At 59.3% G+C, this 57,671-nt stretch carries 48 protein-coding genes and 1 riboswitch (1 of these 49 running past the window's edge); of the genes, 19 read left to right on the top strand and 29 right to left on the bottom strand.

The genetic code is table 11. The features are described 5' to 3' along the window. Positions 1-77: 77 nt before the first annotated feature. Entirely contained in the window at positions 78-764 is a 687-nt protein-coding gene (locus tag TU74_RS15790) for a hypothetical protein (protein ID WP_048377048.1), read from the bottom strand. 628 nt (positions 765-1,392) lie between these two features. Here TU74_RS15790 and TU74_RS24700 point away from each other — a divergent pair. Further along, entirely contained in the window at positions 1,393-1,536 is a 144-nt protein-coding gene (locus tag TU74_RS24700; RefSeq protein ID WP_241485577.1) for a hypothetical protein, read from the top strand. A gap of 11 nt (positions 1,537-1,547) precedes the next feature. Further along, complete coding sequence (locus TU74_RS24935; protein WP_277620535.1) at positions 1,548-1,676, top strand: hypothetical protein; 129 nt, start codon at positions 1,548-1,550, stop codon at positions 1,674-1,676. Here TU74_RS24935 and TU74_RS15800 read toward each other — a convergent pair. Further along, positions 1,658-2,269, bottom strand: coding sequence for a trimeric intracellular cation channel family protein (locus tag TU74_RS15800; RefSeq protein ID WP_047273115.1), 612 nt, complete (start codon positions 2,267-2,269; stop codon positions 1,658-1,660). The two genes, TU74_RS24935 and TU74_RS15800, sit on opposite strands and share 19 nt — an antisense overlap. 169 nt (positions 2,270-2,438) lie before the next feature. Further along, positions 2,439-2,981, bottom strand: coding sequence for an oligoribonuclease (gene orn, locus TU74_RS15805; RefSeq protein ID WP_048377049.1), 543 nt, complete (start codon positions 2,979-2,981; stop codon positions 2,439-2,441). A 106-nt stretch (positions 2,982-3,087) separates the two neighbouring features. Between orn and rsgA the strand changes: the two genes are divergently transcribed. After that, positions 3,088-4,119, top strand: a complete 1,032-nt coding sequence (gene rsgA / locus TU74_RS15810) for a small ribosomal subunit biogenesis GTPase RsgA (RefSeq protein WP_047273113.1) — start codon at positions 3,088-3,090, stop codon at positions 4,117-4,119. Between the two features lie 42 nt (positions 4,120-4,161). Here rsgA and motB read toward each other — a convergent pair whose 3' ends face one another. After that, positions 4,162-5,154 (bottom strand): flagellar motor protein MotB, encoded by a 993-nt coding sequence (gene motB / locus TU74_RS15815; RefSeq protein ID WP_048377050.1) that lies wholly within the window; start codon positions 5,152-5,154, stop codon positions 4,162-4,164. 3 nt (positions 5,155-5,157) lie between these two features. Then, complete coding sequence (gene motA, locus TU74_RS15820; protein ID WP_047273111.1) at positions 5,158-6,009, bottom strand: flagellar motor stator protein MotA; 852 nt, start codon at positions 6,007-6,009, stop codon at positions 5,158-5,160. Between the two features lie 165 nt (positions 6,010-6,174). On the opposite strand from motA, the gene TU74_RS15825 reads away from it, so the two are divergent. From TU74_RS15825 to asd, 3 genes are read left to right on the top strand one after another with little or no spacing between them, the layout of a single operon-like run. Continuing rightward, on the top strand, positions 6,175-7,713 hold the full coding sequence (locus TU74_RS15825; protein WP_048377082.1) for an HDOD domain-containing protein: 1,539 nt from the start codon (positions 6,175-6,177) through the stop codon (positions 7,711-7,713). Between the two features lie 44 nt (positions 7,714-7,757). Then, the gene (locus tag TU74_RS15830; RefSeq protein ID WP_048377051.1) at positions 7,758-8,585 is read left to right on the top strand and encodes a rhodanese-like domain-containing protein; all 828 of its coding nucleotides are present in this window, start codon (positions 7,758-7,760) and stop codon (positions 8,583-8,585) included. Positions 8,586-8,594: 9 nt separating this feature from the next. After that, positions 8,595-9,446 (top strand): archaetidylserine decarboxylase, encoded by an 852-nt coding sequence (asd, locus tag TU74_RS15835; protein WP_047291638.1) that lies wholly within the window; start codon positions 8,595-8,597, stop codon positions 9,444-9,446. Positions 9,447-9,493: 47 nt separating this feature from the next. On the opposite strand, the gene serB is transcribed toward asd, so the two are convergent. Further along, positions 9,494-10,708, bottom strand: coding sequence for a phosphoserine phosphatase SerB (gene serB, locus TU74_RS15840; RefSeq protein ID WP_048377052.1), 1,215 nt, complete (start codon positions 10,706-10,708; stop codon positions 9,494-9,496). Between the two features lie 132 nt (positions 10,709-10,840). On the opposite strand from serB, the gene TU74_RS15845 reads away from it, so the two are divergent. After that, positions 10,841-12,373, top strand: a complete 1,533-nt coding sequence (locus tag TU74_RS15845; RefSeq protein WP_047275065.1) for an AhpA/YtjB family protein — start codon at positions 10,841-10,843, stop codon at positions 12,371-12,373. Positions 12,374-12,483: 110 nt separating this feature from the next. Here TU74_RS15845 and TU74_RS15850 read toward each other — a convergent pair whose 3' ends face one another. The 9 genes from TU74_RS15850 to TU74_RS15890 form a co-directional block, all read right to left on the bottom strand. After that, a complete protein-coding gene (locus TU74_RS15850) occupies positions 12,484-13,188 on the bottom strand; it encodes a PqiC family protein (protein ID WP_169835834.1) in 705 nt (234 codons plus the stop codon). 180 nt (positions 13,189-13,368) lie between these two features. Further along, a complete protein-coding gene (gene parC, locus TU74_RS15855) occupies positions 13,369-15,633 on the bottom strand; it encodes a DNA topoisomerase IV subunit A (RefSeq protein ID WP_047273105.1) in 2,265 nt (754 codons plus the stop codon). 11 nt (positions 15,634-15,644) lie between these two features. Beyond that, the gene (locus TU74_RS15860) at positions 15,645-16,166 is read right to left on the bottom strand and encodes a retropepsin-like aspartic protease family protein (RefSeq protein ID WP_047273104.1); all 522 of its coding nucleotides are present in this window, start codon (positions 16,164-16,166) and stop codon (positions 15,645-15,647) included. Then, the gene (locus tag TU74_RS15865; RefSeq protein ID WP_048377053.1) at positions 16,163-17,140 is read right to left on the bottom strand and encodes an esterase-like activity of phytase family protein; all 978 of its coding nucleotides are present in this window, start codon (positions 17,138-17,140) and stop codon (positions 16,163-16,165) included. The genes TU74_RS15860 and TU74_RS15865 overlap by 4 nt, the downstream gene beginning before the upstream one ends. Then, entirely contained in the window at positions 17,140-19,044 is a 1,905-nt protein-coding gene (gene parE, locus TU74_RS15870; RefSeq protein WP_047275061.1) for a DNA topoisomerase IV subunit B, read from the bottom strand. Before parE ends, TU74_RS15865 begins: the two co-directional genes overlap by 1 nt. Positions 19,045-19,097: 53 nt before the next feature. Then, positions 19,098-19,706 (bottom strand): YqiA/YcfP family alpha/beta fold hydrolase, encoded by a 609-nt coding sequence (locus TU74_RS15875; protein WP_048377054.1) that lies wholly within the window; start codon positions 19,704-19,706, stop codon positions 19,098-19,100. 111 nt (positions 19,707-19,817) lie between these two features. Beyond that, complete coding sequence (cpdA, locus tag TU74_RS15880) at positions 19,818-20,633, bottom strand: 3',5'-cyclic-AMP phosphodiesterase (protein ID WP_048377055.1); 816 nt, start codon at positions 20,631-20,633, stop codon at positions 19,818-19,820. A 106-nt stretch (positions 20,634-20,739) separates the two neighbouring features. Continuing rightward, positions 20,740-21,192 carry a DUF1249 domain-containing protein gene (locus TU74_RS15885; protein WP_048377056.1) on the bottom strand — a complete coding sequence of 151 codons (453 nt, stop codon included), beginning with the start codon at positions 21,190-21,192 and terminating at the stop codon, positions 20,740-20,742. Further along, a complete protein-coding gene (locus TU74_RS15890) occupies positions 21,183-21,809 on the bottom strand; it encodes an NUDIX domain-containing protein (protein WP_048377057.1) in 627 nt (208 codons plus the stop codon). Before TU74_RS15890 ends, TU74_RS15885 begins: the two co-directional genes overlap by 10 nt. Before the next feature lie 221 nt (positions 21,810-22,030). Between TU74_RS15890 and TU74_RS15895 the strand changes: the two genes are divergently transcribed. Further along, positions 22,031-22,777: an RsiV family protein gene (locus TU74_RS15895; RefSeq protein WP_047279938.1), complete on the top strand. Its 747-nt coding sequence runs from the start codon at positions 22,031-22,033 to the stop codon at positions 22,775-22,777. A gap of 57 nt (positions 22,778-22,834) precedes the next feature. Here the strand turns inward: TU74_RS15895 and cytX are convergent, their stop codons facing one another. Together cytX and thiC are read right to left on the bottom strand one after the other, a co-directional pair. Then, positions 22,835-24,097 (bottom strand): putative hydroxymethylpyrimidine transporter CytX, encoded by a 1,263-nt coding sequence (gene cytX / locus TU74_RS15900; protein WP_048377058.1) that lies wholly within the window; start codon positions 24,095-24,097, stop codon positions 22,835-22,837. A 112-nt stretch (positions 24,098-24,209) separates the two neighbouring features. Next, positions 24,210-26,102, bottom strand: a complete 1,893-nt coding sequence (thiC, locus tag TU74_RS15905) for a phosphomethylpyrimidine synthase ThiC (protein WP_047291627.1) — start codon at positions 26,100-26,102, stop codon at positions 24,210-24,212. 154 nt (positions 26,103-26,256) lie between these two features. Further along, positions 26,257-26,362: riboswitch (TPP riboswitch) on the bottom strand. 182 nt (positions 26,363-26,544) lie between these two features. Between thiC and TU74_RS15910 the strand changes: the two genes are divergently transcribed. The 3 genes from TU74_RS15910 (at position 26,545) to TU74_RS24710 (ending at position 32,818) form a co-directional block, all read left to right on the top strand. After that, positions 26,545-27,981, top strand: coding sequence for a TolC family outer membrane protein (locus tag TU74_RS15910; protein WP_047291625.1), 1,437 nt, complete (start codon positions 26,545-26,547; stop codon positions 27,979-27,981). Between the two features lie 137 nt (positions 27,982-28,118). Continuing rightward, the gene (locus TU74_RS24705; protein WP_241485578.1) at positions 28,119-29,948 is read left to right on the top strand and encodes a hypothetical protein; all 1,830 of its coding nucleotides are present in this window, start codon (positions 28,119-28,121) and stop codon (positions 29,946-29,948) included. Positions 29,949-29,974: 26 nt separating this feature from the next. Next, on the top strand, positions 29,975-32,818 hold the full coding sequence (locus TU74_RS24710; protein WP_053070022.1) for a hypothetical protein: 2,844 nt from the start codon (positions 29,975-29,977) through the stop codon (positions 32,816-32,818). On the opposite strand, the gene waaA is transcribed toward TU74_RS24710, so the two are convergent. Then, a complete protein-coding gene (gene waaA / locus TU74_RS15920; protein WP_048377059.1) occupies positions 32,815-34,116 on the bottom strand; it encodes a lipid IV(A) 3-deoxy-D-manno-octulosonic acid transferase in 1,302 nt (433 codons plus the stop codon). The genes TU74_RS24710 and waaA overlap by 4 nt on opposite strands. Positions 34,117-34,262: 146 nt before the next feature. Here waaA and TU74_RS15925 point away from each other — a divergent pair, with 146 nt between their 5' ends. From TU74_RS15925 to TU74_RS15940, 4 genes are all read left to right on the top strand, one after another. Continuing rightward, on the top strand, positions 34,263-34,595 hold the full coding sequence (locus TU74_RS15925; protein WP_047273091.1) for a DMT family transporter: 333 nt from the start codon (positions 34,263-34,265) through the stop codon (positions 34,593-34,595). A gap of 106 nt (positions 34,596-34,701) precedes the next feature. Then, the gene (locus tag TU74_RS15930) at positions 34,702-35,877 is read left to right on the top strand and encodes an NAD(P)/FAD-dependent oxidoreductase (RefSeq protein ID WP_048377060.1); all 1,176 of its coding nucleotides are present in this window, start codon (positions 34,702-34,704) and stop codon (positions 35,875-35,877) included. Next, entirely contained in the window at positions 35,874-36,686 is an 813-nt protein-coding gene (locus TU74_RS15935; protein ID WP_047273089.1) for an aldo/keto reductase, read from the top strand. The genes TU74_RS15930 and TU74_RS15935 overlap by 4 nt, the downstream gene beginning before the upstream one ends. A gap of 41 nt (positions 36,687-36,727) precedes the next feature. Continuing rightward, positions 36,728-37,696 (top strand): hypothetical protein, encoded by a 969-nt coding sequence (locus TU74_RS15940; RefSeq protein WP_048377061.1) that lies wholly within the window; start codon positions 36,728-36,730, stop codon positions 37,694-37,696. 47 nt (positions 37,697-37,743) lie between these two features. Here the strand turns inward: TU74_RS15940 and hldE are convergent, their stop codons facing one another. Both hldE and msbA read right to left on the bottom strand, forming a co-directional pair. Further along, on the bottom strand, positions 37,744-39,165 hold the full coding sequence (gene hldE, locus TU74_RS15945; RefSeq protein WP_047275041.1) for a bifunctional D-glycero-beta-D-manno-heptose-7-phosphate kinase/D-glycero-beta-D-manno-heptose 1-phosphate adenylyltransferase HldE: 1,422 nt from the start codon (positions 39,163-39,165) through the stop codon (positions 37,744-37,746). A gap of 170 nt (positions 39,166-39,335) precedes the next feature. Further along, positions 39,336-41,144, bottom strand: coding sequence for a lipid A export permease/ATP-binding protein MsbA (gene msbA / locus TU74_RS15950; protein ID WP_048377062.1), 1,809 nt, complete (start codon positions 41,142-41,144; stop codon positions 39,336-39,338). 157 nt (positions 41,145-41,301) lie between these two features. Here msbA and TU74_RS15955 point away from each other — a divergent pair, with 157 nt between their 5' ends. Both TU74_RS15955 and TU74_RS15960 read left to right on the top strand, forming a co-directional pair. Further along, on the top strand, positions 41,302-43,170 hold the full coding sequence (locus tag TU74_RS15955) for a bifunctional O-antigen ligase/aminoglycoside phosphotransferase family protein (RefSeq protein WP_193790971.1): 1,869 nt from the start codon (positions 41,302-41,304) through the stop codon (positions 43,168-43,170). Positions 43,171-43,172: 2 nt separating this feature from the next. Further along, positions 43,173-44,402, top strand: coding sequence for an acyltransferase family protein (locus TU74_RS15960; protein WP_179291802.1), 1,230 nt, complete (start codon positions 43,173-43,175; stop codon positions 44,400-44,402). Here the strand turns inward: TU74_RS15960 and TU74_RS15965 are convergent. From TU74_RS15965 to TU74_RS16005, 9 genes are all read right to left on the bottom strand, one after another. After that, positions 44,399-45,019, bottom strand: a complete 621-nt coding sequence (locus tag TU74_RS15965; RefSeq protein WP_047291608.1) for a CatB-related O-acetyltransferase — start codon at positions 45,017-45,019, stop codon at positions 44,399-44,401. The genes TU74_RS15960 and TU74_RS15965 overlap by 4 nt on opposite strands. A 17-nt stretch (positions 45,020-45,036) precedes the next feature. Next, positions 45,037-45,921: a glycosyltransferase gene (locus tag TU74_RS15970; RefSeq protein WP_047291606.1), complete on the bottom strand. Its 885-nt coding sequence runs from the start codon at positions 45,919-45,921 to the stop codon at positions 45,037-45,039. Then, the gene (locus tag TU74_RS15975; RefSeq protein ID WP_047273081.1) at positions 45,918-47,069 is read right to left on the bottom strand and encodes a glycosyltransferase; all 1,152 of its coding nucleotides are present in this window, start codon (positions 47,067-47,069) and stop codon (positions 45,918-45,920) included. Before TU74_RS15975 ends, TU74_RS15970 begins: the two co-directional genes overlap by 4 nt. After that, positions 47,066-47,950 (bottom strand): DUF6625 family protein, encoded by an 885-nt coding sequence (locus tag TU74_RS15980; RefSeq protein WP_169839396.1) that lies wholly within the window; start codon positions 47,948-47,950, stop codon positions 47,066-47,068. The genes TU74_RS15975 and TU74_RS15980 overlap by 4 nt, the downstream gene beginning before the upstream one ends. Before the next feature lie 64 nt (positions 47,951-48,014). Next, on the bottom strand, positions 48,015-49,409 hold the full coding sequence (locus tag TU74_RS15985; RefSeq protein WP_047291605.1) for a PIG-L deacetylase family protein: 1,395 nt from the start codon (positions 49,407-49,409) through the stop codon (positions 48,015-48,017). Positions 49,410-49,529: 120 nt separating this feature from the next. Further along, a complete protein-coding gene (locus tag TU74_RS15990) occupies positions 49,530-50,426 on the bottom strand; it encodes an antimicrobial resistance protein Mig-14 (protein WP_048377065.1) in 897 nt (298 codons plus the stop codon). Then, positions 50,426-51,556 carry a glycosyltransferase gene (locus TU74_RS15995; protein WP_048377066.1) on the bottom strand — a complete coding sequence of 377 codons (1,131 nt, stop codon included), beginning with the start codon at positions 51,554-51,556 and terminating at the stop codon, positions 50,426-50,428. Before TU74_RS15995 ends, TU74_RS15990 begins: the two co-directional genes overlap by 1 nt. Beyond that, positions 51,540-53,297: a carbamoyltransferase family protein gene (locus TU74_RS16000; RefSeq protein WP_047291599.1), complete on the bottom strand. Its 1,758-nt coding sequence runs from the start codon at positions 53,295-53,297 to the stop codon at positions 51,540-51,542. Before TU74_RS16000 ends, TU74_RS15995 begins: the two co-directional genes overlap by 17 nt. Before the next feature lie 153 nt (positions 53,298-53,450). Continuing rightward, on the bottom strand, positions 53,451-53,777 hold the full coding sequence (locus TU74_RS16005) for a YceK/YidQ family lipoprotein (protein ID WP_047275030.1): 327 nt from the start codon (positions 53,775-53,777) through the stop codon (positions 53,451-53,453). Positions 53,778-53,950: 173 nt separating this feature from the next. On the opposite strand from TU74_RS16005, the gene TU74_RS16010 reads away from it, so the two are divergent. Both TU74_RS16010 and TU74_RS16015 read left to right on the top strand, forming a co-directional pair. Continuing rightward, positions 53,951-56,053, top strand: a complete 2,103-nt coding sequence (locus TU74_RS16010) for a TonB-dependent receptor family protein (protein WP_048377067.1) — start codon at positions 53,951-53,953, stop codon at positions 56,051-56,053. Between the two features lie 122 nt (positions 56,054-56,175). Beyond that, positions 56,176-57,671: the 5' portion of a membrane-targeted effector domain-containing toxin gene (locus tag TU74_RS16015; RefSeq protein WP_048377068.1), read on the top strand. 2,734 nt of this gene lie beyond the right edge of the window; 1,496 of the gene's 4,230 nt are visible here — the first part of the coding sequence; it begins with the start codon at positions 56,176-56,178; its stop codon lies off the right edge, out of view.

Consider the following 57,671-nt stretch of genomic DNA (forward strand, 5'->3'; position numbering starts at 1 on the left):
CAGCACGATCAGAGGAAAGAGCCGTGAATTAAAGACAAGAAGGGTCTGTTTTTCGGCCGACTTGGATTTTTTGAACCTCAAGCAGCGAGGGCCTCAAAAATCGGTGGGTACTTCAGACCTTCCTTAGTAATCCATTCTTGAAGGGCAATGTTGCTTGCACCCACACGCAATCCCAAATACCACTTGTAAATTTTGTGTCCTCGACCCGCAGGCTCAGCAACTTTCTCCAATCTGAAATACTCGGCGCCATAACGAACAGGTGCAATCGCCTCCAATGTCACTGAACTGTCACTGCCACCCATTAAAGAGTGAGGGTTATTGCTTTTCACCACCTGACCATTGGGGAGGGTAATAGCGGCAGCTATCCTGGTTTCATCCAATTGATCACAGCTGACCCAGCGCTCAACCACCACCCCGTTTTCATCTTCATCGCTGGCGTGACGACGCTGACGCCCTCCCGCGCCTGAGATGTCATGCCTGTATTGGTTGGGCACTTCACGGACAATCCACTGCGACCCAAGATCATGCCCGCCATGATAGTGAATCAGTTTAAGGCTTTTGAGCATGGCATCCGGAGGGCGAACATCTCGCCCATTGTTATCGATGCAGCTTATTAATACGGTGATTCGCGCTTGCATCCTCGCATTCGCATAAATTTTTTTAGCCACATTATTGGGGTGTGAGTCAAAAACCACGCTTAACTTTGAAACCCCTGCAATGTCGTTCACATCGACTGCAGCACTATCCTTTAATAATTCGCTCATCAGTACGCTCCCTGTCTAATTTTGACCGCACAGATCCTTCCATGCCTTTGCAGATTAGCTCAGCCACTCAGCAACAGAGAACCGTATGTTCTATACAAGCTGTAGGCTGATTCTCCGCAATCGCATCAGACTAAGTTGCTCAGCTAGCGAATACCGTTCACGCGCCTTTAAAAAGAACATTCAGTTCAGAAAACTATTATCAGGACAATTGAGTTATGCACCGTCGCACACAGGGAGTATTTAAATCCACATGACGGGCAAACTTCCGCCTACAAAAAATAGCGTTGAGTTAGAAAAGTTTCCCACATAAATTGCAACGCCTGCACCTGCATCGTCGCTTTCGTTGGCGGGATGTTTCCTTGAAAGTCCGCACCACCTTGGGCGTTGGAAGTGCGCGGATAGTCTCGCCAAGACGCAGAGATCAGTGACCGGTTTTGACAGACCGCATGAGAACGAGCAAGGCAATCGCAAGCCATTTCACCGTGTCATGGCGATTGTGTGCGGGGCACTTTCGGGTGCGCCGGGTCTTGGTTGTTCTCCCCGGCCTGTCAACCTGCACACAACTGCCACCTTTCGATTGACCGCGAAACTGCAGCAGCTCTTCCAACTTGAATGTGGGAACAAATCGATGAAAACAATCGTCCCCGACCCACCCCTCCATTCCCTGCACACCACGGCCCATTCCGGCTCGTCCTTATTCAGCATCAACCCCGGCGTCACGGCTCAGGAAGCCTTGCAGCAGGTCTCCCTGTTGCTCAAAGGGCAGAACTGAACGCCGACGACATGAGCTCCCGCCTCAACCGCTTTGAAGCTGAACGGTTGTGGAGCGTGATTCACAACGTGGAAATGGCGCGCGCCGTGGTCGACGCGCTGTTGGCAGGTGTACAGCCGACTCAGTGCGCGTCGTTGTAGACGAACTTGGGCATTTCCCAGTTAAAGCGGATTGCCAACAGGCGCAACAAAAGCCCACCGAACAGGGTGACAAAAATCGCCTGCTCGTTGGGCATGTTCCAGTAGGTACACAGCAGAAAGCACCACGCAGCCGCAAATGAAACGCTGGCGTAAAGCTCACGGCGGAAGATCAATGGGATGTCGTTACAGAAGATGTCTCGCAGGATGCCGCCAAACACACCGGTAATCACGCCACTGACGGATGCGACCAGCATGCCTTGGCCCATTTCCAGCGCGGTCATGCAGCCGATCAGGGTGAAAGCCACCAGCCCCAGCGCATCGAGCACCAAAAACAGCGAGCGCAGGTGACGCATCAAGGGGGCAATGAAGATCGTGACCAGCGCTGCAAACGTGGTCAGGACCAGGTATTCCGGGTGTTTAACCCAAGTCAGCGGGTAGTGACCGAGCAGCATGTCGCGCACCGAGCCGCCACCGAGCGCCGTGACGCACGCAATCAGCACCACACCAAACCAGTCCATGCCCCGACGCCCGGCAGACAGCGCCCCGGTCATGGCTTCGGCAGTAATGGCAACTAAATAGAGCATCAGCAACATGGCGGCGTTCCTTGCAATAAGGCGCGCAGTCTACTCAGTTGGCGCGGGCACCAAAAGGGGGCGGCGTGGGCACGACTGTTGTGAAGGTTGTCGGCAGGCCACGCCACCGCTGAAAACGGGTTGCCGCTGCGCCCTTAGCAGCCTGGGGTAGCGGCGACCGGCACGTGCTTCAGAACTTGATGAAGTGTTTGCGGTAGTGCTGCAACTCGGCAATCGACTCACGGATGTCGTCCAGCGCCAGGTGCGTGCCTTTTTTCACCAGGCTGTCGCGCACTTCGGGTGCCCAGCGAGCCACCAGTTCCTTGAGCGTCGAGACGTCAAGGTTGCGGTAATGAAAGTAGCTTTCCAGGGTTTTCATGTGGGTATAAAGAAAGCGACGGTCCTGGCAGATGCTGTTGCCACAGATCGGCGACTTGCCTTTAGGCACCCATTGTTCGAGGAAGGCAATGGTCTGTGCCTCGGCCTCGGCCATGCTGGTGGTGCTGTCTTTGACGCGCTGGGTCAGGCCGCTGTTGCCGTGGGTGCGGGTGTTCCACTCGTCCATGCGCGCCAGTACGTCGTCGCTGTGGTGGATGGCGATGACCGGGCCTTCAGCCAGGGTGTTGAGGTTGCTGTCGGTGACGATGGTGGCCATTTCGATAATGACGTCGTTGTCTGGGTCCAGACCGGTCATTTCCAGGTCAATCCAAATCAAATTCTGTGGGTTTTGCATAGAAGGCTCCTGGGCTTAGTCGCGCAGTTTAGCTTAGGCACGCAGCCCACGTGCTAAACTCGCCAGCGTTTTACCCTCCTTATCGTTTTATCAACACGGAACACCCATGGCCAAACGCCAGCTCAACCGTCGCCAAAACTGGCGCATCGAAAAGATCCAGGGCGAGCGCGCTGCCCGCGCCGCCAAACGCGAATCCAGTGCCGTCGAAGCGCTTGAAGGGGGCGATCTGGGCCCCGAGCAACTCGGTCTGGTGATCGCGCACTTCGGTGTGCAGGTCGAGGTCGAGGCCCAGGAAGGCGAGCTCAAAGGCCAGATGTTCCGCTGCCATTTGCGTGCCAACCTGCCAGCCCTGGTGACCGGCGACACCGTCGTATGGCGCGCGGGCAACCAAGGGATTGGCGTGATCGTCGCCCAGTTGCCCCGCAAAACCGAACTGTGCCGCCCGGACAGCCGTGGCCAGCTCAAGCCGGTTGCCGCCAACGTCGACATGATCGTGATTGTGTTCGCGCCGATGCCCGAGCCACACGCCAACTTGATCGACCGTTATCTGGTCGCCGCCGAGCATGCGGGGATTCGTCCGTTGCTGTTGCTCAACAAAGCCGACCTGATTGACGAGCAAAACGCCCCTGCGCTGAATGCGCTGTTGGGGGTTTATCGTCAGTTGGGTTATCCGGTGCTGGAAGTGTCCGCACATCACGGCGACGGCATGCAGCAGTTGCAAGCCAAGCTGGACGGGCACATCAGTGTGTTTGTGGGTCAGTCGGGCGTGGGCAAGTCGTCGCTGGTCAACAGCTTGCTGCCCGAGGTCAACCTGCGGGTCGGACCACTGTCCGAAATTTCCGGTCAGGGCACGCACACCACGACCACGGCGCGGCTGTTCCACTTCCCGGGTGGCGGCGAGCTGATCGACTCCCCTGGTATTCGCGAGTTTGGTCTGGGCCACGTGAGCCGGGCGGATGTGGAAGCCGGGTTTATCGAGTTCCACGATTTGATCGGCCGTTGCCGCTTCCGCGACTGCAAGCACGACCGCGAGCCGGGCTGTGCCTTGCTGATGGCGCTGGAAGATGGCCGCGTGCAGCAACAACGCATGAACAGCTACCGCTCGATCATCGCCAGCCTGCCTGAGTCGAGTTACTGAACGGTGCCTTCACCCTCTGAGCGAGGGTGAAGGCATGCGACATCAAGGCTTCGGTGTTGCTGGCGCCTTGTCATCAAACAGGTTCAGTTTTTCCCGTTCTTCATGCATGGCGGGTGGCACTTGGTCAGCCGGCAGGGTGATCGGGTCAATCGGGGTGGTCGGCGCCTGCGGCGTGGCCATCTCGGCGCCCTGCTCACCCTCAATCGCCTGCTGCGCTTTCTTCGTCAACACCACGATGTCGATGCGGCGGTTGATCGGGTTCAGCGGGTTGACCTTGTCGAACAGCACCGACGAGGCGTAACCCACAATCCGCGCGACCTGGTCATGGGGATAACTGCCCGCGATCAATGCCCGGCGCGCTGCGTTTGCGCGGTTGGCCGACAACTCCCAGTTACCAAACTCCGCATCGCTGGCATACGGCGTGGCATCGGTGTGCCCGCTGATGCTGACTTTGTTCGGCACGGCTTTGATGGTGTCCGCCATGGCCAGCAATATGTCTTCGAAGTAAGGCTTGAGGCGCGCACTGCCGACGTCAAACATCGGACGGTTTTCCGCGTCCATGATCTGGATGCGCAGGCCGTCAGGCGTGATTTCGAACAACAGCTGGTCTTTAAATTTGCGCAATTGCGGGTTTTCTTCGACCTTGTTCTGCAACTCCTGAAGCAGCAGTTCAAGCCGTTCTTTCTCGACCTGCTCGGCCATGCCTTCGACCTGATCGGTGTCGACCGTGATCTTGTCGGGCTGGGGCTGCATTTTTTCTTCAGGATTGAGGGTGGTGTCCGGCGCCAGGGTCGGCGTGCCCCCCAAGTCGATGATGTACGGCGTGCCGGTTTCGGTGAACCCGATCGGGTCTTTGAAGTAACCGGCAATGGCGATTTTCTGTTCCGGGGTGGCCGTGGACATCAGCCACAGCACCAGGAAGAACGCCATCATCGCCGTAGCGAAGTCAGCGAACGCAATTTTCCAGGCGCCACCGTGGTGGCCCGCCGCGAAGCGCTTGACGCGCTTGATGATGATTGGCTGATTGTTTTCCATGGATCAGCGACCGCGGACTACTTGTTCCAGCTCGGCAAAGCTCGGACGGTGCTTGGGATACAGCACTTTACGACCGAACTCGACCGCCAGCGACGGCGGCATGCCCGAGGCCGAAGCGACCAGCGACGCCTTGATGGATTCGTACACGTTGAGTTCTTCTTTCGCATCGTGGGAGAGCGAGGTCGCCAGCGGGCCGAAGAAACCGTAGGCCGCCAAAATACCGAAGAACGTACCGACCAGCGCCGCCCCCACGTGCACGCCGATCATCGCCTGATCGCCGTCGCCCAGCGAAGCCATGGTCACCACGATACCCAGTACCGCAGCCACAATACCGAAGCCCGGCATGCCATCAGCAATCCCGGTCACGGCGTGGTACGGGTGCTCAAGCTCTTCTTTAAGGCTGAACAGCTCCATGTCAAACAAGCCTTCGAGTTCGTGGGGCGCCATGTTGCCCGACGACATGATGCGCAAGTAATCGCAAACAAACGCGGTCATGCGGTCATCTTTGAGCACGGAAGGGTATTTGGCGAAGATCGGGCTGGCCGCGGCGTCTTCAATGTCGCCTTCGATGGCCATCATGCCTTCGCGACGGCTTTTGTTGAGGATCTCGTAAACCAGCCCCAGCACTTCCAGGTAGAACGTGTGGGTGAAGCGCGAACCGAACATGCCGAGCGATTTTTTGATCACGTGCATGGTCATGTAGCCGGGGTTCGCCTGCAGGAACGCACCAAACGCCGCCCCGCCGATAATCAAGACCTCGAACGGCTGAATCAGCGCCCCGATCTTGCCGTGGGAAAGCACGTATCCGCCGAGCACGCTCGCGAACACGACAATGATGCCGATAATTTTAGCCATAGGAATTCAGGTACTTCTGCGTCGGGTTCAAGGTCATATTCGAGAGTTAAAAAACTCTTCTTCTACTTATCGGCAAAACTGCGCCAGACTATAGGCCATAAAGGCGAAAAGCCAGTTGGGCCCACTCCGGGCGTGTAAACAATGGATGATGACCACTCTCCCATCATGGCTAATGAAACCGGCAACGCGACTCCAACCCCCAATACCCTCGATGCGTGGGTCAAGCAGCTCGACGCTGTTCGCCTGCCCATCCCGCAAGACAGCCACGAGCGCGTCTGCAAGGCAATCAACGACAATCGCCGCTCGTTACGCGACATTGCCGAGCTGATGCAGGACAGTCCTGCATTGGCACTGAGCTTGATCCGCGACGCCAACCACCACACACACGGCAGTTTGAGCGAGCCGGCCGAGAGCCTGGAAGTGGCGATCAACCGCCTGGGGCTGGCCCGCACACAAGAACTGCTTGAACGCCTGCCCGCGTTGCCGTGGGAAGAAATCCCGCAGGCTTTTCGCCAGATTCAACTGATTAGCCAGCACGCTGCGCAACAAGCCAGCGGCCTGTTTGGCAATCGCCTGGCGCGCCTGTGGCAAGAAATCTATTGGGGCAGCCTGCTGTTTCTGTCGCCGCTGTGGGCCATGGCACTCACTCACCCCGAACAGCTCGAAGAGTGGGAACTGCGGGTGATTCACAAAGGTGAATGCGCAAGCAAAGTTGAACTCACACTGTTCGGCGTGCGCCTGTTTGAAATATGCCGCGCGCTGGCGCAATTGTGGCGACTGCCCGAATGGGTGCTGCAAGGTTACGCCGTCATCACCGACGAACAGCGCACGCTGGTCAGGGTGTTGCATATCGCCCGCGACAATCATCATCGTTTGCGTCAGCAGCAACGTCTGGACGCTGACCCGGCACTGCGCCGCTGGTTGAATCAGCCGTCGAACACTGTATTGCTGGCCAATGGCCTGGCCCTGTCGGCCCAGCAGGCCTGGGACACGCCTCACAACTTGCGCTGGCAATACCTGACCAGCCTGTACATGCAAATGCCGCTGGAAGAACTGCAACAACTGGTTCACCAGAACGCGGCCAGCAGCGCGCGCTATCACTCGATGCCCGACCTCTGGCACCCGGCTCAATCCCTGTTGTGGCCGTGGGGCGTGCGTCGCATGCACCGAGGCTTATTGCCTGCCCCGCCGCCGTCGGCCGAATCGCTGGTGGTGTGGCGCAAGCAATGCGGGCAACTGCTGGCCGAACCGAGTTCGTTCACCAATTCGATGCACCTGACCACCTGCGCCCGCGATGCGTTGGTGGCCTGCGGCATGCGCCGGGTGCTGCTGTTGATGGCCGATAAAACGTCGACCAGCCTGAGCGTGCATCAGATTGCCGGATTGCCCAAGGCAGCCTTCGACTTGAGCCTGCAAATTAACCAGAGCGCTGTCCTGCAACGCTTGATGACGCAACCGGCGCAATTTCGCCTGACACCCGAAAACAATGCGCAGATCACAGCGGTCCTGCCAAAAAGTTTGCGTAGCCTGTTTCCCGGCGAACACCTGCTGTTACGCTCGATCAGCAACAACGGCCGCGTGGTGATGCTGGTGCTGGCCGATCAGGGCGGCGGACCGTTTTCTGAGACCACCGTGCAGGCTTTCGGCAAAACCGTGCAATGCATCGAAAAAGCGCTCAACAGCTTTACCACGCGCGGACGTTGACGCTTGCGCTACAATTCGCCCCCTTTTCGCCCTGGAGACCTCACATGCCTGACTTCTCTGGCTTGCCGTTGGTGATTGAGCCCAAAGACCTGCATGATCGGCTCGACGCAGCGAACCTGATTATTGTCGACCTGACCAGCAAGGCACGCTACGCCCAAGGCCACGTGCCAGGCGCGCGCTTCGTTGATCCCAAGCGCACCCAACTCGGCCTGCCGCCTGCTCCGGGCTTATTGCCCACGCAAGCTGCGCTCGAAAAACTGTTCAGCGAATTGGGGCACAACCCTGACGCGGTCTACGTGGTGTATGACGATGAAGGCGGCGGTTGGGCGGGCCGCTTTATCTGGCTGCTGGATGTGATCGGGCACAAGGCGTATCACTATGTAGACGGCGGTATTCAAGCATGGATCGCCGATGGCCTGCGCGAATCAACCGAGGTTCCGACGCCTAAAAACGCACCGGTCACGCTGACCCTGCACGACGAACCCACTGCCACCCGCGAATACCTGCAAAGCCGGTTGGGCGCTGCCGATCTGGCGATTTGGGACGCTCGCAGCCCGGCTGAGTACAGCGGCGAAAAAGTGCTGGCGGCCAAAGGGGGTCATATCCCCGGCGCGAAAAATTTTGAATGGACCGCAGGCATGGATAAAGCCCGCAGCCTGCGCATCCGCACGGACATGGCGCAGATCCTTGAGGATCTGGGCATTACGCCCGACAAAGAAGTGATTACCCACTGCCAGACTCACCATCGTTCTGGCTTTACGTATCTGGTGGCCAAGGCGCTCGGTTACCCGCGCGTCAAAGGCTACGCAGGCTCCTGGGGCGAATGGGGCAACCACCCCGACACCCCCGTCGAACTGCCTGCCAAACATTAAGGACCCGTCATGAAAAAGCGTTTGTTTCTCCTCAGTCAGTACCTGTTGCCGCATCACCTGCTGTCGCGCCTGGCCGGCTGCGTTGCCGAGTGCCGCGTGCGCTGGTTCAAAAATGCCTTCACCACCTGGTTCGCCAAGCGTTATCAGGTGGACATGTCTCAGGCCCTGGTTGAAGACATCACCGCTTACGAGCACTTCAATGCATTCTTCACCCGCGCCCTGAAAGACGGCGCACGCCCGCTGGACCAGACGCCAGGCGCCATTTTAAGCCCGGCCGACGGGGCGGTCAGCCAACTGGGCGCGATTGAACACGGTCGCGTGTTTCAGGCCAAAGGCCACAGCTACAGCGTGCTGGAGCTGGTGGGCGGCGATCCGGCCGTGGCCTCGCCGTTCATGGGCGGTGAGTTCGCCACCATTTACCTGTCGCCCAAGGATTACCACCGCGTGCACATGCCGTTGGCCGGTACGCTGCGTGAAATGATCTACGTGCCGGGCCGCCTGTTTTCGGTCAACCAGACCACGGCAGAAAACGTGCCGGAACTGTTCGCCCGCAACGAACGCGCCGTGTGCATTTTCGACACCGAACGCGGCCCGATGGCCGTGGTGCTGGTGGGCGCGATGATCGTGGCTTCGATTGAAACGGTGTTCGCAGGGTTGGTCACGCCGCCCAAGCGCGAGCTGAAAACCTTCCGTTATGACGAAGCAGCGCGTGCGCCGATCCATCTGGAAAAAGGCGCCGAGTTGGGCCGCTTCAAACTGGGTTCGACCGCAATCGTGCTGTTCGGGCCAGAACAGGTGAAATGGGCGCAAGAGCTGACGGCGGGTTCGCCGGTGATGATGGGCCAGAAGATCGGCGAGTAAATCCTGGCATCGCTGCCGCAGGGTGCGGCAGCGACGACAGTGACGGATTAACCCTGGCTGTTGCGGTCGCGCTGACCTAACAGATACAGCACGCCATCCAGGCCCAGCGTTGAAATCGCGTGCTTGGCCGACTTCTTCACCAGCGGCTTGGCACGGAACGCGACCCCAAGACCCGCGATGGCCAGCATGGCCAGATCGTTGGCGCCGTCCCCGACCGCAATGGTCTGCTCCAGGCTCAAACCTTCCTTTTGCGCCAGTTCGCGCAGCAAGTCTGCTTTGCGCTGCGCATCAACGATCGGCTCGACTGCCACGCCGGTCACTTTGCCGTCCACCACTTCCAGCTCATTGGCGAACACGTAGTCAATGCCCAGCTTGGCCTGCAACTGCTTGGCGAAATAGGTGAAACCACCGGACAGAATCGCGGTTTTGTAGCCCAGACGCTTGAGTTCAGCGAACAGCACTTCTGCGCCTTCGGTCAAACGCAGCGATGCACCGATGGCGTCCAGCACACCGACGTCCAACCCCTTGAGCAAGGCCAAGCGCTCTTTGAAACTGGCCTTGAAGTCCAGCTCACCCGCCATGGCACGTTCGGTGATTTGCGCCACTTGATCGCCCACACCCGCGGCTTTGGCCAGTTCGTCGATGACTTCGGCTTCAATCAGGGTCGAGTCCATGTCGAAAACGGCCAGGCGGCGATTACGACGGAACAGGGTGTCTTCCTGCAGCGCGATGTCGATGTTGAGCGCCTGCGACAACTCGAAGAACTCGGCACGCAAGGCATCAAGGTCAGCCACTTCGCCCGTGACGCGCAGCTCGATGCAGCTCTTGCTCAGACGCGTCGGCGCATCCAGCGGCACGCGGCCGGACAGGCGATCGGTCTGTTCAATGTTCAAACCGTGCTGGCTGATCACCGACGTCACGCGTAACAGCTCCAGGGCGGTGACCTGACGGCTCATCAATGTCACCACGTGACGCTTCTGGCTTTGTTCGTTCACCCAACGCTGGTAATGCGCTTCGCTAATGGGGTCAAAACGCAGTTGCAGCCCTTCATTGGCAATCAGGGGTTGCAGGTCTTTGAGCACGGCCGACACTTGATCGGCTTGCTCGATTTCAACCAGATACCCCAACGACAAAACGCCATGAATGACGGCCTGGCCGATGTCGAGCATGTTCACACCATTGTTGGCCAGCACCCCAGTGATGGCCGCAGTGAGACCCGGACGGTCTTCACCCGTGATGTTTATCAAGACGATTTCGCGCAAGGCACACCCCCATTCGCTAAAAAAAACGCATTCTACCCACTTTCAGTGACCATCGGGCATCGCCAAGGCTTTGCCGCCTGTGGGCCGCTCGCTATACTGCGCACCAATTTAACGGACTAAGAGCCGCGCTCAGTGAACCGGCCATCGCCTGTCAAAACCGATAACTTCTTCCTGCTGATCTTCCGGGCCCTGCGCGATCGCCGCATTCCGCTGGCTCTGCGTATTGCCAGCCATAACGTGATTCTGGTCGCCCTGGCGCTGGTGATTTACGCCGTGGTCATGGGCCTGCAATTCAAGCAGGCCATGCATGATCAGGCCGACGCACTGGGTCAGAGCCTGACCACGCAAACCGCGACGTCTGCCACCGAGCTGCTGGTGTCCAATGACATCCTCAGCCTCAACGTGCTGCTCAATAACCTGACGAAAAACCCGTTGGTGGCGCACGCGGCTATTTATAGCGTTGACAACCGCATCCTCGCAGAAGCCGGTGAGCGACCGAAAAACGGCCTGCTGGGCGAAGCCGAAGGCATGTACCAGACCAAAATCACGTTCCAGGACGTGACCGCCGGGCATCTGCGCATCAGCCTCGACATGAACCAGTTCCAGCAACCGATGACCATCAGCCTGCAAAGCATGGGCATCCTCAGCGCAATTTTGCTGGCGCTGGCACTGGCCTTGAGCCTGCGTCTGGGGCGTCACATCTCCACCCCGTTGTTGCAATTGCGTGTGTGGCTGCGCGAGCCTGATCCCTACACCCCGGCGATCAACCGCCAGGATGAAATCGGTGATCTGGCGCGCCAGCTTCACACTCGCCTGGCACCGCCTGCGCCAGAGCCCGAGCCAGAACCTGAGCCCGATTACGACGACAGCGACTACGAAGACGACGAGCCAGAGCCCTCGTTCGAAGTGCGCAACCTGCGCGACCCGGACTTTGACGAAGCGCCTGCTGCGCCAGCCCCCAAAGCGGCCCCGCGGCACGTGGTTCATGCTGAAGAAGACGACAGCGACGAAGACCCGTTTGCCGACCTGCGCGACACGGGCAGTGCCGCCCCGGCGACCCTGGCCAAGCCGCAGCCGACCGCACCCTCCGCGCCACAGCCGAGCGCTGTGCTGGCCGTGCAACTGGGTGCGCAGGATCAACTGCGTCGCCTGCCCCGCGCCCGCCTGACCGAATTACTGGAACGTTATCGCGACTGCCTGGAGCAAGCCGCCTCGCTGTATGACAGCGAGCTGCACACGCTCAACGATGGCAGCACGCTGATGCTGTTCCACAGCGAAGACAGCGGCGACGACTACCTGACCAACGCCATTTGCTGCGGTGAGCTGTTGCGCGCACTGGGTCACGCCTTGCAAATCGAAGTGGCAGACAGTGGCATCACCTTGCAGCTGCAATTGGGGCTGGTGGTGGGCGAAGGCCTGACGGGCATGAGCCAGATCGACTTGCTGCTGACTGAAACCGCGCAAGACGCGCTGGCGCTGTCACAACACAGCCGCAACTTGCTGCTGGTTGAGCGCAAGATCAGCGACGATGCGCTGATTCGCCAGCGCGCCCGCATCCGCCCGATTGCCAGCCCTGAAGGGGCGTGCTGTGTAGAGCGCTTGATGGAACCGTACCCGTCGATGCTTGAACGCCAATTGGCGCGCATGCACGAGAAGCGCGGGTAAATCCACACACGCACTCACCCCCTCCATCCGGGAGAGGGTTGGGTGAGGCGCTTTTGACCTGCAAAAAAAATCCCGCTCAGATGCGGGATTTTTTTGTAGTGGTCACTGACTCAGAAGCGAAACACTTCCATGTCGGTGCGAATCGGTGAAGCCATCGGAATGCGGGGCTTGTCTGATTCTCCTTTGCGGGCCGGCTTTGGCTCCGGCTTGCGGGACTCCACCAACGGCGGCTGGTTGGCCAACGGTTTAAGGGCCACCGCCAATTGCTGACTCATCTGTTGCAACAACTCGCCTTGAGCCTTGACCTGAGAGGCGGTGGTGCCATCGTGCTGTTTTTCCAGATGCACCATGCGGTTATCACGCACCTGACCGCGACGGTCAATCAGACGCCATTGCGCATCAAGGATGGCCGGCTGATTTTTGCCAGAGTCCAGACGCGTAATCGACAACAACACTTGCACGTCCGGGGCGAAGCCCGCAGGGGCCGGGGCCAATACCACGCGCTGGCTGTCCAGACGCCAGGCCAGTTGGCGAAGCAGCAGTTGATCGATATCCGCCGACAGGCTACCTGCCCAACGACCATCGGTGGCCGCGCTCAGGCTGCCGTCGGTTTGACGTTGCAGCAGGGTTTCACGTTGCAGGTAGTCAGCCACGGTGACCGGGCCGAGTACCACGGCCATGCCGGCGCTTTGCGCGGGCTGGCCGGGGGTGCCGCTGTCCAGTTGGTACAAGGCCGCTGGCTGATGCGTGGAGCACCCCGCCAGACCGAGCACACCGGTCAGCAACGCAATTAAAGGAAGGCGCAGAACGTTCATCATTCCATCCAGGTGGCAGCCATCGGGCGCGCCAAAGTGTGATTCTCGAAAAAGTCGCTGGCCACATCGCCAAGGGGCGGTGCCGCAAGTGCGCCATATCATCCGCGAATATCCAGCCCGACTCCAGCGCCGCGGACCCGATCTACGTGAAAAAACGCAGATCGGGCGCTCTAAACGGGCTTAATTGGGCGTTTCTACCAACATCGCGTCCACGCGCTGGAAACCACGGGGCAATTTGTTGCCTCGACGTCCGCGTTCGCCCTTGTAATGTTCGAGGTCATCAGGCTTGAGCGACAGGTTGCGTTTGCCAGCCTGCAACACCAGCGTGGCGTTGTCGGGTAACACGGCAATATCGGTCACGTATTCTTCGCGACTGGCCACGCGATCGCCGGGTATACCGATGATCTTGTTGCCTTTGCCTTTGCCCAGCTGCGGCAAGTCGCTGACCTTGAAGATCAGCAAACGCCCTTCCGTGGTTACCGCCGCCAACCAGTTATGCTCGCGGTCGGTGACCGGGCGCGGCTGCATGACCTTGGCGCCCTTGGGCAGGCTGAGCAAGGCTTTACCCGCCTTGTTCTTGGCTTGCAGGTCTTCACCCTTGACCACAAAGCCATAACCCGCGTCAGAGGCAATGACGAACAGCGCGTCGTCTTCAGGCAACAGCACGCATTCAAAACTGGCACCCGGTGGCGGCGTCAGGCGACCGGTCAACGGTTCGCCCTGACCACGGGCCGAGGGCAAGGTGTGCGCCGCCACCGAATAACTGCGCCCGGTGGAGTCGATGAACACCGCAAACTGGTTGGAACGCCCCGCCGCCGCGGTTTTGTAGCCGTCACCCGCTTTATAGGAGAGCCCGGTGGCGTCGAGGTCATGGCCTTTACCGCACCGGACCCAGCCCTTTTCAGACAGGACAACGGTCACAGGCTCAGTCGGGACAAGCTCGTTTTCCGACAGAGCCTTGGCTTCTGCACGGGCCACGATAGGCGAACGACGGTCATCGCCGTAGGTTTTGGCATCTTCCAGCAGTTCGCTGCGCACCAGTTTTTTCAGCTTGGCTTCGCTGCCGAGCAGGGCTTGCAACTTGGCCTGTTCTTTACGCAGGGCATCCTGTTCGTCACGCAGCTTCATCTCTTCGAGACGGGCCAACTGGCGCAAGCGCGTGTCGAGGATGTAGTCGGCCTGTGTTTCGGTCAGGGCAAACCGTGCAATCAATTCAGCCTTGGGGTGCTCCTCGGTGCGGATGATGTGAATCACTTCATCGAGGTTCAGGTAAGCCGTCAGCAAACCGTCCAACAGGTGCAGGCGACGCTCGACTTTATCGAGGCGGAACTGCAAGCGCCGACGCACGGTGTTGATACGGAATTCCAGCCATTCCACCAGCAGGGCCCGCAGGTTTTTCAACTGCGGCTTGCCATCCAGGCCAATGATGTTGATGTTGACGCGGAACGTGGACTCCAGATCCGTCACGGCGAACAGATGCTGCATCAGTTCGTCGAGGTCGACCTTGTTATTGCGGGGAATGATGACGATGCGGCACGGGTTTTCGTGGTCCGATTCGTCACGCAGATCAGTCACCATCGCCAGCTTGGTCGGTTTGGCCTGCATCAATGCGGCAATTTGCTCCAGCACCTTGGCGCCCGAGACCTGATGCGGCAAGGCGGTGACGACGATATCGCCGTCTTCCACGTGATACACCGCGCGCATGCGCACCGAGCCACGACCGGTCTGATAGATCTTCAGCAGGTCGGCGCGCGGGGTGATGATTTCAGCTTCGGTCGGGTAGTCCGGGCCTTGAATGTGTTCGCACAGTTGCTCAACCGTGGCCTTGGGTTCATCGAGCAAACGCACGCAAGCGGTGGCGACTTCTCGCAGGTTGTGCGGCGGTACGTCCGTGGCCATGCCCACGGCAATGCCGGTGGTGCCATTGAGCAGGATATTCGGCAAACGTGCAGGCAACACAGCCGGTTCGTCCAGCGTGCCGTCGAAGTTGGGTACCCAGTCCGCCGTGCCCTGACCCAGTTCGCTGAGCAGGACTTCGGAGTAACGCGACAAGCGCGCCTCGGTGTAACGCATGGCGGCGAACGACTTGGGATCGTCCGGCGCACCCCAGTTGCCCTGACCGTCAACCAGTGTGTAGCGGTAGCTGAACGGCTGCGCCATCAGCACCATGGCTTCGTAACAGGCCGAATCGCCGTGGGGGTGAAACTTGCCGAGCACGTCACCGACGGTACGCGCCGATTTCTTGTGCTTGGCGTCTGCGTCCAGCCCCAACTCGCTCATGGCGTAGACGATACGCCGCTGTACAGGCTTGAGGCCGTCGCCGATGTGCGGCAAGGCCCGGTCCATGATCACGTACATGGAGTAGTTGAGGTAGGCCTGTTCGGTGAAGTCGGCCAGTGACCGGCGTTCTACGCCGTCCAGGCTGAGATCAAGGGAGTCGCTCATGCGGACCTCATTCAGTTCGTTGTCTGGCGCAGCAGCATGGTGCCGCCGCGCTGGGTGAATTCAAGTTTTTTCAAAGCGCTCATGCCCAGCAACACCTGTTCGCCGTCCAGCCCCGGCGCAGCCACTGCGCGCACGTTGCGCAACACAATGGCACCCAGTTGCAGGCGGTCGATGTGCGTGCGATAGCCCTGCGCCTGCCCGTTGGCGGTATTGAGGGTCACGGGCACGCCCTTGGGCAATGCCAGTTGCCGGGCCAAATCCAGCGGGACCGCCACGTCGGTGGCCCCGGTATCCAGTAAAAATTCCACCGGCACGTTGTTGATACGGCCGCTGGCGACGAAGTGCCCCTGCACGTTGGCTTGCAGCTTGACGTCGATGAAGCCTTCGCCCTGTTCCGAAACCACGTCGCGGTTGGGGTTCTCCTGACGCTGCTCCCAGCGCCCGAAAAACTGGGTCGCCAGGTACAGGCCCGCACACCAGGCCACGATCATGAAGACACGACCGGCCCGTTTGCCCGGTGGTTGCTGGCTCATGACCGGGCGCCCCAACCACCGGGCGGCGCCGCAAAGCGGTAGACCACCGGACGCGCCTCGCCATCGGCACGCACGTGGCTGCCATTGTCGACACCGATCCAGGCCCCTTGAGCGTCGACGCTCAAGGCTTCGGCATTGCCGTAGGCCGAGGCGTAGCGGCGCGCGGCGGTCAGTGCGTCATTGGCGAACGACCAGCAGCGCTCCACGTGCCCGGTGGCAGGCGTTCGGCGGCACACGCGATAAGCCATGCGTTCGAGGGTGAACAACTTGCCTTCGAACACCGCCAGATCTGCGAAATCCTTGGCCTGCGATTTGGCCTTAAGTTGCGGTGGCGGCTGTTGCGGCCCCGCTTCACTCATGATCACGCAGCTGTCTTCACAGGCCCACACGCTTTGTTTTTTGTGCAGGGTCAGCAAGCCACGGCGCTCGCGCTCTGCCGCCAGCCAGATCTGATTGCCTTGCGGGTTGATCGCAATGCCTTCAAACAAGGCATTGAAATGCAGCAGCATGCCGCTGGCCCGCGCCTGACGCACCAGACCGGCGTCGATTTTCAGCCAGGAGGCGTTGCCCTGCGACGCGATCAGCACCACACCGGCATGGGATTCACTGACCACGTAACGGTTGCCCGCCGCGTCGCAGGTGATGCCTTCAAAATCCAGATCGCCACCGCGCAGCGGGCTGATGGCTTTGCCCATCATGCGCACGCCCCACGGCAAACCGGTCTTCGGCGGCTGGGGTAAGTGGAGGCTCACGGCTTCAGCCAGCCACTCGGGATAACGGGTATCGAGCCGGTAAATCTGATCATCATCGCGGTCAGACACAGCCCACATTTCACCCTGGCACACCGCCAGCCCCGACAGATTGCCGCCGCGCATGCCTTCCACCGGGTGCTCAGACTGCAACACCAGTGCTGGCCATGTTTCGGCCATTACCGGGGTCGCCAGCACCTGCAGCGCCAACAAGGCTCTGCGCATCAGGCCAGCACCTGCGCCAGATTGCCTTTGGATTCCAGCCAGGTCTTACGGTCGCCCGCCCGTTTTTTCGCCAGCAGCATGTCCATCATTTCGGAGGTCGCGGCGAAGTCTTCCAGCGTGAGCTGCACCAGGCGACGCGTGTTCGGGTCCATGGTGGTTTCACGCAGTTGCGGCGGGTTCATTTCACCCAAACCCTTGAATCGCGTGACCTGCGGCTTGCCGCGTTTTTTCTCGGCCACCAGACGGTCAAGAATGCCATCACGCTCAGCCTCGTCGAGGGCGTAGAAAATCTCTTTGCCCAGGTCGATGCGGTACAACGGCGGCATGGCCACGTACACGTGACCGGCGTCCACCAGCGGCCGGAAGTGCTGCACAAACAAAGCGCAGAGCAACGTCGCGATGTGCAGACCGTCAGAGTCGGCGTCGGCAAGGATGCAGATTTTGCCGTAGCGCAGCTGGCTCATGTCGGCCGCGCCCGGGTCCACACCGATGGCCACGGCAATGTTGTGCACTTCCTGGCTGGCCAGCACTTCGCTGCCATCGACTTCCCACGTATTGAGGATCTTGCCGCGCAACGGCAGGATCGCCTGAAACTCTTTGTCCCGCGCTTGCTTGGCGGAACCGCCAGCGGAATCGCCTTCCACCAGAAACAGCTCGGCGCGCATCGGGTCCTGGCCCGCACAGTCAGCCAGTTTGCCCGGCAACGCCGGCCCCTGGGTGATGCGCTTGCGCTCAACTTTTTTACTGGCCTTGAGGCGGCGACCGGCGTTGTTGATCGCCAGCTCAGCCAATTGCATGCCCAGTTCAGGGTGCGCGTTGAGCCACAGGCTGAACGCGTCTTTGACCACACCGGAGACAAACGCGGCCGCTTCGCGGGACGACAGGCGCTCTTTGGTCTGGCCGGAGAATTGCGGCTCCTGCATTTTCATCGACAGCACGAACGCAATGCGCTCCCACACGTCTTCCGGGGCCAGTTTCACGCCACGCGGCAGCAGGCTGCGGAATTCACAAAACTCACGCATCGCATCGAGCAGGCCCTGACGCAAACCGTTGACGTGGGTGCCGCCCTGCGCCGTCGGAATCAGGTTGACGTAGCTTTCCTGAACACTGTCGCCGCCCTCGGGCAGCCACAACAGCGCCCAGTCAACGGCTTCTTTATTGCCCGCCAGGGTGCCGCAGAACGGCTCGTCGGGCAGGCGCTCGAATTCACTGACGGCGTCCACCAGGTAGGAACGCAAGCCGTCTTCGTAATGCCACTCGACTTTTTCGCCGGTGTTTTTGTCTTCAAACGTGACCAGCAGACCGGGGCACAGCACGGCCTTGGCCTTGAGGACGTGCTTGAGGCGGCTGACCGAGAATTTGGGGGAGTCGAAGTACTTCGGGTCCGGCGCAAAGTAGACGCTGGTGCCGGTATTGCGCTTGCCGACGGTGCCGATGATTTCCAGGTCGGTGGCTTTGTAGCCATCGGCGAAGGTCATCTGGTACTCGTTGCCATCACGCTTGACCTTGACCCGGACCTGGGTCGACAAGGCGTTAACCACCGAGATCCCCACGCCGTGCAGGCCGCCGGAGAACTGGTAGTTCTTGTTCGAAAACTTACCGCCCGCGTGGAGCTTGGTGAGGATCAGCTCGACGCCTGACACGCCCTCTTCGGGGTGAATGTCCACCGGCATGCCGCGCCCGTCGTCGCTGACTTCCAGCGAGTGGTCGGCGTGCAGGATGACGTTGACCGATTTGGCGTGACCGGCCAGGGCTTCGTCGACACTGTTGTCGATGACTTCCTGAGCCAGGTGGTTGGGCCGACTGGTGTCGGTGTACATGCCGGGGCGTTTGCGCACCGGGTCGAGGCCCGAGAGGACTTCGATGGCGTCGGCGTTATAAGAGCTAGCGCTGGGAGTGGCCATAGGGTCTCGTCGTCAGTCGTAAATAAAGAAAATAAAGGCCATTCGCCGGTGCCTCACAGGGCCGCGAAGTCGATGGCCTGGTACTGTTCTGCTGCTACTCCGGCAAAGCTCAGCAGCGCGGGCAGTTGCCGGGCAAAACCTTGATAACTGTGATCGCCCCCGGCCTGAATGCGCAAGGCACACGCTGCGTAGTACGTTTCAGCGTAGCGGTAGTCGAGGGTTTCATCGGCGGTCTGCAGCCACACTTGAATGCGCTGCGGATCGCGGGGCGCCGGGACTTCAAGCGCGGCCAGGGCGTTCACGTGATCGTGGGTCAGCTCCCAGGTCTCGCCGCTGTACAGGTTGGTCTGGGTGCCCAGATAACCGTCAAACATGCGGTGCGGGCTGACGGCCGGGTTGACCAGCAAGGCTTTGAGGCCGTGGCGCTCGGCAAGCCAGGTCGCATAGTAGCCGCCGAGGGAGCTGCCCACCAGCAGCGGGCTGCCCAGCTCGCCAATGGCGGCCTCAAGCTGTGCGATCGCCTGTCGCGGGTGATGGTGCAGGGCTGGCACACGCAGTTGCTCACCAAGACCCATTTGCTGCATCACCGACGTCAACTGCGAAGCCTTTTTGGACTCGGGCGCGCTGTTGAAACCGTGGATATACAAGATGGAACCCGACATGCCATTACTCCCGAGTACAAATTCAGCCAGACACAGCCTTGAGAAAGACGCGCAGTTTAGCCTGACTCGGGGTGAATGACTCGACCCATCATCTGTAAGTTTGTCCAGTGGTCAATATTTGTCTTGGGAGTAGTCGGGTTCGAAGTCAAAGTGCGCCACCCGCGAGATCCCGGTATGCAAAGTGCCATCAGGGTTCAGCTGCAGCCAGCGGTAGCCGGGCGCCTCGCTGCTGACCTTGAAATCCTCGCTGTGGGGCGCGAACTGGAAACAGGTCGAAGGGGTGGCCAGCAACCTGACCGCCTTGCGCTGCTGATCGAAAGGCTGATGCACATGCCCCCACAACACCGCTTTGGCCTGTGGGAAGCGGTCCACCACCGCCCAGAACGCATCAGCGTTGAGCAGGCCGATGGGCTCAATCCACTGGCAACCTACCGGGACCGGATGATGATGCAGGCAAACCAAGTGATGACGTTCCGGCGCTTCGCTCAGTAATTGCGCCAGTCGCTGGAGTTGGTCGTCCTCCAGATAACCATGGCTTTTATTCAGCACGTTGGAATGCAACAACGTGATGCGCCAGTTGCCAACATCGACACGCGGCTCCATCAGCCGGCTTTGAATGGCCGCCTCGCGCATCTGCTGAACATCGTCATGGTTGCCCGGAATCCAGCGCGCCACGGGCGCCAAGGCGGCGGTGGCCTGTCGAAAATACTGGTAGGCCGCGACGCTGCCGTCCTGGGCCAGATCGCCGGTGGCCAGCAACACGTCGACAGCCGGCTGCTCGGCACTGACCAGGTCGATCACCTGTTGCAGGCTGCGCGCGGTGTTAAGCCCCAGCAGGGAGCCGTTTGCGTCAGCAAACAAGTGGCTGTCAGAGAGCTGCACCAGCAGCACCGGGTCTTCAGGGGTCAGGGTGGAAACACTCGGCAAGGCGGCTCTCCCAAGAGGCGTCGATGAAGGGCGCGATTATGCCATTAGCCTGAGCGCCTGCGCTGTCGATCGCAGCCTCGCGATTCGACAGCGACTTGAAGCGGTGTTACCTGACTTGTGCGTATTCGTGACCGCACGTCAGGCAGTGGCTCAACCACTCACCCAGAAACACATTGAGCTGAGCTTTTTCGTGAGGCTGGTGCATGGCGTCATTGGGATAAGGGTAGATGCTGCGAAAGCGTCGTGCATGCTCGGCGCCAATCACTTCGGCCATGCGCGCATCGTGATACACCTGAACCTGCAACTCGGGCACCGGCAACCACGGCAAGCTATGTTCCTGACGCACGCGCAGGGTGCTGGTGTACGGGCAGTCGAGCATCACTTCAAGGGTCAGTACGCCCAGCATCTGATCGCCCTGGGTCACGGCAATGCGCCGCGCATCAGGCTGCTCGCGCATGTCGGGCAACAAACGCATCAGGCGCGCGTAATTGGCCTCGCAGGCAGCCTGCAAGCCAATCAAGTCGACCCGATAACGGTCGCGCACCCCGTTTACGACCATAACCCCCTCACCTCGGCGCGATTGAGCGCCAGCCATTGCAGGGCAATGATGCTCGCTGCATTGGAAATTCGACCATCGCGTACTGCCTGAAGCGCATCTTCGTACGCCCAAACTGTCACTCGAATATCTTCCGCCTCTTCCTCAAGGCCATGCAAGCCACCAATGCCTTCGGTGCTGCACCGCCCCACGTACAGGTGCACACATTCGGTGCTGCCGCCCGGCGACGGGAAGTAGCGGGTGATCGGCCACAGCGAGGTGAAGGTCACACCGGCCTCCTCTTCACCTTCGCGGTGGGCCACATCTTCAGGATTGACCTCGCCTTCCTTGTCGATCAAACCGGCCACCAGCTCGATCAGCCACGGCGTGTCGGTCTTGCCCATGGCGCCGACGCGGAACTGCTCGATCAGCACCACCTCGTCGCGCTGCGGGTCGTAGGGCAACACGCAAACCGCATCATGGCGCACAAACACTTCGCGACTGATCTCACGGCTCATGCCACCGGCAAACAGTTCGTGGCGCAAGTGCACGCGGTCCAGTTGGTAGAAACCTTTAAAACACTGTTCGCGCTTGACGATCTCGACTGTGCGGGGCGTAGTCGCCTTCGTGGTATCCGTCATTTCAAACCTCTTGCTGGCTAATTCCTGCCGGGGTGGCCCGCGGCATCGCGCATCCTAACGCGCATGAACGCCGCGATGCAGCCACTTTTCTGACACGGGGATAGACGGATCACCTGCAAACCAACTCTAATTGGCACCTTTAAGCTTAGTGGCGAACGGATGCCCTCGCAGGCAGTCGAACCTCCATAATTTTGCTTTTCTTTTGTTGATGAAGGACGACCATGTCGCTTTTAAAGTTTGCCTCCCTGACCTGCATCGCCCTGACCCTGGGCGCATGCCAGAGCGTATTTCAAGCGTCCGCGCCAAAACCGCTGGCCTTCACCCCTGATGCCTCGGAGCAGCTCAAGGCCGGGTGCAAGGGCCAGGATTGCCCGCTGGTGAACATCGACACCGTACACCCGCAGGGCGACCCCAAACTGGATGCGCTGATCGAAAGCCGCCTGCTGAAAATGACCGTCTTCTCGCCTGAAGACAAACTGGCGCCCTCTCTCAATGCCTACCGCGAACAGTTTTTGCGCACCGCCGACAGTCGCAACAGCAGCTATTTGCAGGCCAAGGTACGTGAGCAGCATGACGACCTGGTGATTATTGAGCTGTCAAGCTATCTGGACACCGGTGGCGCGCACGGCATGCCAGGCCGTGGCTTTATCAACTATTCGCGTAAGGATCAGCGGGAAGTGACCTTGCAGGACATGTTGATTCCAGGTCAGGAGAAAGCCTTCTGGGCTGCAGGAAAAGTCGCGCACAACAACTGGTTGATCAGCACCCGCTTCGGTAACGATCCCGAGTTCGTCAAAAACTGGCCGTTCCAGCAGACCCCGCACGTGGCCTTGCTCAAGGACAATGTGGTCCTCAAGTACGATGTGTACAGCATTGCGCCGTACTCCGAAGGCCATGTCGAACTGAAAATCCCTTACTCGCGCCTCAACGGGATTCTCAAGCCGCAGTGGTTCCCTGCACAACGCTGAGTCTCCCCAGCCCACCCCAACCCTCTCCCACAGGCAGAGGGTTGGGGTGAGGGGCTTTTAGCGGCGACGCCCAAAAGCCCAGTGCAATACCCCCGCCAGCACCAACGCTGGCAAGGTCGCACCCACATCCGGATACACATTGGCCAGCAGGTGATAAGTACTCACCCCGCCCGCCCACGCCAGCAATGCCGGCCAGCAGAACAACGCCGTGGTCACCTGCGCGCTGCGTTTGCGCACAAGGAAGTGATCCACCAGCACCACGCCAAACAACGGCGCAAACACCGAGCCAATCAGCAACAAGAAGTTCTGGTACTGCGCCAGCGGCGCAAAGCAGGCGATAAGGGTGCAGATCCCCCCGATGGCCAACGCCAGATGTTCAACCTTCAATCGCCACAACACCCCGCCCGACACTGCCGCCGAGTGAATGTCCGCGAACGCGTTTTCCGACTCGTCGAGCAAGATCAGCAACAACGGAATCCCCAACCCTGCCCCGGCCAGCGCCAACAACAACGCATTCACCTCGCCACTGGGGGCAAACGCCAAGGTGTACGCCACGCCGAGGCTCATCAGCCAGACGTTACCCAAAAAGAAGCCCGCAGCCGTGCCGCCAAAGACCTTTTTCGCGCGTTTGCCAAAGCGTGAGTAGTCCGCGATCAAGGGCAACCAGGACAATGGCATCGCAATCGCGATGTCAAAACCGACCGCCAGCGGCAGTGAACCGTCGCCCTTTTGCGCCCATAACGCGCCCAGGTCAGCTTTGGAGAACAGGTTCCACGTCAGCCAGAGACAAGCCGCCAACAGCAACCAAATCCCCCATTTGCGCAGGACTTTGCGCACAAACGTCAGCGGCCCGCTGACAGCCAGCAAGGTCGCCAACGCCCCGAAAAACAACGTCCACAGCAGCGGGTTGCTGAACACGCTGGCGTCGCTGAACGCCCGGGCGCCGAGCAGGCTGGCGGCGTCGCGCATCACGATGATTTCAAACGCGCCCCAGCCGATCAGTTGCAGCACGTTGAGCAGCGCCGGGAGCAGCGCACCGCGACTGCCGAGGCTGAGCTTGAGCGCGGCCATGGACGACAGGCCGGTGTCGCAGCCAATCACCCCGACCGACGCCAGTAAGGCGACACCAACCAGCGTGCCGAGAAAGATTGCCAGCAATCCACCCGACAGGCCCAGGCCCGGCGCCAGTAACGCGCCGGTCTGTAACACCATCAAGCCAATGCCGAGGGAAAACCACAGGGAAAACAGGTCGCGTGCACCGAAGACACGCTGGTCCGCCGGGACCGCAGAATCCGGGGAATACAGGCCGGTTACGTTCAAAGAATGTGTCTCGAAAAGAGGAGGACAACCCTGTCAGGGTCTGTGGCCGTTGTCTGATCAGGTAACCGCCGTCGAGGCGCAGTGACACACCTCGACAGGGGCTGCCCTGACGTCACACTTTTTTGTACAGCTGACTGCCTTCCTGCTTGAAGCGCGCGGCCTGCTCGGCCAGGCCTTGGGCCACCTCAACGTCAACCGCGTCGATGCGCTGGTTGGCGGCATAGATGCGCACTTCCTGCGTGATTTTCATCGAGCAGAATTTCGGCCCGCACATGGAACAGAAATGCGCGACCTTGGCCGAGTCCTTGGGCAGGGTTTCGTCGTGGTACGAGCGGGCGGTGTCCGGGTCCAGGCCGAGGTTGAACTGGTCTTCCCAGCGGAACTCGAAACGCGCCTTGCTCAACGCGTTGTCTCGGATTTGCGCACCCGGATGGCCTTTGGCCAAGTCGGCTGCATGGGCCGCGATTTTGTAAGTGATGATCCCGGTCTTCACGTCATCCTTGTTCGGCAACCCCAAGTGTTCCTTGGGCGTGACGTAGCAGAGCATGGCGCAGCCGAACCAGCCGATCATGGCGGCGCCGATGCCCGAGGTAATGTGGTCGTAGCCCGGCGCAATGTCCGTGGTCAGCGGCCCCAGGGTGTAGAACGGCGCTTCGTCGCAGCACTCAAGCTGCTTGTCCATGTTCTCTTTGATCAACTGCATCGGCACATGGCCCGGGCCTTCGATCATGCACTGCACGTCGTGCTTCCACGCGATCTTGGTCAGTTCGCCCAGGGTTTCCAGCTCACCGAACTGTGCCGCGTCGTTGGCGTCGGCAATCGAGCCCGGACGCAGGCCGTCGCCCAGCGAGAAGCTGACGTCGTAGGCCTTCATGATTTCGCAGATGTCGTCGAAATGGGTGTAGAGGAAGTTTTCTTTGTGGTGCGCCAGGCACCACTTGGCCATGATCGAGCCACCCCGGGACACGATGCCGGTCACGCGCTTGGCCGTCAGCGGCACGTAACGCAACAGTACACCCGCATGGATGGTGAAGTAGTCCACGCCCTGCTCGGCCTGTTCGATCAAGGTGTCGCGGAACAACTCCCACGTCAGGTCTTCGGCCACGCCGTTGACCTTTTCCAGCGCCTGGTAAATCGGCACGGTGCCAATCGGCACCGGCGAGTTGCGGATGATCCACTCGCGGGTTTCGTGGATGTGCTTGCCGGTGGACAAGTCCATGACGGTGTCCGATCCCCAGCGGATGCCCCAGGTCAGTTTCGCCACCTCTTCTTCGATCGAAGAACCCAGCGCGCTGTTGCCGATGTTGCCGTTGATCTTCACCAGGAAGTTGCGCCCGATAATCATGGGCTCCAGCTCAACGTGGTTGATGTTGGCCGGAATAATGGCGCGGCCGCGGGCGATTTCTTCGCGCACGAACTCAGGGGTGATTTCTTTCGGGATGTTGGCGCCGAAGCTGTGCCCGGCGTGTTGCTGGTCCAGCAGACCCGCCGCACGCGCTTCTTGCAGTTTCATGTTTTCGCGGATGGCGACGTATTCCATCTCGGCGGTGATGATGCCTTGACGCGCATAGTGCATTTGGCTGACGTTGGCACCGGCCTTTGCCCGACGCGGGTTCTTGACGTGGGCGAAACGCAGTTGGGTCAGTTCGGCGTCTTCAAGGCGCATTTGGCCGAAGTTCGAACTCAGCCCCGGCAGGCGTTCGGTGTCGTTTCGGTCGTCGATCCAGGCCGAGCGCACATCGCCCAGGCCTTTGCGCACGTCAATCTGCACCGACGGGTCGGTGTAGGGGCCTGAGGTGTCGTAGATCAATACCGGGGCGTTGATTTCGCCGCCAAAATCAGTGGGCGTCACGTCCAGGCTGACTTCGCGCATCGGCACCAGAATGTCCGGGCGCGAGCCCTGTACGTAGACTTTTTGCGAGCGGGTAAAGGGCTTGACCGACTGTTCATCGACTTTGGCCGAATCACTGAGGTTAATTGCGTTTTTTAGTTTTGTCGTACTCATCACGGCTCTCCAGACTGCATCCAGGCGGATTGTCGGAGGGAGAACCTGAAAAATGTACGGACTGACCCAAGGACTGGGTGCTGAGTGACGGCCTCGAACGATTGATCATTTTTTGAACAATCGATCCCGGACGGTACTCAAGAGGACTCGCCGGGTGACGAGAAATCTTGTTCCCTACGCAGGCGTTAACCTGATCAGGTTCAACGGGATCCGAAATTATTCGATCTCAGCCTCATAGCAAGGCACCCCGACAAGAACCCGGCCAGTCTAGACAAGACTGAGGCAGAACGCCAACCTCGGAATAATCAGCCTGATAAAAGTCGCAACAACGGCATTGTTGCAAGGTGTCACCGCTACTACACTCGCTACGTCTTGACACCACGAGTGCCACACGAGGCCTCGGGAGTTTATTTTCTCCGCATTATTGAACTAGGGATCGCTCATGCTGCGCAAACTCTCACTGGCTATCGCCGTGTCTTGTGCGACCAACGTAATGGCCATGCAAACCCAGGCCCCCTTGGCCAGCCAGACAGGCCTAGTCAGCGTGTATCACGAGGCGGTGGATAACAACGCCGACCTGGCGGCCGCCCGTGCCGACTACGCGGCACGCAAAGAAGTGGTGCCGCAGGCCCGCGCCGGCTTGCTGCCCAACCTGTCGGGCGGTGCCGAGTCGAGCAGCGTGCGCACCTCCATTGACCAGCCTTCGTTGACCACTACACGCAGTGCGGTGGTGTATCAGGCAACGCTGGCGCAGCCGATCTTTCGCATTGACCGCTGGTTCCAGTTAAAAGCCGCTGAATCGGTCAACGAGCAGGCCGCGCTGCAACTGTCGGCCACGGAACAAAACCTGATCCTGCAAACCGCCGAGTCTTACTTCTCGGTGTTGCGTGCCCAGGACACGCTGGCCGCGACCAAGGCCGAGGAAGCGGCGTTCAAGCGCCAGCTGGACCAGTCCCGCGAACGCTTTGACGTGGGCCTGTCGGACAAAACCGATGTGCTGCAATCCCAGGCCAGTTACGACACCTCGCGCGCCAACCGAATCGTGGCACAGCGCCAGGTCGATGACGCGTTCGAGGCGCTGATCACCCTGACCAACCGTCAGTACAACTCGATCGAAGGCATGCGCCACACGCTGCCGATCCTGCCGCCGTCACCGAACAACGCCAAAATCTGGGTGGAAACCGCCGCGCAGCAAAACCTCAATCTGCTGGCCAGTAACTTTGCCGTGGACGCCGCGCAGGAAACCCTCAAGCAACGCAAGGCCGGTCACGCGCCGACCCTCGATGCGGTGGCGCAGTACAAGACCGGCGACAACGACGGTTTTGGCCTGAGCAACCCCAATGCCTTGCAGCAGCGCTACAGCGGTGACGTGTCGCAGCGCAGCATCGGCATTCAGTTGAACATTCCGATCTACAGCGGCGGCCTGACCAGTTCGCAGGTCCGCGAGTCCTACTCGCGCCTCGATCAGACCGAACAGCAACGTGAAGGCTTGCGCCGTCAGGTGGTCGAAAACACCCGCAACCTGCACCGCGCGGTCAACACTGACGTCGAACAGGTTCAGGCGCGCAAGCAGTCGATCATTTCCAACCAGAGCGCACTGGAAGCCACGGAAATCGGTTATCAGGTGGGCACGCGCAACATCGTCGACGTGCTGGACGCCCAGCGCCAGCTGTACAACTCGGTGCGTGATTACAACAACACCCGTTACGACTACATCCTCGACAACCTGCGCCTCAAGCAAGTCGCCGGCACGCTGAACCCCGGCGATCTGGACGCGCTGTCGCGTTACCTGAAAGCCGACTACAACCCCGACAAAGACTTCCTGCCGCCCGATCTGGCTCAAGCAGCCGAAGCAAATATGCGCTCACCAGGCAACTGAAGCCGTTGACCGGGATCTGGGCTACGGCTGCGATCCCGGTTTTCATCGGCATACCCCGCTACCACCTGTACCTGTCAATTGCAGTGGTTAATACGGCATCGGTCGTGTGACTTCTGGAACCCATAACAGGTACGCCTATGCCTACATCCCTTGCAATAACACCAGCCCCGGTTTCCCTCACCCCTGCTGCCAGCGCTGTCAAGGCTCAGTTCGCTGACCCGCCAGATCTGGAGGCGATGGCACGCACCCTGCTGAGCAGAGCGATTGTTGAAAAATACCCCTCTCTGACAATCGACCTGACACACACCAAGCTAGCGGTTCCGCGTGACACCTTGGGTTGGGACTTACAACCCTTTTTCCCCATGGTGCTGGACTATCTTGGTAATGGCACAGCGCTGGATTTCACCCCCCGCAACAATCAACCCTATTTCCTTTGCGACGACCCACCTCATAGGCTCGCGCCTGCTGACGGCACGCTGGACATGAACGTCATCAAGGAGGTGGTCGAAGAACTGACCTGGCGTCTGCCAATCAGCTTGCAGAACGCGCTGAGTGATTTCTGGTCAGCAGCCTCCAACACCGGTATCAGCCGCTGGCTATGGCTCAGCCATATGTTCAGAGACAACCTGACCATCAGCGTCGCGCAACAGCCCGACCTGACAAACGACACTCGTAGCGCCATCCAGCAACTTATCGACTACCCCGAGAGAAGGAATCGGCTCGCCCAGTATGGGTCAAAGGCTGCCCGCGCCTATTTGCTCAAGGCCACCCTCAGCAATGGGGGGGAGCGTTCGGGTTTGAGCTCAATCATGCTCATCGAAAGCCCTGGCCAATTGCTTTGTTGGTTCCAAAATGGCCAGATAGGTTCGTTCAGATCCTGGGATTCATTTACCCTTGCCTGGGGAACGAGATTGGGGATTTCCGGGACCGTAAAGAGCATTTACACCAAGCGCTTTGAACTCGATGGCGACGTGTTCGAAGCCCGCAGTGCCGCCGAACTCAATCAACAGCTGGAAAGCCTGATCCGGCTCAAATTACCGGCGAGTATCGGCTGGTACTCATTGCAAGCGGTGTACAAGGACATCGCTGATCCGTCTGTGCGATTCCTCACTACGGCCAAGGCTGACCCGCAAACACTCGCCACTCTCGAACAACACCTGCCGGACTGGCTCAAAAAAGCGTCACTCTCGGATCAGGCGCGCTACCGCCAGTTCAGCCTGGCGCTGGCGAGCACGAAAAAAAACCATCAAGTGAAAACATTCCTGAGTGATATCGCCGATATTCACGTTTATACCGTCGAGGTTTTGCATCAACTGCTGCGACGCGATTTACACAAATTTGAGCCTGACGCCAAGCATCGGAGCCCCGAAGACCGGTTGGCGCCCAACGATATTGAGCTGACATTTCACACCGTGACAGGGCTGCCCGGCACGATCGGCATCGAAGAACGGGTGCACATGAGCCTGACCGAACTGGCCCTGAAAAACCTGATGGGGCTTCCTACTGGCCGCTTGACCCTGCGTCATCGAACAGGGTTTGACCTGCCCGCCTGGCTGACCCCCGAATACATCACCCGTCGTAACGGGTTGATCGAGCAAGCCAATATCGGTGAGGTCTACCCCAAGCACCTCGAAAGCCTGCTCTTGAGTGATACCCCCGACGCCCAGGAACGCCAACGTCTGTACGCCGAGTACCTGCGTCTACAGCTGCCATTGCTGGCGCTGGAATTGAGCCTCAAAAAAGAGAATGGCGTGACCGCCCGGGGCGCCCGCTATGTCGCTGCGTTGATGAACCGGTTGTCGGTTGACCGGCAGGTCGATGGGCAAACAGTGGTCATTCGTCATTTGGGATTTTTGCGAGAAAAAGAAACGGCGCTGGATGTCGTCAGCAACATGTTCATCATTGAATCGGACAGCATGGAGAGAGGCCCGCATCTGCTCTATCGCCCTTTTTACGCGCACCCCTGATCGAGTTCACGACCCGAGCGACCTTAATGAGCGCAATCGCCGAACCCGGCGCGTTGCAAGACAGCGTGCTCACCTGGCTGAGCGACAACGCCCGCCCGATCTACGACAAAGGCGGCTTCAAAGAACCGCACATCGTGCGGTTTGGAGTCGGCGATGAGTTCGCCCCGTTCTCTGTTCCCGAACCTGCCCAACTCGCAATCAATGGCGCCAACAACGAGCTATTGCAGTACTTGCTCAACGGTCAGTTGATGCTGTCGCTGTACGGGAGTAACGCCAGAGCCCTGATCGACCAGGCCGAGGCGGCGTCCGTCTCCAACAACGAAAGCCGATGGGGTATTTTTCTGGAAGGTGGCGGGCTGATTTTCAACAGCCTTATGCAACTGCCTGGTTTGCCTCGCCCCCTGATGTTAGCGGGCTGGCTGCTGGGCCTGGCTCAATCGGCGATTGGCGACATACCGGCACTCGAGAGCCATGACTCAAACGAAAGAGAGCTGGCATTGGTCGATGTGCTGATCAATGTCGGCCAACTGCTCTTGCACCTGGCTCCGAAGGGTAATCCAGAACGTCTGCCAGCGCTAAAACAACTGAAACAAAGCGCCGTACGTCCTTTTGCACCGCCTCGCGTTGCCGAAGAGTGGCCCGAACCGCCACCCCCTCGCATCCATGAGGGCGCCGTGGCCTTACCCGGAGAGTTCCCCAACAGCGAGAGCACGATCCTGGACTTCAGCTTTGCCAGCGCTCGCAATCGCCTGACCCCCAGCCAGCGCGAACGGCTGGTGGCCTTGCAGATCACCCGACCTACACCCTTTCCACCCGCCCACGCCAACGGAGCCGCCAAAGGGCTGTACTCCATTCAAGGCAAATGGCATGTGCTGATCGACACAGCGCTGCTCTTCGAAGTTGAATTGCAGCCTGAGGGGCATGCCACCATTGTTTCGCCTACGGGTATTCGCCACAGGGGGCCTAACGTTCGGGCAGACGCTAATGGTAACTGGTCCCTGGATTTGGGCTTGCGCCTGCACGGCGGGATGCCACCCAAGCGCATCGCCGCGTTCAAACAGCAAAAACAGACACGGATCAACGAACTGAAAGCCACGCTGGAAGCCTTTTTCGATCACGAGAAACCGCTTCACGATAACCTGCGCACCACGCAAGCCATCTATTTACACGCCAGCAAAGACCCCCGCTTTACGATTGAACAACTGACGCAGTTTCGCGATAAGTTCCAAGCTGCCATCGCCCGACAACAAACCGCGTTGCAAGAACTCCTGGACAGCATTAACGAGCGCAGCGAACTGCACATACCGTTTAGCGAACAAGTGGTCATTTCATTGCTGGAAAAGGCATTTGATAATCGCGCCGCAGCGTTGTTCGGCCTGGCCTCTGAACAAAGGGTGATCGCCCGGCAATGGCCACAGTTCACCACCCCTGGCCCCGCACAGGAAGTGGCCGCACACAACGCCCCTCAAGAATTCCTGCATTTCATCAAAGTGCAAATAGAACTTAATGAGCGCGCCGTCGACTACCTGGACACCCGCAACAGCTTCATCGAACGACTAAACAACCTGAGCAACGCAGGGGTTGAGGCCGCGAATAAACTGATCGAGAGCCTCTCTGCAGAAGAACACAGCAGTCTGGCGCTCAAGAGTTTCCTGCTCAACTGTCTCAAGCTTGCCAGCTCCAAGAGCGATGCCGGCATCAAGGTTGAAAGCAGCCTCGACAATGCCATCGACCCTCTCAAGGAATATGTTCAGACCCATAACCAACTCAACACCCTTGAGCTTGAGCCCGGTAAGCGTCTGGAAGTGCTGGATAGTGTTGTCGAGCACTACGGTCACGCGCTGGACGCCCTGCAAGGGATCGAACTGATCAACAGAGATGAACTGGACATCGATTACTTCAACAAACTTCGCCAACTGCTGACTGACCTCTACAAAGAGGCAACCGGGCAACTGGCCGCAGAAATAAAACCCCCTGCAAAACCTCGCAAAAAAACCCGCAAACGCACACCCTCGGTAACCGGCAAGCCACAACGCAAGGTGATCAATGCGCGCGGCAAAGGCAGTTTGATTGGCAGCGTTCTTCCGGCGGGTGGCGAATGGCCGATTGAGGTGATAGAGATACGCGCCGAGTACGACAACAAATTGCTCTCCACCTATGCACAGCACGGGGAGGAATGGGTCGAGATCCAGGCTTCACGTCCCGCCGCCCCCATTGTCAAACGCATGCTGGACGTGGTTAAGGGCCAGGCGCGCAAGCTCTACGCGATGTTTGAGCACATCAAACGCAGGGCCGCACGCTACAAGCGCCAGGTACGCCACCCTGAAGAAATAGAAGAAATCCTCAGCCATGAAGCGTCCAAGTTCGACAAATTGGCAGACGAACTTAACGCGGCACTGCAGGAAAAGCCGGAAACAGACCGTTTGCCTGCTGATCAAATGTTGGTCAATGACATGCATAGCGCGGCCCAGCAACTGGATCAGACCGGTAAAGCACTGCGCCTTCAGCTCTGCCTTGAGCTACCACCGACCCAGGGCAACCTGCAATACCTGCTGGATGGCAGGCGGGTACAAATTGCGGGCCTGAGAGGGCGCGTTCAGTTAACGGGTGAACGGCGGGATTATATTCAAGAGTTTTCCATCAGTGAGCCGGGCAAGCCGCCCCTGTGGTATGCCCACTTTCACTACGAGCACGCCACCACGCCTAAAGAGAATTACACCGTGGCCCACCTGAAAACCAAAGAGCAACGCAAGCTGAGTTATTTTTCCCAACTGAACACGGCGCAAAGCGAACAAGCCATTGTGAACGTACACCGTGGTCAAATCGGTAAAAACATGGCCGAGCGCTGGTTCTTACCTTTAGCGCACTAAGGGTTCTGCGTCACCGGATGGATAGGCGATAGCAAACGCGCCAATCCATCCAGTAAATGCTGCAAGGCCCCCTGATTGGCCCGCATCACACTCAGACCCGCCTGAGCCATGTGCTGTGCATCCTGAGGCAACTCGAACAAACGCCGAACCGCAATGGCCAGCCCTTGAGCATCGTCCACTTCCTCCAATGCACCGGCCTGACGCAATAGCGTTGCAATTTCCAGAAAATTGAACAGGTGGGGGCCGCTCAGCACAGGCTTGCCCAGCGCGGCCGGTTCCAGCAGGTTGTGCCCGCCGTTGGGAACCAGGCTGCCGCCAACAAACGCGCTGTCGGCCAATGCGTACAAAAACAACAACTCACCCATGGTGTCCCCCAGCAGCACTTGAGTGTGCAGGCCGACCGGCGCGGCTGTAGAGCGGCGCAGCGTATCGAAACCTTCACGCTGGCACAGCTCGAACACGCTGTTGAAGCGCTCGGGGTGACGCGGGACAAGAATCAGCAACGCATCGGGATAGTGGCCGAGCAGTTGTCGATGGGCCGCCAGGATGATTTCGTCCTCGCCTTCATGGGTGCTGGCCGCAATCCACACCGGGCGTTCTTGCGCCTGCCATTGTTCACGCAACGCTCGCGCCGCGGTGAGCAGTTGCGGGTCGATGGTCAGATCGAATTTGATCGAGCCGGTCACTTGCACGCATTCAGGACGCGCGCCCAACTGACGGAAGCGCTCGGCTTCGGCTTCGGTCTGTACCGCGATCAAGCTCATTTCTTCGAGCATGGGCCGGGTGAGTTTGGCGAAGCGCGCATAGCCTTTGGCCGAACGGGCCGAAAGCCGGGCATTGGCCAGCGCCACGGGGATCCCGCGCTTGGCGCACTGGTGGATGTGGTTGGGCCACAGCTCGGTTTCCATGATGACGGCCAGTTTGGGCTGCACCCGCGCTAAAAAGCGCGCCGCTGCCCACGGCAAGTCGTAAGGCAAATAACAATGCTGAATGCGCGGTTCATCGGCAAACAGGGCCTCGATCCGCTGTGAACCGGTCGGCGTCATGCAGGTCACAGTGATCGGCATCTGTGGATAACGTGTGAGCAGCGCCCGAATCATGGGCGCGGCAGCAATGCTTTCGCCCACTGACACGGCATGCACCCAGATCCCGCCCGGCTGCATCACGGGCAGGTTCAGGGCGAAACGTTCACCGATGCGTTTGGCGTAAGCGGGCGCCTTGCGTGCCCGCAGCCACAAGCGAATCGCTACCAGCGGCAGCCCCAGATGAAACAGCAAGGTGTACAGGGTTCTATTCATGGGCGCGGAGTTTACTTGAAAACGACATCCACGATGATGGCACCGAACAAGGCCCGCGCAAGGTGCAATAAAAACCGCTACACACTTTTACAATCACTAGAATGCCGTGCTGTTAAATTGCTGCGCCCCTCATTCAGGACTCCAACATGAACGCTTACTACTACTTGGCCATCGCCATTTGCGCCGAAGTGATTGCCACCGTATCGATGAAAGCGATCAAAGGTTTCAGCACGCCCTTGCCCCTTGTGCTGGTGATTGCCGGTTACGCCACGGCGTTCTGGATGCTGACGCTGGTGGTGCGCACCATTCCGGTCGGGGTTGCCTACGCTGTGTGGGCGGGCATGGGGATCGTGATGGTGAGCGTTGCCGCACTGTTTATCTACGGACAGAAACTCGACGTGCCGGCCATGCTGGGCATGGCGCTGATTGTGCTGGGCGTGGTGGTGATTCAGCTGTTTTCCAAAACCGCCGGTCATTAACCCGCTGCACGCCGTGGCGCTGAAGCGCGGCGTCGCAGGGTTAGCCTGATAGGGGCGCGATCAGGATGTATACTCCCGGCCTTGTCTTTGAACGCTGAGGTCGCCCATGCCATCTGTAATTTCCACCGACGTATTGATTGTCGGCGCTGGTGTCGCCGGCCTCTGGCTCAATGCCCGCCTGCGTAAACAGGGCTTTTCCACGATAGTGGTCGAGCGCGAAAGCCTGGGCGGCGGCCAAAGTGTGAAGTCTCAAGGCATCATCCATGGTGGCGCCAAGTACGCGCTGCATGGCGCACTGACCGGCGCCTCCGAAGCCATTGCCGACATGCCGCGCCGCTGGCGCGAAGCGTTGGCCGGTGACGGGGAACTGGACTTAAGCGGCGTTCGTATCCTGTCCCAGGCCCATTACCTGTGGTCACCGGGCACACTGGCGGGCAACCTCACCAGCTTCTTCGCCAGCAAGGCCGTCCGGGGCCGTGTCGATCAGGTCAAGGGCGAGCAATTGCCCCCTGCCCTCCAAGACCCGCGCTTCAAAGGCAAGGTGTACCGTCTGGCCGAGCTGGTGGTCGACGTGCCGAGCCTGATTGAACGGCTGGCCAACCTCGCAGGGGATGGCTTGCTCGCAGGGCAATCCATCGAGCCGCTGTTCGAGAACAACGATCTGGTGGGCTTGCGGGTCGACGGGCGCGACATCCACGCGCAACGTATCGTGTTCAGCGCCGGGGCCGGTAATGCCGAGCTGCTGGCCGGTGCAGGCATCAGTGTTCCCGCGCAACAGGTGCGGCCTTTGCACATGGTGCTGGTCAAGGGGCCGAGCCTCAAACCGCTGTACGCGCACTGCCTGGGCGGCGGTCCCAAGCCGCGCATTACCGTGACCACCCACCCGGCGGCCAATGGCGAGTGGGTGTGGTATCTGGGGGGCGATATTGCCGAGGCCGACGGGGTGGCCCGCGAACCGGCCGAGCAAATCGCCGTGGCGCAAAAAGAGCTGAGCAACCTGCTGCCGTGGGTCGACCTGAGCCAGGCGCAATGGGCCACATTGCGGGTCAACCGTGCTGAACCCGCGCAATCGGGTCTGGTGCGCCCGGACAACGCCTTTCTGTCCGATCAGGGCCGCTTGCTGGTGGGCTGGCCCACCAAACTGGCGCTGGCACCGGATTTCTCGGACCGCGTGCTGCAAGCCCTGGAGCAGGACGGCATCAAACCGGGTCATGCCCCTGCCCTGCCTGAGCTGCCACGCCCGCCACTGGGCCAGACACCCTGGGAGCAACTGCTGCCATGAGCCAACCTACCTTGCACGACCTGCATCGCCCGCTGGGCAGTACCGGCCTGTCGGTGTCCCCGCTGGGGCTGGGCACCGTCAAGCTGGGCCGTGACCAAGGGGTGAAATACCCCAGCGGTTTTCAGATCCCGGATGATGACGAAGCACGCATGCTGCTCAAGCTCGCGCGCGACCTGGGGATCAACCTGATCGACACCGCGCCGGCCTATGGCCGCAGTGAGGAACGCCTCGGGCCGCTGTTGCGCGGGCAGCGTCATGAATGGGTGATCGTCAGCAAAGTCGGTGAAGAATTCGTCAACGGCCAGTCCAGCCATGACTTCAGCGCCGCCCACACCCGACAGTCCGTGGAGCGCAGCCTTCAGCGTTTAGAAACAGACGTCATCGATCTGGTGCTGGTGCACTCCGATGGCAATGATCTGGCCATTCTTAATGAGGGCGAGGTCTATGAAACACTGGCCGAACTCAAGCGCGAAGGTAAGATCCGGGGCTTCGGCCTGTCAGGAAAAACCGTTGAAGGCGGGCTGAAAGCCCTGCAAACCGGCGATTGCGCCATGGTCACGTACAACCTGAATGAGCAGGCCGAAAAGCCGGTTATCGATTACGCGGCGGCGCATGGCAAGGCAATTCTGGTCAAAAAAGCGCTGGCCAGCGGCCACGTCTGCTTGAGCCCGGGGGTTGACCCGGTGCGGGCCAGCTTCGAACTGGTGTTTGGCCATCATGGGGTTGCCAGTGCTATTGTCGGCACCATCAATCCTTTGCACCTGGCCCACAACGTGGCAACGGTAGCGCAGGTGTTGCGCACCCCCTGATGCCGCCGACGCGGCCGACCCCGACGCAAGAAGGAGCCGACATGCCGCGTTCACTTATCCGCAAGAATCCCAGCGACTTCAAAACCCTGGCTCTGTTTGTCGAGGCCACTGCCGAAGGCTTGAGTTACCAAAGCGTCGGCATGCCGCTCAATTTTGCGCAAACCCTGCAAAAGCGCCGACAGGTCGACGTGGCCGATACCGGACGCTTCGGGCTGGAGCTGGCGAATCTGGGCGTGTCCGTACGCCTGACACTGCAATGGCAGGGCCGCGATTACTGGGTATTGGTGCGCCAGCGGCGTCAGGATCGTGGCGATGTGGTGCTCAAGCTGATCTCCGGCTACGTCCCGGCCCATGAGGTGAATCTGCCGCTGCACACCGCCATTCAGGAAGTGGCCGAAGAATGCCTGCTGGAAACCCCCGAAGGCTGGCTCGGCGGACGCTTCAACGAGACCTGGCTGCCAGCCCCCTACATCAGCGCGCTGCATTACCGCGAAGCCCTGCCCTTTCGCCTGACGCCCAACTCGGGCGCGGCGCGTCCCGTGCGCTGTGGCAGCCAGCCCCTGCTGGAACGTCCGCGGGCCTACGTGCATTTGCCGACGGCATCGCTGCAACTGGTCTATGACTTGCGCCTGGAAGTGCCCAAAGAAGCCAAATCCCTGAGCCTGTTTCATGTGGACGAACGGCTCGAAGGTGATCAACTGGTGGCGCGCCTTGATCGCAAACGGCCTGATTTGTACCTGATCCCGCTGACCGATGGCCAGCCGTGTGCCGAGCTGTACACCCTGAACAAAGACACATTGCACGCGGCAAGTACCCGTGGCCTGCATCTGGCAGAAAGTTTTGCGGTTCAGGAAGGCTGGGTGGTGCGCGAAGAGCGGATTCGCTGGAAGGACTGGCTCAAACAGCAGGGTTTGAGCGAACCGGACAAAGAGTCGAGGCTCAAACGCTTGACCGGCAAGGCCAGGCAAATATTCAGAAAAGTGGTGAAACGCAAAAACACCTCAACCTGACCCTTCTCCCACAAGGGAAGAGTCAGATCGGGGCAGGCCCGCACACCTTACTGGCCGCGGATTTTCTCGACGATGGCGGTGGTCGAGCTGTTCTCGACCAACCCCAACACTTTTACCGTGCCGCCGTAGGCCGACACAATGTCAGCGCCGACTACCTGGTCGATGCCGTAGTCGCCACCTTTGACCAGCACGTCAGGCTTGACCTGAGCCAGCAGGTTTTCCGGAGTGCCTTCAGGGAAGCTGATGACCCAGTCCACCGCGCCCAGCCCGGCCAGTACCGCCATGCGGCGGTCAACGCTATTGATCGGACGGCCCGGGCCTTTGAGACGGCTCACCGAGGCATCATCGTTGACCGCGACGATCAAGCGATCGCCCTGGGCACGGGCCTGTTCCAGATACGTGACATGACCGGCATGCAGGATGTCGAAGCAGCCGTTGGTGAACACGATTTTCTCGTTGTGGGCACGTGCATCGTCGATAGCCAGCAGCAGTTGCTCCAGGCTCAACACACCCCGCTCGGACCCTTCTTCGCGCTGGATGGCGCGACGCAGTTCCGGCGCGCTGATGGCTGCCGTACCGAGTTTACCCACCACAATGCCAGCAGCCAGATTGGCCAGCGCGACGGCGTGTGGCAGTTCTTCACCCGCGGCGATCGCGGCAGCCAAGGTAGAAATGACCGTGTCGCCTGCACCGGTCACGTCAAACACTTCACGGGCCCGGGCTGGCAAGTGCATGGCCGGGAAGCCCGGACGCAGCAGGGTCATGCCGTGCTCGCCACGGGTTACCAGCAGCGCACCGAGGTCGAGATCGGCCATCAGGCGGGCGCCCTTGGCAACCAGATCGGCCTCATCGGTGCAGCCGCCCACAATGGTTTCGAACTCGCTGAGGTTAGGCGTGATCAGGCTGGCGCCACGGTACACCGAGAAGTCCTTGCCCTTGGGATCAGCCAGTACCGGGATGCCTTTGGCGCGAGCGGCCTGGATCAGCACTTGATGGTTTTTCAACGCGCCTTTGCCGTAATCCGACAGCACCAGCACCTTGATGCCTTCGAGCAAGTTGTCGACTTCAGCCCCCAAGGCCAGTGCATCCGTGGCGAAGGGCTCTTCAAAATCGATGCGCAGCAATTGCTGGTGACGGCTCATGACCCGCAGCTTGACGATGGTCGGCTGATGGGCAATACGCTGAAACAGCGCGCGCACGCCTGCACCTTGCAGGCTATTGGCCAGACTGTCGGCGGCTTCATCATCGCCCGTCACGCCCACCAGTGAGGCAGGCGCACCCAGTGCAGCGATGTTGAGCGCAACGTTGGCGGCGCCGCCCGGGCGATCTTCGATTTGCTCGACCTTGACTACCGGTACTGGCGCTTCAGGGGAAATCCGTGAGGTTCCGCCATGCCAATAACGGTCGAGCATGACATCGCCTACCACCAAGACAGGGGCTTGATCGAATCGCGGCATGGACAACTTCATGGAGAACCCACATACAAAATGAACAGGGGCGCGATATTAACACAGGGTGAACGCTGGTCAGTTCACGGTATTTATCGCGGGGAATGAGAATCAGACGAGGCTTACATTACCCGTATCGACCTACACACGGGCAAACGCGGGAGAGGGGCAGGCCCGTCTCCCGCGCAGGGTCAGGCGATATCGCCCGAGGTCAGGGGCGCATCCAGTCCCATGGAATGCAGGCGCGCGTAGTAACCGTTTTGCGCCAGCAGTTCGGTATGGGTGCCGCGCTCAACGATCTGGCCCTGATCCATGACCAGAATCAGGTCAGCCTTCTCGATGGTCGAAAGACGGTGCGCGATCACCAACGTGGTGCGCCCTTCCATGACGTGATCGAGTGCCGCCTGAATATGGCGCTCGGACTCAGTGTCCAGGGCCGAGGTCGCTTCATCCAGAATCAGCAACGGCGCGTTTTTCAACAAGGCCCGCGCGATTGCCAGACGCTGGCGCTGACCACCGGAGAGCAGCACGCCATTTTCACCGACCTGTGTATCGAGGCCTTGGGGCAGTTGCTCGATGAAGTCCATGGCATAAGCGTCGCGCGCGGCTTTTTCAATGTCGGCACGCGGTGCGCCGGCCAGGTCGCCATACGCAATATTGTTGGCGACCGTGTCGCTGAACAGGGTCACGTGCTGAGTCACCTGCGCGATATGACGGCGCAGGTTGAGCAAGCGGTACTGCTCGATTTCGATGCCGTCGAGCAGGATTTCACCCGAGTTGTGATGGTAGAAACGCGGAATCAGGTTGGCCAGCGTCGACTTGCCGCTGCCCGAACGCCCGACCAGCGCCACCATCTGGCCCGGCTCGGCCGTGAACGTGACGTCCTTGAGCACCTGACGATCCGTGTCCGGGTAGGTGAAGTTCAGGTGACGGACCTCGAGGCGACCGCTGACGTGATCACGCTCCACCGTACCGGTGTCCACTTCCGGTTTTTCGTCCAGTTGCTCGAAGATGCTTTCAGCGCCCGCCACACCCTTCTGGATAGTGGAGCTGACTTCGGACAGTTGGCGAATCGGCTTGGGCAACAGGCCCGCCAAAGTGATGTAGGCAATCATGTCGCCCGCCGAGGCGTCGCCGCGCATGTACAGCACCAGAAACATCAGGATGCCCATGGCCACGTAGATCACCAATTGCAGCATCGGCGTGTAGATGGCCCCGGTACGGGTCATGCGCAGTTGTTTGTCGGTGTTGCTCTGGCTGGCTTTCAGGAAGCGTTGTTGCTCGTACTTCTCGCCGCCGAAGCTGCGCACCACGCGGTAACCCTGGATAGTTTCGGACGCCACGTGCGTCACGTCGCCCATCGCCACCTGAATCTTCTTGCTCTGTTTGCGGAATTTTTTACTGGCCGTGCTGACCATCACCGCGATCAGCGGCAGGATGGCGATCATCACCAGCGTCAGGCGCCAGTTCATCCACAGCAACGACGCAAACAGGAACACCACGGTCATGCCTTCACGGATGACGACCTTGATCGCATCGGTGGCCGCACCGGTGACCATGGTCACGTTGAAGGTGATGCGCGAGATCAAGTGCCCCGAGTTGTGCTTGTCGAAGTACCGGTTAGGCAGCACCAGCAGGTTGTTGAACAACTGGACCCGCAGGTCGTGAACCAGGCCCAACGAAACCTTGGCCAGGAAGTAGTTACCCAGGAACGAGCCAAAACCTTGCCACGCTGCAATCAATACGATCAGCAGCGGGACCGCCTGCAGCAGGCGCAAGTCTCGCAAGTAGGGAACCGAGGGGAACAACACCGCATCCGGATTGGACAGGCCATCCACGAAGTACTTGAGGATGTAGCCCAGCATCGGCTGGGTGGAAGCAAAGATAAGAAAGCCGATGATGCTCAGCAGAAACAGACCGATATAAGGCCGGACATAACTGAGGAGGCGCAGATAGATCTTCAAGCTCGATTCGCTTGAGCTGGGGCTGGATTCGGTCATATCACGCGACAGTTGTGAAAAAAGGTTGCTGACTTTATCACAGCTTCTCTGATGTACTGCCAGCCGGTTGGGACAAGGTCTCACAGGACGCCTAAAACGACATTAAATGGCCATTACGTTAATATGGTCATCCAAAACCTGGAATGAACCTTTCAGCATGCAATTCAGTTACTTGAGCTACTCAAAACATCGGATGTTCGATTTCATTTGCCTGTGGCTTTTGCCTATCGGGCTTTTTTTGCTTCTATCTGATTTGTATCTTGTGCCCGACCGCAGCATCCACCACAAACTGTATTACGGTTTGTTCAGTATTCCGACACTGATTGCCCTTCTCTTGCGACCGCGCGAGATGAAGACCTTGCTTCAAGAGCCCTTGATCCTGGGCATGCTCGCGTTTATCGCCTGGGCAATGATCACCCTGATCTGGAGCCCGACCGATAACAGTCCGCTCGGCCTGCTGAAGCCTCCGCTGCATATCCTGATGCTGTTTTTGGGGTGCTCGCTGCTGGTCAAATACCGCAGCGAAAGCCTACAACCCGTGTTCTTCGGCGCCGCCGTCGTTGCGCTGGTGATGACCGTTTACAACTTGTATGTGTTTGCCGGCATCTATTCACCAGAAGCGCGGATGGTGGGCACTGGTGCCTTCGACAACCCGCTCCTCAGTTCCCATGCGTTTGGTTTCTTTTGCATTTACTGGCTGACCCTCGGCATGACCAGCAAGCGCCAAGCCATTGTTCTGGCAGCGGCCCCCGCGTGCCTCATCATGTTTGCCGCGCTGCTGGCCACAGGCTCCAGAACACCGCTGGTGGCGGTGGTGTTGAGCATGATCTGGCTCAGTTTCATTTGCTGGAATCGTCGATCGCTGGCGCTTGTCGGCATGCTCATTGCTGGCGCCATTGTGGTTTTCACCCTGTTCTCAGACATAATTTTCAGCCGTGGCAGTTCCTTTCGTCTCGATATTTGGCAGATGGCGCTTGAGCTGATTGCCCAGAAACCTTTCATCGGATATGGGTATGAAGCCCCTGTATCGTTCGATCTTCCGGGGGTTGGCTATTCACTCAAAGAACCCCACAACTTTGCGTTGGGCGTACTGTATTACGTCGGAATTATCGGCTTCTTGCCTTGGGCGTTCATGCAGCTTTGGGGCCTGTACAACAGCTGGCGCCATCGCGTAAATCCCCTGTTCATTCTGGCTTCAGCCTGGCTGGTGTACGGCATTGGCGCCTCGCTGACAGAGGGCGGCGGAATCTTGCCACGCCCAAAGGAACACTGGTACCTGCTGTGGATTCCCTTGGCGCTGATCGCTGCATTGAGCGTGGGCCAGCGACTCAAGGCCATCCTAGACCGACCGGTCAAATGCCTGAGCAACGCCGATTACAAAGCGCTTGAAGTCAATGCCAAGGTGATCGAAGAAGACGGCCTGGGGCCAAAAGTCCTTCGACTGGAAAACGGCAATTTCCTGAAACTCTTCCGCGAGCGTCGCTGCTATACCTCCGGCAGTTTCAATCCTTATTCACAGCGCTTTGCCGTCAATAGCGAGCGCCTGCAAGCACTGGGCATTACCGCACCCGCCATTCTGGACCTGTATGTCTTTGCCGACGGCAGCAGCGGCGTGCTGTATCAGCCATTGCCTGGCCAAACGTTGCGACAAGTGATGCAGTCGATGGGCTCCGGCGCGATGCGACAGGCGCTGGTGGAGCGTTTCGGCAAGTTTCTGGCGTTACTGCACGAACAAGGCGTTTACTTCCGTTCACTGCATCTGGGCAACGTCTTACTGATGGACGACGGTGAGTTTGGCCTGATCGACATTGCCGACCTGCACCTGTACCCGTCGCCCTTGAGGCTTGCTTTACGCCAACGCAACCTGCGCCACATGCAGCGTTACCCCGAAGACCGCCGCTGGCTGTTCGAAGAGCAGTTGCAAGCGTTGCTCGATGGCTATGCCAGCCTTGCGCCGGAAATTGCCGTTGGCCGCTTGAGGCGCCAGATTGAACAGCTGGGCCAGACTGGGAGCACCGTCAGTTGAGCCTGGGGAGCAACAACCCGTTATGGGCCGTGATTGCTTACGCACTGGCGATTACCACTTCAGCGTTGTTGCTCCGCTATTTCCCGCGAATCCGGGGAAGCCTTGAGCATGTCGGTGAAAACCGTTTTTCCAGTGTGGATGGACTGCGCGGGTATTTGGCGTTCGGGGTGTTTATCCATCACGTCGCCATTACGTGGGTCTATTTGCACACGGGTGAGATAAACGTCCCGCCGAGCAAATTTTATACGCAGATTGGCCTGGCCAGCGTCGCACTGTTCTTTATGATTACCGGTTTCCTGTTTTGGGGACGCCTGCTCAAGCATGGGCGCCACCACGACTGGCTGGCATTTGCCGTGTCGAGGGTATTCCGGCTTTATCCACTTTACCTGCCGCTATTGGCACTGGTGATTTTCAGCGTTCTCTACATTCAGGATTGGGAGCTGAAAGACTCGCCTGGCGAGGTGGTACGGCAAGTTTTGGCATGGCTCGTATTCGACCGTCCAGATATCAATCAGTACCCGCAGACGGGGATGCTGATCTCCAACGTCACCTGGACACTCAACTATGAGGTGTTCTTTTACATGGCACTGCCGCTGTTCGGTGCCGTGTTCCTGTACCGAAAACACTGGATTCAGGTGGTAGCGTGCCTGATCGGCATCTATGCCCTTTATCAAGTAATTGGCTGGGAACACTCGCTGAAAAAGCACATCCTGATGAGCTTTCTAGGCGGTATAGCGGCTGCCTACTGGGTGCGCAAGCCAGAGCGAATGGCGTGGGGGCAGACCCCGAAAGCAGGCCTGATTGCATTATTGGCGCTGGCCATTGAGCTCCTGCTGTTTCGTAAAAGTTTCGCCATTTTCCCGCTGATGCTACTGACCGTTTTTTTTACGATTGTGGCCTCGGGCAACACACTCTTCGGTGCACTGAGACTGCGCAGTATCCGCTGGATGGGAGAAATCAGTTACAGCACCTACTTGCTGCATGGTTTCGTCATCTGGCTATTGATGCAACGCTTGCCACTGGCGCTGCCATTCGACACCAAGGAACCCTTGGTTTTCCTGACTCTCACAGCCTTCAGCAGCTGTCTGTTGATAGCGGTCAGCAGCTTGACGTTTTTGCTGATTGAGAAGCCAGGCATTAATGCTGGCAAGCGTTTTCTGTCTTGGCTGCGCAGAAAGTCGCCAGACAATAGCCACGTCAAGCCAGCCTCTGAAACCCACAACGCAGACTAAACGCTGCGTTGTCTCGCATAGGCCAGAAAACCGTCAATGTCGTCACTGCACAACGCACCGACCACTTGCTCGATCTCCGGTAATGGCCAGTCCCACCAGGCACTTTGCAGCAACGCGAGACGCTGCTCTTGCGGGAAGCGCCAGCGCAAAAAGCGCGCCGGATTACCGCCGACAACGGCATAAGGTTCTACGTCGCGAGTCACCAGCGCACCGGCTGCCACAATAGCGCCATGCCCGATGGTCACCCCCGACAATAAGGTGCTGTTAGAGCATAACCACACATCATTGCCAATCACGACATCGCCACGGGTACCGTTGTAATCAGCGATATGTTGCGCCGATTTGAGCATGGCAGGAAACGGGAACGTGGTGACCCAATCAGCACGATGGTGCCCGCCCAAAAAAATGTTAACCCCCTCGGCGATCGAGCAAAAAGCCCCGATGCGCAAGGTTGAACCTTCCTTCCAGTCGTGCACCTGCGGCAGCCCGTAGCTGCCATAGCCGATGGCGTAATCCGGATACTGTTGCTTGAAACGCGCGACACCCCGCTCAATTTTTGGCAGTTTTCGAATAGCGCGCTTGGCACGCTTTTCCCGATAACGCTCCAGCCATCCCATAACGACTCCCGGTTCGCTCAGCTCTTTTCCAGCGGCGAAAAATACAACCGCCCCAGACCGCGCCAGGTTTTGCCGGTCCAATGTTTGAACGGGATCTGCTTGAGCAGCTCTCGCGCCAGCGCCCGGTCACGGTTGGCTGTTTTGAGGAACATGGAGTTGAGAAACTTGTACCGCACCTCGTCGTAGAGCGGGTGATCGCTGAACAGGGCGTAGATGCGCAGAATGCTGTCGATCATGAACCGGTGATTTTTGTACGAGTTGGTCGCGTGCTTGCGGTATTGCGCCATCACCACGTTCAGGCCGTCGATAAAGTACCCGGCGTGGGTGATTTTCAGCTCGATGTACAAATCTTCCAGACGAATGCTCGGGTCAAACCCTCCCACCTTGTCCAGCGCTTCGCGGCGAATCATCAGCGTGGTCGCCGGCGGGTAAGGCTTGCGCTCAAGGAACATGTCATCAAAGTCCAGACGACGGAACGGCACATCACGGCGCTGGCGTTTCTCGGGATATAAATTGCCTTGGGCATCGATCAGTTCAATGTTGCCCGCGCAAATACCGACTTCGGGTTTGCCGTCCATGTATTCCACCTGAACCGCAATGCGGTCGGGTTTCATGATGTCGTCGGAACCGAACGGTACGATCAACGAACCCTTGGCCCGCGCGATAGCGCCGTTGAGGGTGTTGGTCAGGCCCTGATTCTGCTGCACGCGAAAATCAAACCCATGGACCGCCTGCAAGCGCTGGATACGCTCCACGCTGTCGTCGGTCGAGCCATCGTCGACCACCAGCAACTCGATGTTCGGATACGTCTGATCCAGAACGCTCTGAATGCTCTGTTCGATGTAGGGGGCGTGGTTGTACGAGGCGATGATCACCGTCACCAACGGTTGAGCGTGTGTCATGAGCGTTCCTTGCGAGCCTGACTCAAGCCTGAGTCGATCAAATCTAAATACGCCTGGCGGAACACCTCGATGTCATGGTGCTCTTGCAAATAGCGGTAAGCCTGTTCGCCCTTGGCGCGCAGGGCTTCGTCCGGCAGCGCCAGGTAGTCATCGAGCGCAGCGGTCAGGGTGGCGACATCGCTGGGTTTGACGGCCAGCCCGCCAGCGCCCTGAATCAACGGCAACATGGCCGGCACCTCGGTAGCAATCACCGGCAGGTGGCCGCTCATGCCTTCCAGCAATGCCAGCCCCAGCCCCTCGGCCAGTGACGGCATGGTCCAGATGTCGAAAGCGCGCACGTACTGCAAGGCGTTTTCCTGAAAGCCCAACAAATGCGCCCGGCCATTGAGGCCCAACTGCTGGATTTGCTCGCGCAAGCGCGACTCTTCTCGCCCGGCGCCAATGATCGCCAGTTGCGCGTTCGGGTATTTGTCTTTCAGAGCGGCAAAAGCCTGCAACAAGAAGCGGTGCCCCTTGATAGGCACCAGTCGCCCCAAGGCCCCCACCATGCGTGCATCTTGATCCAGCCCGAGCTTTTCGCGTGCCTGAACGCGCGGCAATTGCAGGGCTTCGGCCTGCTCAATGTCGATGGCATTGGTGATCGCGTAGGTATTTTCGTCAGTAAAGCCGCATTTGCAGTCCAGCAAGTACTGCTTGACCGCAGGCGACACGCCAACAAAACGCCACGCCTTGTCGATCAGGCGCTTGGCCTGGCTGCGGCGATACACGCGATCGTATTCACCAAAGCCGTGGGAAATCCCCACGCACAACGGGATTTTCAGCCAGCGATTAAGCTGCAACATCATGTTGACCGGCTTGAAGCGGTTGCAGATCACCACATCGAATTGCTCTTTGCGGCAGAATTTGTACAGCGCCCACATGGCGCGGATGCGCATGCCTTTGAGCGCCTTGTCGCTGAACTCGAAGTACACGGAATGATCCGCCTTGCTCACCGGCTCACCCGGGCCGGGGCGCCCACGCAAAAATGCGGCGGTGATCTCGTAACGCTCACGGGGCAGCGCACGCACGATTTGCTCGGCAAGGTCGGCAAAATCGTGGGATTTGACGTTGTAATCAGGCTGCAACTGCAAAACCTTGGAACGTTTCATAGCTCTCCCCGGTGGAATCCGGTGGCATCAATAATCCAGGCGGGCTCTGCGGCCAGACGCTGGACAGTGACGGGATCGGGTATGGGCAAGGCCGCCCATTCATTGCGCTTCCAGCAGACGAAGTGAAAGTACGGAAAGGTGTGGTCACCGTCACGATCATTCGTTAATTGGCCGTTCTTCCAGAACCATTGGCCCGGGAAATTTTCTGTGCCGTCATGCCATTTGATGCAGCCACCCGGCGTACTGAACGCCTCGGTGAAATCGCTGGTACGACGCAACGGGTTGAACTTGCCCACAAGATCAAACAAAGGCTTCGGAAAATTCTTGCGCCACAAGAAGATGCGGCTGAATGCGCCTTCATCCAGCGCATGATGCTGATCATCGGTAAAACGCTGCTGCCAGTTTTCGATTTTCATGAACAGCTCGCGCTTGCAGCGCGTATTGCGCATCAGGCACAGATGGCCGGCCACGCGGCGCTCGTGGGTCGAGAACAGGTCATAGCGCGACAGGCGTTCAGCCGTGAAGTAGCTGCGCAAGTTGCCATACACCAGGTCAATGTCGCCAAACGCCCAGAAATCGTAACCCTGAAGGCGGTCTTCATGGATGTAACCCAGCGCGGGCTTGATGTCACACAACTTATAAGCAGCTTTGGGCGCGAAGTGGATATTCAGACGCTCAGACACAATGCGGCAATAGTCGCCAAAACTGATGCTCTGGATTGTTACGTTGGGTGGCAGGTTGTCAGGCACGCCGCAGTCGCTGAACAGCAGCCAGTCAATGTCTGGGTTGCGCCGGCAACTTTCCAGAAAAAAAGGCATCCAGAACGGCCACTGGCCGAAGTATGGAATGACAAACACAATACGCGGCGATGGTTTTATCACAGGGAACTCAATGTAAAGGTCGAGATAGAGGGCAATGCTATGCCCCTGATTACGGTGATTCTTATTATTTGAGCCGCCAAAACAACTCATGGCGGCGAACCGCTTTACGGAAAAACTCGTTTTCACCCCAAGGCGATGGCTTTCGGCCAGCCAAGAGTGTCTGTATCGACCGCCGCACGCGGCGCTTGAGCGCTGCACGCGGTTGCAGGTCATGCATCATGCCCAACGCCATGGCCTTGTCACGCTGCTGCTCTGAACTCAACAACAGGCAGCAGGGCTGCAACGTGAGTGCGGTGTCGAACACCGGTGGCAACGCGATGCCATCACCGCTGTTGCCCATCGGCCAGCGGTCATTGTCATGCAAATGGTTGGCGTAGCCCAAGATCGTCTGCGGCTGCCACTCCAGCCCTTCAAGCGCCTCAATGACCGCTGCATGGGCGCAGACATGGTCGGGGTGTGGATCGATGGCGGGATGCGGCAATACCAACACATCAGGCCGGGCCCGCAAGATCAATGCGCGCACATCAGCCAACAGGTTGTTCCAGGTCGGCGCACCGTCCAGGTCACCTGGCAGTGCGAACGCGTTCAACTGGCGAAACAGCCGAGTATCGGTCAGGTCGGCTTCGCGTGAAGGCACCGGCTGGTCAGGGGCTGCCTGCATGGCGGGCAGTTGCAGGCAGAAGTAGCCCAGTTGCGCGCATTGCGCTTCGGGCACCCCGGCCCAGCGCGGCACAGCCAGACTGTCCCAGGCGCGCAGACGGCCCTTGAGCCGAGCCGCTTCAGCGCGTCCAAGGCCCATCTGCTGATAGTGCTCGGCCTCGATTTCGCCCGCTGTCAGGGTCACGATCCACGCCTCGTTGGCCTGACTGTACAAACCGAACGCCGCCAACTCGGCATCATCGGCGTGAGGCGCAATCACCATGACACGCTGCTCGCGGTAATCAGGCTGGCGCATAACCCACAGTTGAGGCGGGCCCATGACCCGGCAATAACGACCACGAAGGTTCAACTCACCTGCGATCAACGCGTCGGCATTGCCCGTGAGGTTCACATAGCGCAGGCCATTCACGCCCCGCTCAAAGGTTTGGCGGTCGTCGGAAAACACGACAAACGGGTCGATAAAACGTCCCAGCCAGCTGCTTTTGACCTTGAGCGCGAGGATCAGGGTTTCGTTGCCGCACAGGTCAATGGGCGCGTCCAGTACCAGGCGACTGCCTTCAAGGCGAACAGCCGGGCACTCGCTATCAGGTGTAAAACGGTACTGATAGTCGTCTTGGGGCGCGTAAAACAGGTGGTCGGCAAACCACGCTTCGTGGGCGATCCAGCCCAGGACGGCCAGTACTAACGGCAGCCACCAGGCCACCAGCACCCCGCAGGCAATCAGTATCACCAAGCCGATCAGCAAACTGATGCGCTTGTTGCGTCGATGGCGCTTTAGGAGTTGTTGCTTGCGAGTCATGACTGGGCTCTTGGTTGCTGGCGGTTTGCCTTTAGACGCGCGCTGACCCCGTGATGGCGTTAACCCGGTAGCTCACACACCGCACCGGCTGCATCGCGAGACGCGCGCTTGCGCGTCCATTCACACCTTGAAGACAGGCACCGGGTTGCACCAGCGCTCTTTGTATTCGCGGTCGGCGCGGCCGAACGAGAACCGCAGAGGCTTGTCGACGCTACGGGCCTGTTCCCAAGCCGACTGGGTATTGAGAAAACTCAGCACACTGCCGGGACTGAACGCACGGGTTTCGGGGTCGACGCCGCCATTGACGTATTCGACGCTGATCCATTGCGGCGATTCAACCCGATACACCAGCTGGATTGCAATCGGGGCATCGTTGAGGAAAATCACCGATCCCATCAAAAACTCGCGCAGCAGCTCAATCACCTCAGCCATACGCTCGGCCCCGGTGGCGACAAACCCCCAACGACGCAGAAACAAATCGCAATAGATTGCCGACAGCTCGACACTGGAAAACGTCGAAACCGGGCGTATCACGCCGCCCGCTTCTTCCAGCAAACGCAGTTCGCGACGCTGGTTGTAACGGAATTTCTTTGACAGCTCTTCCGGCGTGCGCGCCATGGCCAACTGTTCGGCTTGCGGCTGCAAGGTACTGAAGCGCCCCTCATTGAGCTGCGACAAGTAGCGCCCACGATGGCGCAACGGCGCGTGTGCGTCTGCGGCGGCAGGCAGGATCAACTCGGCATTGCCCAGATCGAAGAGGCCTTTTTTGCCGTGACGCTTGAGCACATCTTTGGATAACGCCAGGTCGCGTCCCCAGGTCGGGATGGCAGCTTTCAGCTCGCCGTTGTGCTCCCAGGCCAGGTAACGCACCGGGATCCCGGCCAGCTCTGCCAGACGTTCCACCACCTGCGGGTGTGTCGCGACGCTGCCACCAAAACGCTGCCAGGCAGCGGCATAGGTGTGCGCGTCAACTGCGCGCCAGCCGCGCTCGCGCCAGCCTTGAAATCGATTAAGCATCAGGACTCCGCAGTCAGGTCGGTGACGTGCGGCAACTGCCAGAAGGTGTCGCGCACGGCCTGATCGCAGAAGCGTTCGTGCAGGCGCGCCAGCATCAGTTCACCGCACGCTTGACGCTGAGCGTCATCGAGTTGCGCCAAATGCTGTAAACCTTGAGCCAGATGATCGGCGTCGCCCAGCGGGAACAGAATCCCCACGCCCTCGACCACTTCCCTGGCACCACCGCACGCCGTGGCCAGCAGGGGAACACCCGCCGCCATGGCCTCAAGCAGCACCATGCCAAAAGGCTCGTGGTCCGAACTCAGCGCAAACACGTCGAAAGCACGGAAAAAGCGCCGGGCGTCGGGCACCTGCCCCAAGAAATTCACCTGAGCGGCGATCCCGAGCGCGTTGGCCAGTTCCTTGAGGTCCTGTTCCAGACGGCCCTTGCCCATGATCACCAACTGACTGCCAGCAGGCAGTTGCGGCAATGCCTTGGCAAACCCCTGGATCAGGGTGGCCTGGTCCTTGTCGGGATGCAGGCGGCCGACGTTGCCCACGATGAAGGCTTCAGCGGGCAGGCCAAGGTCGGCGCGAGCTTCGGCACGTGGCAACTGACTGGCTTGTACCGCCTGAATGTCGATACGGTTGTAGAGCGTACGAATACGCCCGGTCGGCCACTTGGGCAGGCACGCGCGCATGTCATCGCGCACTGCATCCGAGACGCCCAGCAGGCTCAGGCGCTTACGGAACAGGTGCGCGAACAGCTTGCGACTGCGACGCTGGTAGTCGCCAAACGCGTGATGCACGCCGATCACCGGCAAGTCAGTGGCCAACAAGGCGATGTATATCGGCTTGAAACGGTGGGCGATGCAAAAACTGAACGAGCGCGAGGCGGCAATTTTGCGCATCTCGCGGATGGCCTTTAACTTCAGGCCACGAATGGCGCTGGAGCTGAATTCCATGAACAGCACTTCGTCCGACCCGCAGCCCGCCGCCACCTCGGGGTCGGCCGCCCCGGTCAGAAAGACCGTGGTGACCTTGTACCCGGTGCCCGCAAACAGGCTGGCGTATTGACGGGCGCAGTCCAGAAACGGCCCGTCATAGCCGTGGCAGAACTGCAACACATGACGCTCAGTCGAGCGAGTCATAAGCGTCCGCGCCGTCTTTGACTACCAGAATGTCTTCCATGATCAGGTACTGCAGATCCGAGCCGAAGAACATGTTCAGTGCGTCGGTCGGTGAGCAAACCATCGGCTCGCCACGGCGGTTGAGCGAGGTGTTCAGCGACACGCCATTACCGGTCAGCACTTCTAGGGCTTTCATCATGTCGTAGTAGCGCGGGTTGTATTCACGCTTGAGCACCTGAGCACGCGAAGTACCGTCTTCGTGCACCACTTCCGGCACACGGGTTTTCCATTCTTGCGCCACTTCAAAGGTGAAGGTCATGAACGGTGCCGGGTGATCGACCTTGATCATCTGCGGGGCCACGGTGTCGAGCATCGACGGGCAGAAAGGCCTCCAGCGCTCGCGGAACTTGATTTGCTCGTTGATGCGGTCAGCCACGCCTGCGCTGCTCGGGCATCCGATGATTGAACGGCCGCCCAATGCGCGCGGGCCGAACTCCATACGGCCCTGGAACCAGGCCACCGGATTGCCATCAACCATGATTTTGGCGATGTTTTCAGGCGTGTTGTTGATCTTGCGGTACGCCGGCTTGCCAGGGTGACGGGCACACGCGGCAATCACGTCTTCGTTGCTGTACGCAGGGCCGAGGTAGACGTGCTCCATCTTCTCGACCGGCACGCCACGGGCTTCGGACACGTAGGCTGCCGCGCCCACGGCCGTGCCTGCGTCACCGGAGGCAGGCTGCACGAACAGCTCCTTGACGTCAGGACGGGCGATGATCTTCTGGTTCAGCTTCACGTTCAGCGCGCAGCCACCGGCGAAGGCCAGCTTGCCGGTTTCCTTGAGGATGTCACCCAAGTAGTAGTCGATCATCTGCAGAGACAGTTTTTCGAACAGCGCCTGCATGCTGGCCGCGTAGTGGATGTAAGGTTCATCGGCGATATCGCCTTCACGCTTGGGCCCCAGCCACTCGATCAGTTTTGGCGAGAAGTAGAACCCCTTGCCTTTCTCTTTGTAACGACGCAGGCCGATCACGTTGGCGTATTCGGTGTTAATCACCAGCTCGCCGTTCTCGAACGAGGCCAGACGCGAGAAATCATATTTGCTGGCATCGCCATACGGCGCCATGCCCATGACCTTGAACTCGCCGTCGAGCATCTCGAAACCCAGGAACTCGGTGATCGCGCCATACAGGCCACCGAGGGAGTCCGGGTCGTAGAATTCCTTGATCTTGGTGATCTTGCCGTTTTCGCCATAGCCGAAGAAGGTGGTGGCGTACTCACCCTTGCCGTCGATGCCGAGGATCGCGGTTTTCTCTTTGAAACCCGAGCAGTGGTAAGCACTGGAGGCGTGCGCCAAGTGGTGTTCAACCGGTTCGATCTTGATTTTTTTCGGATCGAAACCCAGCTGCTCAAGGCACCAGACAATCTTGTTGCGATAGCGCTTGTAGCGACGATTGCCCATCAGGATGGCGTCGAGCGCACGATCCGGGGCGTACCAGTAACGCTTGGCATAGTGCCAGCGCGCCTCACCGAACAAGCTGATCGGTGCGAAAGGGATCGCGACCACATCAACGTCAGAAGGCTTGATACCCGCCTGTTCAAGGCAGAACTTCGCGGACTCGTAAGGCATGCGGTGCTTTGCATGCTTGTCGCGGACAAAACGCTCTTCTTCGGCCGCTGCTACCAGCTTGCCGTCGATATAGAGGGCCGCTGAGGGGTCATGGCTCAGGGCGCCGGACAGGCCAAGAATCGTCAATGCCACAGGTTGTGCCTCTTTTGAATGCAGGCAGGCGGCGGGCGCCTGAAAAAATGAAGTGCTTCCTGCACAGCAGGAAACAACTAAAGGGCGGGATTATAGCGTAAAGAGTGCCGCAATGACCCAGCGCTATTTGCCGCGCCCTGGCGCCCTGCCCGTCTACTTCAATAGCAAGCTGCCATCGCGGTTCTGCAGAAAAATCGTGTAGGGCAGCACCACCGAGTCGACGACCGCGCTGGCCAGCACGTCAAAAAAGAAAATCGGCACAAACCCTTCGGGCACGCCACTGACGGTATTGGGCGTGGCATTCAGCACACACAGGTCGAACGCCACGCCGCTATAAACACGCGGCACCGACTCACAATAGGTGCGCTGTTTTTTCAGGTCCCGGACCACGCTCGCATCGCTGCCGATCAGGGTTTTGGCGGTTCCGCAGCCGATCAACAGGCACGGCAAGACACACAACAACGCACGTTTGCAGGTCATCAGATTGACTCCAGAAGGATTGGGCAACCTAGCACCCGGCTTACTTGATTTGCAGGTCATGGTTTCTGAAGTCCTCGTATGAACGCTCTTACGCCCGCTAAACTGCGCCCCCTCTGCTAGCCTGAAACCCGTCGCCCTGACGGGTCGCGTCACACGGAACCCCGATACCCCCCATGAAATTTTTTGTACCCGCCCGTTTTGCCCTTTTGCTGCCGGGCCTGTGCCTCGCACCCTTCAGCGTCGCCGACACTCTGGAACTCGACCCCAGTGTCATCACGGGTTCGCGCAGCGCCAGCCCCAGTTTTGACCTGCCCTACTCGGTAGACAGCATCAATCAGCAGCAGATCAGTGATGGCCAATTGGGCATCAACGCGTCGGAAGTGCTGTCCCGCGTTCCAGGCCTGGTGGTGCAAAACCGGCAGAACTACGCGCAGGACCTGCAGATCTCGTCCCGTGGCTTTGGTGCCCGCTCCGCGTTTGGCGTGCGCGGCATCAAACTGATTGCCGACGGCATCCCCGCCAGCACACCGGACGGCCAGGGCCAGGCCGCGACCTTTAATCTCGACACCGCCGAGCGCATCGAAGTCTTGCGCGGCCCGGCAGCCACGCTTTACGGCAGCAATGCTGGCGGGGTCATTCAGATGTTCTCCAGAGACGGCGAAGGGCCGCCTCGTATTGGCGCCGAAACCCTCATTGGCAGCGACGGCCTGAGCAAAAACCACCTCACGGCCGAAGGCGCCGCCGATGGCGTTGGTTTTGTGCTTGATGCTTCGCGCATGGACACCGACGGTTACCGCGACCACAGCGCCGCCCGCCGCGATCAGACCTTTGCCAAGCTCAACCTCAAACCTGACGAAGACAGCAAACTGGCGCTGATCTACAGCAGCCTTGAGCAAAACGGCACGCAAGACCCGCTGGGGCAAAGCTGGGACGCCTACAAAGCCGACCCACGCTCAGTCACGCCCAACGCACTCACGTACAACACGCGCAAAAGCATCGATCATCAGCAACTGGGCATGAACTACGAGCGCTACTTTGGCGACGCGACCTTGCAGGTCAATGCGTACACCGGTACGCGCAGCGTGATTCAGTATTTGGCGATTCCGAAGTACATCGGGAATACCAACACGCTCAACCCGGCAAACGCTCGCGGTGGAGGTGTCGTCCAATTTGACCGTAAGTTTTACGGTGCCAATGTGCATTGGATTCAGCCCATAGAGAGCGCACCGGGTGAACTGGTTATCATCAGCGGCCTGGACTTTGATCAGAGCCGTGATAACCGTCACGGCTATCAAAACTACAATGGCGACCAGCTAGGCGTTAAAGGTGAAATGCGTCGCGACGAAGTAGACACAGCACGCAGCCTGGACCCCTTCGTGCAAGCTAACTGGGCCATCGATGATTGGACACTTCAAGCCGGGTTGCGCTACAGCACTATGGAAATGGATGTCGACGATCACTTTTTGAGCAACGGTGATGCCAGCGGCACCAAGCGCTATGAAAAAGCCACACCGTCGATGAGCGTGATGTATGCCTTCACGCCCGAATTACATGGCTATATCAGTGCCGGAAAAGGGTTCGAAACACCCACTCAAGCCGAACTGGCCTACGCGCCGGGCAATCAGGAAGGCTTCAACTTTGGCCTGAAGCCTTCTGAAAGCACTCAGTATGAAGTCGGCCTGAAAGCACAACTCGACAACACCCGCATCAACGCTGCGATCTTCCAGATCACCACCGAGGATGAGTTGGTCGTCGCGGGCTCGGTGGGCGGGCGTACCAGTTACCAAAACGCCGGCCGCACCCTGCGCCGCGGTTTTGAGCTGGGCGTCGAAAGCCAGCTCAGCGAACACTGGACCACCACCCTCGCCTACACCCGCCTCCAGGCCACTTACGACAGCGACTTCGCCAGTAGCAAAGGCCCGGTGGACAAAGGCAACTACTTGCCCGGCGTACCTCAAACCACGCTGTTTGCCGAAGTGAACTGGAAGCCGACCGACTGGGTCAGCACCGCCGTCGAAGGCATGTACCGCAGTAAGGTGTACGTCGAAGACACCAACAGCAAGAAGGCGGCACCGGCTTACAGCGTGTTCAACTGGCGGGCGCAGTTTGAGCAGAAGGTCGAGCACTGGACCTTCCACCAGACCCTGCGCCTGGACAACTTGCTGGACCGCCAATACGTGGGTTCGGTGATTGTGGCCGACGGCAACGACCGTTTTTACGAAGCAGCCCCCGGCCGCTCGTGGTACGCGGGGGCTGGCGCGCAGTACAGCTTTTAAGGCGTGTAAAGCGAGAGAACACCACCGGCAGTAACTATCTACCACCCTAGCCCGACTCCGTTCATATCTCCTGTCAGCACTGGCTCGCGCGATCCCCGCGCGGGCTCTGACAAGGACGTCATATGACCACGCACCTGGATCGCCTCAAAAGCGCTGAACATAAACTGCACACTCTTCGTTTGCACGTGCCCACGCTGGAGGCGGCCTTTAATCATCGGCTGTGCAAAACCTTCCCGCGGCTTCCCCAAGACAGCCGGACCGAAGGTTTGCACATCAATCACGAAGCCCTGCCCGAGCCGGGGCAGTCCCCGGTGCTCGTCAGCAAGACCCTCAGCTCGCAGATCGAAGGCAGCTTTCTGGCACAAACTCCGCCTACCTTCGTACAAGGCCAACACCATGTTTACAGTCAGGCCTACTCCGTGGACGAGGCGCATCGAACTCCGGGCCTGACACCCGTCGACCTTGAAAGCTACCTTGAGCATGTCATTCGCAACTATGACCTTTGTGTTCAGGACGTTTGGGCTGACTTCTGGCAAACGCCGCATGCCGAGTTCCAAGCGATGCCGCCCCAGCAATGGTTGACCCAGTGTCTTCAGCATTTGCTGTTAGACGAGGCTGCGGTGCGCCTTGAAGACCAAACCTTGAGCCGCGCAGCGGCCGATGCAATCACTCACTGCTGCAGTTCGGTTATGCCTAAGCACTCCTCAACACAAGGGCTGTACGAAGTTTTCCTGAAGGCCGAAAGGCCTATGCCTGATATCAAGCTGAGGGGGGTGTTTGCGATTACCGACAAACACCTGAGCGACACGGACGACTCAAGCCTGCGCAATGTCGTGTTTTACACGCCTGACAACGGCCTTGAGGCGTTCGATTCGCTGCATCTGCTGACACAGGAACTCAACGCCAGGCTCAAGGACCCTGACCAGCGCGCCGCTTTACTTAACCTGGTGCTGGCCAAAGAACACCCACACACACAGGGTCTTGAGCAGGTCAGACTGGTCTCGACCGAACAAGAGGCCCCGTCCCTTTGCGCAAAAGGCTTAATCGAGAAGCTCAAGCACGACATGCTGCATGCATGCGCCGAAGCCAGACGCAATCACCTCGCAGGGACAACATTCGTGTCCCCGCAACGGCTGTTCAAACGGATCGAACAGTCCGTGAACGCGAGCTGGTTCGTGAACCCGGCGGCCATTGTGCGTTCGCGCTATGCCCACCTGTTTGAGAAGCAGTTGCCGCACTGGCTCAAAACAGCAACCGACGATGAAAAAGCGCAATGGCGGCTGGCCGCAGCACGACTGATCCATGAACAGCAGGCCTGCGAAGCCCCGGATGCCTCCCCCATCACCGAAAGCGGTAAGAAACACACGCTGCTGGGTTACGCCCGCACGCAATTCAAGCAGCAGATCAAAGCCGACCACGGCATTGAGTGCGACCCCGACAGCCTGTGCATCCTGACCACTGAAGCGGTTCAAACAGGCCCCGTGATCTTCCCCACGTTTGGTTCGGCCTACACCGCCGGGAACAGCATCGACAGGACCGGCCCTACGATCAGCTATGTCACCCACCGCATGAGCCTGACCCAGCTGGCACTCTCCAATGTCGGTGTGTGGGACGTGAC

The sequence above is a fragment of the Pseudomonas lundensis genome (genome assembly GCF_001042985.1).
In the GTDB taxonomy this organism is placed as follows: domain Bacteria; phylum Pseudomonadota; class Gammaproteobacteria; order Pseudomonadales; family Pseudomonadaceae; genus Aquipseudomonas; species Aquipseudomonas lundensis.

Excerpts from the sequence above, each read along its gene's own strand:
- msbA (WP_048377062.1), bottom strand. The coding sequence starts at position 41,144 with ATGACCGAATCCAGCCCCAGCTCAAGCGAATCGAGCTTGAAGATCTAT.
- TU74_RS15970 (WP_047291606.1), bottom strand. The coding sequence starts at position 45,921 with ATGACACACGCTCAACCGTTGGTGACGGTGATCATCGCCTCGTACAAC.
- TU74_RS24710 (WP_053070022.1), top strand. The coding sequence starts at position 29,975 with ATGAGCGCAATCGCCGAACCCGGCGCGTTGCAAGACAGCGTGCTCACC.
- orn (WP_048377049.1), bottom strand. The coding sequence starts at position 2,981 with ATGCAAAACCCACAGAATTTGATTTGGATTGACCTGGAAATGACCGGT.
- TU74_RS15865 (WP_048377053.1), bottom strand. The coding sequence starts at position 17,140 with ATGCGCAGAGCCTTGTTGGCGCTGCAGGTGCTGGCGACCCCGGTAATG.
- TU74_RS15875 (WP_048377054.1), bottom strand. The coding sequence starts at position 19,706 with ATGTCGGGTTCCATCTTGTATATCCACGGTTTCAACAGCGCGCCCGAG.
- TU74_RS15830 (WP_048377051.1), top strand. The coding sequence starts at position 7,758 with ATGCCTGACTTCTCTGGCTTGCCGTTGGTGATTGAGCCCAAAGACCTG.
- motB (WP_048377050.1), bottom strand. The coding sequence starts at position 5,154 with ATGGAAAACAATCAGCCAATCATCATCAAGCGCGTCAAGCGCTTCGCG.
- rsgA (WP_047273113.1), top strand. The coding sequence starts at position 3,088 with ATGGCCAAACGCCAGCTCAACCGTCGCCAAAACTGGCGCATCGAAAAG.
- TU74_RS15885 (WP_048377056.1), bottom strand. The coding sequence starts at position 21,192 with ATGGTCGTAAACGGGGTGCGCGACCGTTATCGGGTCGACTTGATTGGC.
- TU74_RS15940 (WP_048377061.1), top strand. The coding sequence starts at position 36,728 with ATGCCGCGTTCACTTATCCGCAAGAATCCCAGCGACTTCAAAACCCTG.
- TU74_RS16005 (WP_047275030.1), bottom strand. The coding sequence starts at position 53,777 with ATGACCTGCAAACGTGCGTTGTTGTGTGTCTTGCCGTGCCTGTTGATC.
- TU74_RS15825 (WP_048377082.1), top strand. The coding sequence starts at position 6,175 with ATGGCTAATGAAACCGGCAACGCGACTCCAACCCCCAATACCCTCGAT.
- TU74_RS24700 (WP_241485577.1), top strand. The coding sequence starts at position 1,393 with ATGAAAACAATCGTCCCCGACCCACCCCTCCATTCCCTGCACACCACG.
- TU74_RS15935 (WP_047273089.1), top strand. The coding sequence starts at position 35,874 with ATGAGCCAACCTACCTTGCACGACCTGCATCGCCCGCTGGGCAGTACC.
- parC (WP_047273105.1), bottom strand. The coding sequence starts at position 15,633 with ATGAGCGACTCCCTTGATCTCAGCCTGGACGGCGTAGAACGCCGGTCA.
- TU74_RS15975 (WP_047273081.1), bottom strand. The coding sequence starts at position 47,069 with ATGAAACGTTCCAAGGTTTTGCAGTTGCAGCCTGATTACAACGTCAAA.
- parE (WP_047275061.1), bottom strand. The coding sequence starts at position 19,044 with ATGGCCACTCCCAGCGCTAGCTCTTATAACGCCGACGCCATCGAAGTC.
- waaA (WP_048377059.1), bottom strand. The coding sequence starts at position 34,116 with ATGAATAGAACCCTGTACACCTTGCTGTTTCATCTGGGGCTGCCGCTG.
- TU74_RS15800 (WP_047273115.1), bottom strand. The coding sequence starts at position 2,269 with ATGTTGCTGATGCTCTATTTAGTTGCCATTACTGCCGAAGCCATGACC.
- TU74_RS15990 (WP_048377065.1), bottom strand. The coding sequence starts at position 50,426 with ATGCTTAATCGATTTCAAGGCTGGCGCGAGCGCGGCTGGCGCGCAGTT.
- motA (WP_047273111.1), bottom strand. The coding sequence starts at position 6,009 with ATGGCTAAAATTATCGGCATCATTGTCGTGTTCGCGAGCGTGCTCGGC.
- TU74_RS15790 (WP_048377048.1), bottom strand. The coding sequence starts at position 764 with ATGAGCGAATTATTAAAGGATAGTGCTGCAGTCGATGTGAACGACATT.
- TU74_RS16010 (WP_048377067.1), top strand. The coding sequence starts at position 53,951 with ATGAAATTTTTTGTACCCGCCCGTTTTGCCCTTTTGCTGCCGGGCCTG.
- TU74_RS15850 (WP_169835834.1), bottom strand. The coding sequence starts at position 13,188 with ATGAACGTTCTGCGCCTTCCTTTAATTGCGTTGCTGACCGGTGTGCTC.
- TU74_RS15985 (WP_047291605.1), bottom strand. The coding sequence starts at position 49,409 with ATGACTCGCAAGCAACAACTCCTAAAGCGCCATCGACGCAACAAGCGC.
- TU74_RS15910 (WP_047291625.1), top strand. The coding sequence starts at position 26,545 with ATGCTGCGCAAACTCTCACTGGCTATCGCCGTGTCTTGTGCGACCAAC.
- TU74_RS15895 (WP_047279938.1), top strand. The coding sequence starts at position 22,031 with ATGTCGCTTTTAAAGTTTGCCTCCCTGACCTGCATCGCCCTGACCCTG.
- asd (WP_047291638.1), top strand. The coding sequence starts at position 8,595 with ATGAAAAAGCGTTTGTTTCTCCTCAGTCAGTACCTGTTGCCGCATCAC.
- TU74_RS15955 (WP_193790971.1), top strand. The coding sequence starts at position 41,302 with ATGCAATTCAGTTACTTGAGCTACTCAAAACATCGGATGTTCGATTTC.
- TU74_RS24705 (WP_241485578.1), top strand. The coding sequence starts at position 28,119 with ATGCCTACATCCCTTGCAATAACACCAGCCCCGGTTTCCCTCACCCCT.
- TU74_RS15925 (WP_047273091.1), top strand. The coding sequence starts at position 34,263 with ATGAACGCTTACTACTACTTGGCCATCGCCATTTGCGCCGAAGTGATT.
- TU74_RS15965 (WP_047291608.1), bottom strand. The coding sequence starts at position 45,019 with ATGGGATGGCTGGAGCGTTATCGGGAAAAGCGTGCCAAGCGCGCTATT.
- TU74_RS15860 (WP_047273104.1), bottom strand. The coding sequence starts at position 16,166 with ATGAGCCAGCAACCACCGGGCAAACGGGCCGGTCGTGTCTTCATGATC.
- hldE (WP_047275041.1), bottom strand. The coding sequence starts at position 39,165 with ATGAAGTTGTCCATGCCGCGATTCGATCAAGCCCCTGTCTTGGTGGTA.
- TU74_RS24935 (WP_277620535.1), top strand. The coding sequence starts at position 1,548 with ATGAGCTCCCGCCTCAACCGCTTTGAAGCTGAACGGTTGTGGAGCGTG.
- thiC (WP_047291627.1), bottom strand. The coding sequence starts at position 26,102 with ATGAGTACGACAAAACTAAAAAACGCAATTAACCTCAGTGATTCGGCC.
- TU74_RS15890 (WP_048377057.1), bottom strand. The coding sequence starts at position 21,809 with ATGACGGATACCACGAAGGCGACTACGCCCCGCACAGTCGAGATCGTC.
- TU74_RS15995 (WP_048377066.1), bottom strand. The coding sequence starts at position 51,556 with ATGACTCGCTCGACTGAGCGTCATGTGTTGCAGTTCTGCCACGGCTAT.
- TU74_RS15930 (WP_048377060.1), top strand. The coding sequence starts at position 34,702 with ATGCCATCTGTAATTTCCACCGACGTATTGATTGTCGGCGCTGGTGTC.